This is a genomic window from Bacillus sp. BK450 (assembly GCF_004364885.1).
GTDB lineage: Bacteria > Bacillota > Bacilli > Bacillales > Bacillaceae > Bacillus > Bacillus safensis.
This window is the reverse complement of record NZ_SOBQ01000004.1, coordinates 173,014-230,684: the sequence shown is the minus strand read 5'-3', so window position 1 is coordinate 230,684 and position 57,671 is coordinate 173,014. Positions and strand designations below refer to the sequence as shown.

Annotated in this window: 20 protein-coding genes and 1 riboswitch (2 of these 21 only partly in view); of the genes, 6 read left to right on the top strand and 14 right to left on the bottom strand. The window is 44.8% G+C overall.

The window, feature by feature from the left end; all coding sequences use genetic code 11:
- The 11 genes from EV579_RS15210 to EV579_RS15160 form a co-directional block, all read right to left on the bottom strand.
- Positions 1-6,854: the 5' portion of a non-ribosomal peptide synthetase gene (locus EV579_RS15210; protein WP_133744745.1), read on the bottom strand. 1,342 nt of this gene lie to the left of the window's left edge; the window shows 6,854 of its 8,196 coding nt (coding positions 1-6,854); it begins with the start codon at positions 6,852-6,854; the stop codon falls past the left edge of the window.
- A gap of 13 nt (positions 6,855-6,867) precedes the next feature.
- Positions 6,868-17,001, bottom strand: a complete 10,134-nt coding sequence (locus tag EV579_RS15205; protein WP_133744744.1) for a non-ribosomal peptide synthetase — start codon at positions 16,999-17,001, stop codon at positions 6,868-6,870.
- A 63-nt stretch (positions 17,002-17,064) separates the two neighbouring features.
- Positions 17,065-20,898: a non-ribosomal peptide synthetase gene (locus EV579_RS15200; RefSeq protein WP_133744743.1), complete on the bottom strand. Its 3,834-nt coding sequence runs from the start codon at positions 20,896-20,898 to the stop codon at positions 17,065-17,067.
- 43 nt (positions 20,899-20,941) lie between these two features.
- Positions 20,942-31,642: a non-ribosomal peptide synthetase gene (locus EV579_RS15195; RefSeq protein WP_133744742.1), complete on the bottom strand. Its 10,701-nt coding sequence runs from the start codon at positions 31,640-31,642 to the stop codon at positions 20,942-20,944.
- A 21-nt stretch (positions 31,643-31,663) separates the two neighbouring features.
- Positions 31,664-42,370, bottom strand: a complete 10,707-nt coding sequence (locus tag EV579_RS15190; protein WP_166644704.1) for a non-ribosomal peptide synthetase — start codon at positions 42,368-42,370, stop codon at positions 31,664-31,666.
- Between the two features lie 145 nt (positions 42,371-42,515).
- Positions 42,516-42,609, bottom strand: a riboswitch (cyclic di-GMP riboswitch).
- Positions 42,610-42,977: 368 nt separating this feature from the next.
- Entirely contained in the window at positions 42,978-43,781 is an 804-nt protein-coding gene (locus EV579_RS15185; protein ID WP_133744740.1) for an ABC transporter permease, read from the bottom strand.
- Complete coding sequence (locus tag EV579_RS15180) at positions 43,774-44,643, bottom strand: ABC transporter permease (RefSeq protein WP_133744739.1); 870 nt, start codon at positions 44,641-44,643, stop codon at positions 43,774-43,776. The genes EV579_RS15185 and EV579_RS15180 overlap by 8 nt, the downstream gene beginning before the upstream one ends.
- The gene (locus EV579_RS15175) at positions 44,643-45,734 is read right to left on the bottom strand and encodes an ABC transporter ATP-binding protein (protein WP_133744738.1); all 1,092 of its coding nucleotides are present in this window, start codon (positions 45,732-45,734) and stop codon (positions 44,643-44,645) included. The genes EV579_RS15180 and EV579_RS15175 overlap by 1 nt, the downstream gene beginning before the upstream one ends.
- An 8-nt stretch (positions 45,735-45,742) precedes the next feature.
- Positions 45,743-46,828: an ABC transporter substrate-binding protein gene (locus tag EV579_RS15170; protein ID WP_133744737.1), complete on the bottom strand. Its 1,086-nt coding sequence runs from the start codon at positions 46,826-46,828 to the stop codon at positions 45,743-45,745.
- On the bottom strand, positions 46,825-48,813 hold the full coding sequence (locus EV579_RS15165) for a hydantoinase B/oxoprolinase family protein (RefSeq protein ID WP_133744736.1): 1,989 nt from the start codon (positions 48,811-48,813) through the stop codon (positions 46,825-46,827). Before EV579_RS15165 ends, EV579_RS15170 begins: the two co-directional genes overlap by 4 nt.
- Positions 48,803-50,872 (bottom strand): hydantoinase/oxoprolinase family protein, encoded by a 2,070-nt coding sequence (locus EV579_RS15160; protein ID WP_133744735.1) that lies wholly within the window; start codon positions 50,870-50,872, stop codon positions 48,803-48,805. The genes EV579_RS15165 and EV579_RS15160 overlap by 11 nt, the downstream gene beginning before the upstream one ends.
- 367 nt (positions 50,873-51,239) lie before the next feature.
- Between EV579_RS15160 and EV579_RS15150 the strand changes: the two genes are divergently transcribed.
- The 3 genes from EV579_RS15150 to EV579_RS15140 all read left to right on the top strand — a co-directional run bounded on the left by EV579_RS15150 (position 51,240) and on the right by EV579_RS15140 (position 53,999).
- Positions 51,240-51,668: a NucA/NucB deoxyribonuclease domain-containing protein gene (locus EV579_RS15150; protein ID WP_024424305.1), complete on the top strand. Its 429-nt coding sequence runs from the start codon at positions 51,240-51,242 to the stop codon at positions 51,666-51,668.
- Positions 51,669-51,795: 127 nt separating this feature from the next.
- Positions 51,796-53,493: a methyl-accepting chemotaxis protein gene (locus EV579_RS15145; RefSeq protein WP_133744734.1), complete on the top strand. Its 1,698-nt coding sequence runs from the start codon at positions 51,796-51,798 to the stop codon at positions 53,491-53,493.
- A 119-nt stretch (positions 53,494-53,612) separates the two neighbouring features.
- Positions 53,613-53,999 (top strand): competence protein ComJ, encoded by a 387-nt coding sequence (locus tag EV579_RS15140; RefSeq protein ID WP_024427268.1) that lies wholly within the window; start codon positions 53,613-53,615, stop codon positions 53,997-53,999.
- A 1-nt stretch (position 54,000) separates the two neighbouring features.
- On the opposite strand, the gene EV579_RS15135 is transcribed toward EV579_RS15140, so the two are convergent.
- Both EV579_RS15135 and EV579_RS15130 read right to left on the bottom strand, forming a co-directional pair.
- Positions 54,001-54,807 carry an AAC(3) family N-acetyltransferase gene (locus EV579_RS15135; protein ID WP_025092812.1) on the bottom strand — a complete coding sequence of 269 codons (807 nt, stop codon included), beginning with the start codon at positions 54,805-54,807 and terminating at the stop codon, positions 54,001-54,003.
- 28 nt (positions 54,808-54,835) lie between these two features.
- Positions 54,836-55,252 (bottom strand): Lrp/AsnC family transcriptional regulator, encoded by a 417-nt coding sequence (locus tag EV579_RS15130; protein WP_025092811.1) that lies wholly within the window; start codon positions 55,250-55,252, stop codon positions 54,836-54,838.
- A gap of 115 nt (positions 55,253-55,367) precedes the next feature.
- Here EV579_RS15130 and EV579_RS15125 point away from each other — a divergent pair, with 115 nt between their 5' ends.
- Positions 55,368-56,132, top strand: a complete 765-nt coding sequence (locus EV579_RS15125; protein ID WP_133744733.1) for an MBL fold metallo-hydrolase — start codon at positions 55,368-55,370, stop codon at positions 56,130-56,132.
- A 45-nt stretch (positions 56,133-56,177) separates the two neighbouring features.
- Here EV579_RS15125 and EV579_RS15120 read toward each other — a convergent pair whose 3' ends face one another.
- Positions 56,178-56,507, bottom strand: a complete 330-nt coding sequence (locus tag EV579_RS15120; protein WP_133744793.1) for a DUF2680 domain-containing protein — start codon at positions 56,505-56,507, stop codon at positions 56,178-56,180.
- A gap of 182 nt (positions 56,508-56,689) precedes the next feature.
- On the opposite strand from EV579_RS15120, the gene EV579_RS15115 reads away from it, so the two are divergent.
- A complete protein-coding gene (locus EV579_RS15115; RefSeq protein ID WP_024424312.1) occupies positions 56,690-57,562 on the top strand; it encodes a transporter substrate-binding domain-containing protein in 873 nt (290 codons plus the stop codon).
- Positions 57,563-57,574: 12 nt separating this feature from the next.
- Positions 57,575-57,671, top strand: partial view of an amino acid ABC transporter permease gene (locus EV579_RS15110; protein WP_034283291.1) — the 5' end (the start) only. It continues 581 nt past the right edge of the window; only the first 97 of its 678 coding nucleotides appear in the window; it begins with the start codon at positions 57,575-57,577; its stop codon lies off the right edge, out of view.

The following is a 57,671-nucleotide window of genomic DNA, read 5'->3' as shown; positions in this document are numbered from 1 at the left end:
AGGGCTGTCTCAATTTCTCCGCATTCAATTCGGTAGCCTCTAATTTTCACTAGATGATCTTTTCGGCCGAGATATTCAATGGTGCCATCTGATCGCCATGTACCAAGGTCGCCTGAACGATACAGCTTGTCTCCCTTTAGTTCAGGGAAAGGATTGTCAATAAACCGCTCCTTTGTCTGCTCTGGATCATGAAGGTAACCTTTCGCAAGACCAGTTCCACCGATATAAATTTCTCCTTTGACGCCTGCTGGTACTGGATTCAGCGCATCGTCCAGTATGACGACAGTTGAGTTCGACACCGGCACACCAATTGGAACTGATTTTGCGCCTGCTGGCACGTGTGTGACTTGATGTGTTGTGGCTAATGTCGTATTTTCTGTTGGACCGTAAGCATTGACGAGCACACCTTCCATATGCGGCAGTGCCTTTCGTGCATGCTCACTAGACATGGCTTCCCCGCCAACGAGTAATGTGCGGTAGCCTGCCACACTTTTCGGATCGTGCTCTACCAGTCGATTAAATAAAGCGGTTGGCAGACAGTTGGCTGTCACTTGATACGTTTTGATGAATTGCGTTAATTCTTCCATATTCAGTGCTGCATATTTTGGGAGCAGAATCAGCTGACCACCATTCAGCAGCATCCCCCATAATTCAAATGTAAAAGCATCAAAAGCATAGTTTGAGAGCTGAAGCATTTTGTCATCTGGGCCGAGCTTGATATAGTTTGTTTCTCTAACTAAGCGGACAACTCCTGCATGAGGAAGCATCACGCCTTTTGGTGTACCTGTTGAGCCTGATGTGTAATTGACATAGGCGATCTGGTCTTCATCTATAATCGATGATTCTCTTTGATACACTGCATTTGTTTCTGGTATTGGCTTGTCCATAATAATCCTTGTACCTGTAAAGCCTACTAGACGATCTGCAAGATGAGACTGGGTGATGATCACATCGCTTTGCGTATCACGAACGATGAGACGGATGCGTGCATCAGGATATTCAGGTGACATCGGAACATATGCAGCACCAGATTTGATGATTCCTAGGACCGACACAATCATGTCAAAGGAGCGATCAAATAGCATCGGGACAAGGGAGCCTGGTCCAATCCCTTTTGACTGCAAGTAAGCAGCAAGCTTTGTTGCCTTCTTATCCAAGGTTTCATATGTCATGTGTTCATCCATATAGGACAAGGCAATACGATGCGGATCACGATTCACCTGCTCTTCAAACAATTCTTGAAGCGTTCGCTTTGGATATGGCGTATCTGTTTGATTTTTCCCTAGAATCATGGCCGCCTGTTCCGCTTTGTCCATTAAGCAATAATCAGCAAATGTACGCTCAGGCTGTGCCGTCATGCCATCTAGCACATGGAGATAATAGTTCATATAACGATGGACGGTCTCTTGATCAAATAAGTCCGTATTGTATTCCACCTGAATCGACAGCTGCTCTTCCTGTTCAAATACATGCAGGGTGAGATCAAATTTAGATACTGTATGATGGACCATCACATGTTCACTTGTCAGCCCTTTAAGGTTTACATCGAGCGAATCGGTGACATACCCCATGGCCGCCTGAAAAATAGGGGATCGGCTTAAATCTCTATCTAACGAAAGGTCATCGACAAGCTTGTCAAATGGATAATGCTGATGCTCAAACGCTTTTAACGTCATCTCTTTCACGTTTTCCAAAAGATCGGCGAACGTCTCTGCTGTTGAGACGTCCTGTCTCAGCGCAAGTGTATTCACAAACATCCCAACGAGCTGCTCTGATTGCTTGGCATCCCGGCCCGCGATAGGCGATCCAATGATGATATCTGTCTGTCCGGACAGCTTGTGAAGCAGGACGTAGTACGCGGACAGCATCGTCATGAACAATGTCGTGCCCTGCTGCTTGGACAAAGCCTGCAAGCGGCGGATAAGCGGTTCATCCAGTACGATTTGCTCTGTAGCACCGTTAAATGTTTGAACCGGCGGACGAGGACGGTCAAACGGCAGCTCCAGCACTGGAAGTTCACCTTGTAACGTATTGAGCCAATAGGTTTGGTCTTCTTGATGATGCTTTAATTGTTCATTTTCCCAATGTACATAGTCTGTCCATTCGATTTCTAAGGCTGGGAGCTGCGGCGTTTCATCTGCAAGCAGCGCTTCATACGCCACTTCTAATTCCTGAATGAGCAGGCTGAGTGACCATGCATCTGAAATGATGTGGTGCTGCGCGCAAAGGAGATAATACTCCTCCTTGCCCATATCTACTATCGTCCACTGCGCAAGAGGTCCTCTTTCTAAATCATAAACGCGGTCTGCCTCTTGCTGAATGAGCTGCTTGAGTCTTCTCGCTCTTGTTTTTTCATTAAATAACGAGAAATTTGCCACTGTCACAGATGGCGGAAGGTCTTCACGAATGAGTTGAACCGGCTTGCCGCCAAGTGATTTAAATACTGCCCGAAGTGCTTCATGCCGCTTTGTTAAAAGACCAATCGCTTTTGTTAATGCTTGAATGTGTAATGGTCCTGTCAGCTTCCAAGCACCTAATATATTGTAATGATGGCTCTTTTCTAATGTGGATAAGAACCAAATACGCTTCTGGGCATGTGACAGCTCATAGCTTGTTTGCTTTTCAAGCTTTGGAATTTTAGCTTCCTGAACGGCTGGCGCCCCTTTGATGTCATCAACCATTTTCGCCAGATGTGCCAGATGTTTGCTTTCAAATAATATTTTTAAAGGCGCCTTCATTGAAAATTCATGATTGATCCGGGAAATGGTTTGAGTCGCCTTTAGTGAATGTCCGCCAAGGTCGAAGAATTGATCCTCTTTATACACGCGATCTACATCTAAAATGTCCTCCCATATGGCGGCAAGAAGCTGCTCTGTCTTCGTTTCTGGCAATTGCTTTTCAAGGCTTTGTCCATTTTTGTCATGATTCAATTTGAGTGCTTCATGATCAATAGAGCCATCTTGCTTTTTCGGTATTTCCTGTACTTGCTGAATGTCCCATTTGCTTGCTGCGACGCTCGTGATCTCTTCAACATTCACTTCTTCGCCAGGCTGAACGGTGTAAAAAAGCTTTTTCTCAAAGACCGGTATGGGAGCTGGCTGAAGATACCCGGCGATGTCTGGATTTGCTCCGTCCAGACCAATAAATAGATGCGCTTCATTGAGCCGGACACCTAGACATAATGAATGGAGACCTTGCTTCTTTCCAATCAATTGAAATCCCTTGCGAACGGTGAGAGCTGCTCCGGTATGCCCCTTAGACAAACCGAGATTATCCCACATACTGAAGTTCAAAGAGATCGCTCGTCTTCCTTCTTGAAAGGTGAGAGCGTGCGCGAGTCCATCTAAAAAGCTGTTGGCCGCAGAGTATGCCCCAAATGTTGTGCCGCCAAAAAAGCCATTGACCGATCCAAAAAAGACAAACGGTACTGTCGGATCATACTTAAAGGCTTCCTGCAGGACCCATGCCCCGTCTGCTTTCCCTGACATTTCTTTTGTGAAATCCTCTTCAGACGTATGAGCCAGTGTATACTTGTCCGCCTGCTGAAAATGCTCAGACACATGACCAGCACCGGCCAAATGCAGCACACCCCGGATCGATTGTCCAAAGTGCTTTTCTGCTTCATAAATCGCCTGTTCAACTTCACGTAAATCGGTCACATCCGCTTGGATATAAATGACGTCACCAGCATCTTTTAGCTGTGACAAGGCTTCTTTCTTTTCCAAGCTGTCTTCTAGAGATGTCCGTCCGATCAAGACGAGCTTTAAGCCAAATTGGAGCATCTGCTTAGACAGCTCAAACCCAATCCCGCCAAGTCCTCCAGTTAATAAATAAAGACCTTCATATTCTAAATAACCTTCTGTTTGAGGCGCTTCGATCATATTGACTTTTTCCAGCTTTGGTACGAATCTGTCTCCATTTCGGTAAGAAACCTCTGCTTTTATATGAATCGCAGACAATTCTTCCGCAATATGCTTGGCATCCTGTTCTACATTCTCCGCTTCAATATCAAGATGAGACACCTCTGCTCCTTCCCATTCTTGCGGAATGGTTTTTAGCAGACCTACAAGCGGCGTTTTCTCCACATGAAGATCGTCTTCAGGCTTCACAAATTGACCACCTTTTGTCACAACGACAAGACGGATAGGCACTTTATTTGCTTGTCTCAATGCTTGATACAAGTACAAAATGGATTGATTGGTGCTGGCATGCAGCTCTTTGAACTGCGCAGGATCAACGATGTCTTCTTTGTCTGACACATTCCACAGATGGAGCATGCGGCCGATCTTTAGTTCATCTGCTTCAAGTGCGGCAATGAGCCTGACGTAATCCCCCTTGATTCTCGGATTTATCTGGTACATCCCTTTGGACAGACGCAAAAATTCATGCCCTTTTCTCACAGAAATATATGGCTGTTTCTTTTGCTCAAATTGGGCGTAAAGCGATTGAAAAAGCCCTTTTTCATCCTCGAAAACGAGTACATGATCAGTAAAAGGGTGAGTTGGACCGATATGCTCCTTAGCCCAAATGCGTTTGAAAAACCAGTCTGGGAGTGTTTGTTCATTTTCAGAAGCAAGATCAAGTGTCTGTTCAATGTCACGGAAGGCTCCATCTTTTAGTGCTGCGCCTAACTGGGCACGCTGGATTTTCCCACTCTCCGTTTTTGGAAATTGGTCTTTTTTCACCGGAATGATGTGATCAGGCTCTATGCCGATTTTTCGAATGATGGCCTCTCTTATCTGTTGAATTATCGCGATTTGTTCCTCTATTGAATCCCTTTGTGAGACAAAAAAGACGGCAAGCGTGTCATTGCTTGATTCGGGATTATAAATGCCGTACGCAGCGGCAAAGGTGACTTCGACCCCGTCCACCTCTTCTACAACCGCTTCAATTTCGTAATTCAAATAGTTAGCGCCGTTGATCACAATGATGTCTTTTTCTCGACCTGTCAGAACGAGACGCCCTTCATGAATAAAACCTAAATCTCCCGTGTGAAACCAGCCGTTTTCCGCAAATACTTCTCGATTGGCTTCTTCATTTTGATAGTAGCCCATCATAATTGTTGGACTCTTCACCTGCAAGCGCCCAACCTGATCTTCTGGCAGCACCTCGTGATGCTCATCTACAATTCGAATCCATACAGAAGGAATCGGCGTGCCGACTTCTGTAAACGTCATCTTGTTCGGATGATCGTGCGTCACATATTCGATCTCACTTGTTAACGAGGCCTGATCAATCGTCAGCTGTCCATCCTGTTCACTGTTCCGCATAAATTTCTTTGACTGAACAATGGCTGAGGATGTTTCTGACATACCGTAAGCAGGTACCATCGCATGACGGCTTAATCCGTGCTGCCCCATCATGTGCAAGAAGCGCTGCGTGACTTTCGGAACAACCGCTTCGGCTGCATTCATGATATAAGTCAGAGTAGACAGATCCCAGCTCCCCTTACGAATCTCGTCCTCATATTCATTCATCATGGCAAAGGCAAAGTTTGGCGCCCATGTCCTTGTGACACCGTATGTTTCTACCCAATCCAGCCACACCATCGGCCGCTCGATAAATTGATCGATGGAGGGACTAATCTGCTGGCAGCCAAGGTAGACGTCATGTACATGAAACATGACAATTCCACCAACATGATCAAGCGGCATCCAGTTAAGCGACACATCCTCATGTGTAAAGCCGTTTACCTGCTCAAAGGCCATAATTCTAGATAAAATGCTTTGATGATGATGACGGATACACTTTGGTATACCCGTACTTCCTGAAGACAGCAGCTGCAGCACAGGCTCATACGGCTCTGGCTCATAATGCTGTTCATCTGGTTCATACGCCAGCAATGCTTCAATTGTTAAGATAGGCATGACCTTTGCTTCAAATGTCTCACGCAGCCCAGCAATGTCCTCAGCACTTGCTTCATTCGTAATAATGAAAGGTTCATTTTGCAGCTGAAACACGCCCTTCAGCTTATTCACACCTTGATTCACTTCATCATAAACAGGCGGCACAGAGACTGGGGTCGGAATGATTCCTCCGAGAATACAGCCCCAGAACACCGTGATAAAATCTTGATGGTCTTTCAATTGAAGTAACACTTGATCGCCGTTTGACAGTCCTGCTGCCCTTAAACCAGACAGAACCCGTTCAGCGCTAGTTAGTAATTCAGGATATGTTTGGGTCAACGTACGCCCGCCTTCTTTCAAATAAGTCACCCCGCGGTCTGGTGACATAAAGGCTGATCGAATCAGCACCTCTGTCAGTGTGACAGGTGTGCCTGGTTTTTTGATCACACCTCCGCCATATACAAGTGCGGGCGGCTTCTCATGTAGAGATGATGGTTTTGTTTTGCCCGCTTCACTTTTTGAAAGCGGTTCGTTTCCTTGAGTACGCTGTCGATCAGGAAACAGGTCATCTAGATGATAGGGCGTACGTTTTTCTGACTGACTTTCAATGAAAGCGGCCGCTTCCTCTACTCCATCTATAGCTTTGGCGCGCTCTTCTATCTTTCTTAATTCCTCTTGATCTATGATTTCAATTGAAAGCAGTGCCTCTTTGTCGACTGCTCCACTTTCTGTCTTTGGCAAAGAAGGTAATAAGACGAGAGCGGCTGGCACTTCATGAGGATGAAGCGGACCTTTCTTCAGATCCTCTCTTGTCAACGAAGCGTCCTTCGCCTGTGCAAATAGCACAAGCGATAGACTGCCTTCTTGATTTTTCTTCGGAATGATGGCACATTCCTTAAGCGGAAAATGAAGCATCATGACTTGCTCTAATGCTTTGAGATCTATCCGTTTTCCGTTGATTCTGACGATATGATTTGCTGCATGTCCTTTTCGTCTACTCACTAACATCGTTCTTCTCCTCCTACATCCAATCCAAAATCTGAATCTTGTTTTCTTCAGTCCAAACGCCGACATCCCCTGTCGGATAGAGGTATTCGCCAGTTTGATGTTTGAATGGATGCGGAATTTTATGCGTTTCCATCCAATCGGCAAGCTCCCCGCAAATTGCTTTGATGTCCTTTGCACCGATAAAAATATCTCCAGGAAATCCTACCGGCATGAGCTGATGCTCTTCGCTCAGGACATATATTTCCGTCTCACAGGAAGGATCATGCACACCTGAATAGACCTCTTCTTGATCTGGGTACAGCACGCTGACTTGTGCATTTTTCGCCCAATCGGTGATCATCCGCTCTTTTTCTTCATTCGTCACGATCGTGAAAGAAGAGAGGGGTGTCTCCATTTGTTCTGTCATCGCTTCAAGTGTATGGATCAGCTGCTGCATCAGCGCTTGTATTTGCTTTTCTGTATATTGATTAAAGCGATATGTGACCCGAAGCTCCAGCGTATCTCCCGGAACTGCCACAAGGGTCAGGTCATAGTTCGTTTCTTCATGACTCGCAATGTCTAAAATGCGCACTCCGTATGGCTCGATAGATTCAATTGGATAGTTTTCAAACACGACAATGCTGTTAAACAATGAATCTCCATTCGGGATGTGGGTCAGCTGCTGAATATCTGGCAGTACGGTATATTCGAATTCCCGCATCTGAAATACTGTTTCTTGTGTATGTGCCAGCAGCTTGGAAATGGTCCACTCTGGCGTGATCGGCAAACGGAGCGGCAATGTGTTAATAAAGAGCCCTGTCATGCTTTCAACCTGTGGTAAGTCCGCCGGCCGTCCTGATACTGTCACTCCGAACACAACATCCTCTGCTCCTGAATGAAGATGCAAAAGCAGTCCCCATGCTGTTTGAATCAAAGTGCTCATTGTCACCTTCTTCTTGCCTGTCATCTCTTCGAGTTTCTGCTGCATCTCGGGCGTTAGTTTGATACTTAGTTGATCAACACCTGCATCTTCATCCGAAGCCTGCCCGCCGTCTCCTGGTAGCGGTGTAGCCTCCTCTACTCCTGACATATAACCTTTCCAGAACTCTAGCGCCTTCTCTTGATCCTGCTTTTGCAGCCACTCGATAAAATCTTTATATGGACGGACAGGAGGAAGATCCACCTCCCGTTCATCCACAAGAGAGCGGTACAAAGAAAAGGATTCTTCAATAAAGCTGAACAAGCTCCAGCCATCGATTAAAATATGATGAAAGCTAAAAATAAACGTGCATGTGTTTTCATCACGATGGAATAAAGCAATACGAATCAGCGGTTCATCCGTATCTTCTAGTTTGAAATCCTTTAAACGATCCGTTTGCAAATATTGCTGGATGGCTTCCTTCTGATCCGTTTCACTCAGGTGGCGCACATCGTGCTGAGTGAGATGAATGCTTCCTTCTGATTGAATCAACTGAACAGGCTCCTTTAGCCCTTCCCAAGCAAATGTTGTCCGCAAAATCGAATGACGCTCCACAAGCAGATTCCAGGCTTTTTCATAGGCTGCGCCGTCCGTTAAGCCTTCGAGCGTCATATGCACTTGACCAAAATACGCCTGTGACGCTTGATCTAATAGAGCATGAAACAGCATCCCTTGCTGCATTGGAGATAGTGGATACACATCCACTACATTGTCTGGAAGCTCATCAATTTGCTCTTGCGTCAGCTGAACCATTGGAAAATCAGATGGCGTAAAGCCGCCTTTTGTCTCTACACAATGCGTCAGAATATCCTCCATTTTTTCTTTGAACCGTTCAGGTAACAGGCGCACCTCTTCATACTGAAGCAGTTCACGGTTTATCATAAAATTCATCTGAAGCTGACCGTTCACAACATATCCGTACACATCGATCAAATGCTGTCTTTCTGCTTTTGGATCATGTACAAGTCCATTTCGTTCATCTGCTAAATAAAGATGTGCTTCACCGTCTATTTGATCTAACTGTCCAAGATAATTAAAGCTCATTTGCGGCGCTGCCTTTTTGAGGAAACGAGATGCTGTCATGTATTGAAGCAAGCCATAGCCGATTCCCTTTTGCGGCACAGCTCTTAAGGTTTCTTTGACATCTTTGATTTGTCTCTCAATATCGGTTTGAATAAAAGGAATAAAAATAGGATAAGAGCTTGTAAACCATCCGACTGTTCGTGACAAATCCATCTGTTCAAATAAATCCTCGCGTCCGTGCCCTTCTAACGTGATGAGCAGCGGCTTTCCAACGGCTTGTGTGAGTCCTGATAAGAGTAAATCGTTTACCTCTGTTCGGTACGCTTGTGATGCCTGCCTTAGTAAAATATCTGTTTGATCCTTCGTCAATTGAATAGACAGGATCTCTGCATGTTCTTCTATATTGAAAAGCGCAGGTGTTTGAAAAGGAGAACCCTCTTCCTCTTGACTGATGATATTTTGCCAAAAAGGAACCTGCTCTTGTAATTGATCGGTTTGTGCATATTCATAAAGAGCATCTGCCCACTGCTGATAGGACGCAGTTTTCTTTGCAAGCTCGATTTCCTGCCCTGCCGCAAGCTGCTTCAGTCCATTTAATAGGTCTTCCTGTATGATGCGCCATGAGATTCCATCCATCACAAGATGATGGGCAGCGATAAAGAGTTCTGACGTACCATTACTTGTGTGAAAAAGAATGGCTTTGATGACTTCTCCCCGCTCTAATGACAACGTTCCTTGACAAGCGGCGGTCTCCATGCGGATTTGTTCCAGCGCTTCCTTCTGAGAAACACCCGTCAAATCAAAGAAGGAAACACAAGGGGTGATGCCAGGCTGACGAATGGTTTGAATCCACGAGCCATCTTCTGCTTTTGTATATACCGCTCTCAGCATATCGTGATGATCGACAACTTTTGAGAGAACCTGTGTCAGCTGCTTGAGCTGTATGGTTTCCTTGAATTCCATATGCGCTGATAAATTCCAATAATCTTGGTTTGTCATTGATTGCTCAAAGAACCATGATTGGATTGGAAGCAGACGAACAGCTCCTGTGACAGGCGACTGATCATAGAACGCAGCAGCATCTGACCTTTTCATAGCAAGTGCCAGCTGTGAAATCGTCTGTTTTTCAAATACATCTCTCGGCTGAATGACATAGCCTTCCTGTACTAAGCGCGCCACCATTTGTATGACAATAATCGAATCTCCGCCAAGCTCAAAGTAGTTATCATGCACGCCAATCGAAGGCGTACCGAGCAGCTGAGTCCATACTTTTTCCAGTACACGCTCTTCCTCACTGAGTGCCCTGTCAGCCGGTTTGTCCACTTCTTCCTGTCTCCACTCTGGCGGCGGGAGACGTTTTTGGTCTACCTTGCCATTTGCCGTGAGCGGGAGTTCCTCCAGCTCTATTAATAGGCTTGGCACCATATAATCTGGCAGTATTTCTTTTAATTGATGGCGAATGTCTTGCGTGGTCATGCTGCCCTTTTGGACAAAATAACCGATCAATCGCTTATGACCACTCTCATGCTGATGCGGAATGACCGCACATTCTATGATGTCTTCAAAGCGCAGCATAGCAGCTTCAATTTCTCCGCATTCGACGCGGTGCCCGCGAATTTTCACTTGATGATCGATTCTTCCAAGGCAGTCGATGATGCCGTTTGGCAGCCAGCGGCCCATATCGCCTGTTTTATATAAACGCGCTCCTTCTTGGAAAGGATGCGGGATAAATGATTGCGATGTTTTTTCTTCATCTCCAAGGTATCCGAGTGCAAGCCCTGTACCTCCTACGTAAATCTCTCCAATGACACCTTGCGGAACCGGCTGTAGCTGGTCGTCTAGTACATAGGCCTGAGAATACGCAATTGGCTGACCGATAGGAACCGCCACCTGCCCCTCATCCAGTGCCCGAATGTGATGCACACAGGAGAACGTCGTATTCTCAGTTGGTCCATAGCCGTTTAAAAGGCCTTCAGGTAAATACGGCAGCGCTTTACGGATATGAGCAGCTGACAAAGCATCACCGCCGACCAATAAGGCATCGAATCCACATAAAGCTTCTGGATGTTCCTCTGTTAATCGGTTAAACAGCGGCACTGTCAGAAATCCTGTTGTGATCTTGTAAGATGTCAGCGTGTCAGCGAGTGTATCCATTGATAAGATCGTATTTCGATCAGTCAGTATCAGCCTTCCCCCGTTGAGCAGGGCTCCCCATATTTCATACGTAAAGGCATCAAAGGAAAAGCTCGAGATTTGTAAAATACGCGTTTGTTCATCAAGGGTGACATAATCTGTTTCGCATACAAGCCGGATGACCGCTTGATGCGGAATTAAAACCCCTTTTGGCTGACCGGTTGATCCTGATGTGTAATTGATATAAGCGAGTCCATCAGGTTTTAAAGCAGCAGACTTGAGTTCTGCCTCTGATAAAAACTCTTCATACCCCTGATCAAGACAAATGAGCTCGGTTTGACTGATCGAGACTTGTTTCAGCCATTCATTTTTTGTCAGTAACAACTGAATACTTGTATCCCTCAGCATATAATCAATGCGTGCATCTGGATATTCAGGATCAATTGGGACGTAGGCCCCGCCTGCTTTCACAATCGCCAGCACCCCAAAAATCATTTCAGGCGACCTGTCGATCAGAAGCCCTACTGGTTCATGCGGCTTCACTCCTCGCTGCTGCAGATAAGCGGCAAGCCGGTCGACTTTCTCTTGTAACTCCTGATACGTCCACTTATTTTCCCCAGATTCGAGGGCGATCGCATGAGGTGTCTTTTTCACCTGCGCTTCAAACCGTTCTGTGATGAGAAGCGGGCCTGCTGGTTGTTCTGTTTTGCCGCTCCATTCATAGAGCAGCTGCTGCCTCTCTTTCTCTGGCAGATAATTCATTTGTCTGATCGGCTGTGCTGGATTTTCACAAATACATGCAAGCAGCTGCTCGTAGTAACGAAGGAACCGTTCCATCGTGTCGTCAGAAAATAAGTCTGCATCATACTCCAGTTTTAATTGAAGACCCTCCGCCCCTTCAAAAACAAACAGAGAGAGATCGAATTTGGCTGTATCATTATCTTCAATAGCTAAAACAGATGTCACCTCACCCATCGGAGAAGCTTCAAGGGGCAAGTTTTGCAGAACGAACATGACCTGAAACAGCGGCTGCTTCCCAGCCTCACGTACAATATTCAGCTCATCTACAACCATCTCAAACGGCACATCCTGATGCGCATAGGCACCCATTGTTGTTTCCTTCACTCGCTCTAATAGCTCTGTGAAAGCCGGATTCCCGCTATGATCGATCCGAAGTGCCAGCGTATTCACGAAAAATCCGATGAGCTGCTCCATCTCCGTCCGATTTCTCCCGGCAATGACGGATCCAATGACAAACTCATCCTGTGAAGACAATCGATGCAGCAAGGTAGAGAAAGCCGAAAGTAATGTCATATAAAGGGTGCTGTCCGTTTTCTGAGAAAGAGCAGCCAGCTGGTCAGACAGCGGCTTCGATAAGCGGTATTTTTTCGTTTTTCCCCTATAGGATTGAACGGCCGGACGCGTGTAGTCATACGATAGCATCAACTCTTCCACAGGTACCGCAAATTGCTCCTTCCAATAGGAAAGTTGTTTATGCATTGTTTCTCCCGTCAAATACTCCTTCTGCCAGAGTGCGTAATCTGCATATTGAATCGGCAGCGGTGAGAGATCAGGCTCCCTCCCTTCGATGATCGCTGTATACCATTCGGACAGCTCCTTTGCGGCAATGCCAATCGACCAGCCATCTGACACGATGTGGTGAATAGACATCAGCAGCAAATGATCTGTTTCTGACAGTCGAATTAGTTTCACCCGAAAGAGTGCATCATGCTCTAAGCGGAAAGGCGTGCCCGCTTCTGTTTTCGCCCACTCAGCCGCTTTTTGTTCTTTTTCTTCCTGTGATGCCAAATCTGATACATCGACCACCTCAAGCGCTGGAAGAGTCATATGCTCATGTATGATTTGTACCGGTTCATCGCCGTTCATCGCAAAGGATGTTCTGAGTGATTCATGCCTTTGCACCATTTGCTGCAGGCTGCGCTGAAGCACCTTTACATCTAAAGGTCCATTCATCCGAAAGGAAATCGTATTATTGTATAATGGTAGATCAGGCTGTAATTGATAGAGAAACCACTGTCTTTGCTGGGCATAGGACATCGGAAGCTCCTGTCCCTTTTCTATTTTCCGTATCAGAATCGCTTCATCGGCTTTGGCATGTGAATCAATCCACTCCGCTAACTCTCCAAGTCTCGTATGCTCAAAAAGAACAGCGAGCGGCACGTCAAATCCCGTTTTCTGTCTAACAGCAGACAGCATTTGCGTTGCCTTGAGCGAATGACCTCCGAGTAGAAAGAAATGATCACCACAGCTGATGTTTGAGACATCAAGCAGCTCGGACCAAATGTGTGCCAAGAGTTTCTCCGTCTCAGTTTGAGGTGCTCTGTCCTCTGAAGCATGTCCACTTTCCTCTATTAATTCATTGAAATGCACTTCGTCCGGCATCCCATCCTCTGTTTCTTTCCAGTATTCTTCAGGATATAGATGGACGGAATATTCACCAGAGAGACGAGACTGTATACACGTATAAATGGACTGATACAGCCTTTCTTCAACAGCCTTTGTTTGATCGGTTTTGAAAAAGACATATATGACCTGCTCTGTTTGAGTCTCCCCCTGTATCATCTCTTGAATTTCCTGCTTCGCCCGATCCAGCCCGATATAAATGAGTGGAGCCTCTGTCATCATGCATGCAAGCATTGTTTGAATGCCCGCCCGCTTTGGAATCGGGAGATAGCCCCTTTCTTTTAGCATGCCTTTGATCATCGAACCTTCACTCATTCCGGTCTCATCCCACATGCTAAAGCTAAAGCAATACGGTTTTAATGTAGATGTCAGCCTCTGATAATGAGCAAATTGTTCAACGAACTCATTGGCCGCACAATAAGCGCCAACGGTCATCCCGCCCTTTAACGTTCGAGCTGACGAGCTAGAAAGGAATATGACATTCTCCCGTTTAGAGGCTGCTTCATGAAGCGCAATCGTGCCATATACCTTCGCTTCGTACATCGCATGTAATGACACAGACGTCATATCACGAAGCAGCTCTTCTTGAATGATGCCAGCGAAATGAATAACGCCATGCAGCCTTTTACCTAAAGCCGTCTCCTCTCTTGAGATCAGGGCTTCAATGGCTTTTGCGTCAGTAATGTCTACTTTTTCATAAAGAACTGTACCGCCGCGCTTTTCCGCTAGTTTCTCAAGTGAAATCAATACGTCTTGCTGCTCCATAGATAAAGCCTCTCTCGCCTTTCTTCCAACCAGCACAAGTTGCGCTTGATAGGATGTCAGCAGGTGCTCACTAAACATCCTCCCAATGCCGCCAAGCCCGCCTGTCATCACGTAAAGCCCGGATGATTCAAATGGCGGTTTCTTCATCCTTTGTTCTTTTTCCAGATGAAGCGGTGTTAAAAGAGGAGTATAACGAACACCTTCACGATAAGCGGCGATATGATGGCTTGTGTCATGTGTGAGCTCTGTCATGATCGATGATGCATGAGAACGGCCAGCGTCCGGTTCTGCCAGAGAAAAATCAAGACACCGCACCTTGATAAACGGCCATTCATGCTGAACAGCTGTCATCAATCCCGCTGTCGTTGCTTTCTCCACATCATGTGTTTGATCTTCCGGCAAATTCATCGCATTGGCAGAGACAAAGGTGATCTCTACCGGCTCATCATAGGCAGCGACCGCTTTAGTTACATATAGTGCACTCATACTGCCTGTTTTCTGCGCTTCTTTCGCCAACGCTGCATGAAGTGTGTCTTCTTGAGTTGTGTAGTTCCAAAGGTGAATGATTTGTTTCACCGAAACGCCATACGAACGGAGCGTCTCAAAGAGTTGTTCGTAGTCAGACGGCCGATTCGGGTGGATGATGAAGTGTGTTTGTGTAAGTTGTGTGAATGCTTGACCCGGTTCAACCGTAATATATGTTTGTTCATTGCTTGAAAGGGATCTCAATTGATCTGCCAGCCCTAATGTGTCTGCAAAGATCACCATATTCCCTTCTGTTTGTTTTTCCGCTTCATGAAGCGGAGCAGGTGTCCACTTCTTTTGTAAACTCCAATCAGGCAAGGTGTGTTCATTTTCAAGTCTGATGTCCAGCTCCTTGATGATTTCATCGAATTCGCCTTCCTGCCATCGCTTCTTGAGCTGTGCCCTTTCTATTTTTCCAGAGCTTGTTTTCGGAAAGGCGTGCTTCTGGACAGGGATCACACGCGATGCAGACAACCCCATTTTTGTTGCAATATGGGATTTGATATTCTGACTTGCCCTCATGATATAAGAAGGTTCATACAGCTTCGGTGTAAAAAAGAGAATCAGCTCGTCGGATGCAGATGCTTCCATCCGGGCGGAACAAGCGGCTACAAAGCTCGTTTCGACGCCAGGTACTTCCTCTGCAACGACTTCTATTTCATAGTTGTGATAATTTTTCCCGTTGATGATGATCATGTCTTTTTCTCTTCCGGTTAATGTCAGCCTTCCATCGTGCAGAAAACCTAAATCCCCCGTGTGAAACCAGCCGTCTGTTTGAAAGACTTCTTGATTCGCTTCGTCATTCTTGTAATAGCCCTTCATTGTCGTCGGCCCTTTAATTTGCACACTGCCAATATGATCTTCGGGAAGAAGCTCATTCTGATGATTAACGATACGAATCGTGATACCAGGAATTGGCCTTCCCAGCTCTGTAAAGCTGACAGTTCCTGTCTCACGTGCCTCCGCTGGTCTTAGCTGCTCTGTGAGTGATGTTTCCTCAAAGGTTAGAACCCCGCTGCTTTCATCTCCCCGTTCTATCGCAAAAGAGAAGACAACGGCTGAAGAGATTTCAGACATGCCAAATGCCGGTCTCATGACGTCTCCCTTTAAGCCGTGCGGAGCAAGCAAGTGTAAAAATCGGTGAATCGTCTTCGGTACGACCGCTTCAGCCCCATTGATCATACAAGTCATAGCAGAAAGATCCCAAGATCCTGATGAAATGTCTTTCTCATAATCATTGATCATCGCAAATGCGAAGTTAGGCGCCCATGTCTTTGTTGCACGGTAGCGGTCCATCCAGTCAAGCCAGCGCAGCGGCTGAGCGATAAAATCATCTGTTCTTGCCCGAACCTGCTCACAGCCCGTGTACACATTGACAAGGTGAAACATCACAATACCGCCAATATGATCTAAAGGCATCCAGTCTAACGACACATCCTCTTGTGTAAACCCATTGGCTGCCACTGTTCCTTTGATATTCGCCAGCACGCTTCGATGAGAATGCTCTACGCATTTGGGCATCCCTGTACTTCCAGACGTTAAGATAAAAAAGACTGAATCATCCGGTGACGCTGGATAAGCTTCTATATCTCTCGCTAAAGAAAGCATCGGCTCAACGGCTGCGACTCGTAACTTGTCTGTATGCCACAATAAAGCTAAGCCTTGCACCTCATCAATCAGCGAGTCATCTGTTAAAATGAGCGGATGCTCCAGCAGGTTCCACGCATGATGAAGCTTCTTCACAGAGGCATTCATTTCCCGATAGGTCGGTGCAGCCGACACTAGTGTTGGAACAAATCCCCCTAACACACACGCCCAAAAGGCTGTTACCATCGCATGATTGGAAGAAAACTGAAAGAACACAGGATCACCTGGTTCAAGTCCGAGCGCCCTTAAACCTGTCAGAACCCGCTCGGCATCCTTCTTTAACTGCGCGTAGGATTGTGTGAGTTCATTTTCACTATTGACGATATAAGTCAGCCCATTTGTCGTTTTTGCCGCCTCCGTTAAGGCGTCCTGCAAGGTTTGGGCTCCTGCCTTAACATCTAGATCCCCTCCATAGGAAAGGGCGGGCGGCATGTCCGCTAAAGCAAGGGAAGCTGTTTGCGTCTGTATCGATTCAGATGCGGCCTCCTGCTCCATGTGATTGTCGAGAAATAAATGAGAGAGGTGATATGGCCGCGGTCGAATGGTTTTTTCACGAGAAAAAACAGCGAAGCGTTCGATTTCGTTGGTTTGTAAAATGGTTCTCTGTACATCTTGTAAAATCGTATCCATTGATTCATGTACATTTGATTGGTTCATAATTGATGGTTTCATATGAGTTCCTTTCCTTTTTTATCAGGCAGGACTGCTAATGTGCACCCCTGCCTGATCTAAAGTTTACAAAACGGCTTCTCTATTTTTTTGATTGACGATCTTTTGGATCAGCTGGGCATTTTGGGCTGCACATTCTTTGTTTTTGAACATGTCAGCATGCTGACCATAGCCTTGATAATAACGATAAGCACCGGTCGTCGCTTCTTCCCAATGATCCATCCAGTCTGGTATATCAATTTGCTCTTCTGATTGGATGAAATCAATATCTGCTTGTATCTTTCCTTGATTCACCCCCTTAACAAATGTTTCATAATAGGCCCGCGTTTTTTGAGCAAGCGCTTCTTGAACGAGCTCTTCTTGGGCAAGTTCACTTTGCTTTGATTGATGGACAATCGCTGCGATATCGTCATCAATGGATCGTCCTTCTAAATCACTTTCACCAATTTTCTTATAGGAATCGATCATGATGACCTTTTCCACCGTCCGTCCTGCTTGTTCAAGCGATTGAACGAGCTCAAAGGCCAGATAGCACCCGCCAGAGTAGCCCATCAAAGTCAACGGTCCTTCAGGCTGAAGGTGTTGAATATGCTGAACGTATTGCGTCATGCGTTGATCAGCTTCAATAAAGTCAAAGGCGATCAAACGAACGCTATCAAGCGTTTTGGCAGCTTCCTGATAGATAAAGCCGTAGCCCGGTAATGGCGGAAGAGCAAAGACTGTTGGCGTTTGAGATTCATTGAATACAAGATAGCCGGCAGCTTCGTGATCCTGCTGTTGAATATAACGGCTGATGGCTTCGATTGTCGGCGTCTCAAACAGCAAGTGAATAGGCACCTGAACATCGAATTCCTTCGACACCTTTGATAAAAGCGACATCGCTTTTAAAGAATGTCCGCCAAGCTCAAAGAAATGGTCATCTGTACTGATATCATTTCGTTCAAGTACTTCACGCCACATGACAAGCAGCTTTTGTTCTACCTCATTGGCCGGAAGCTTCACATGGCGGTTTCCTTGAGGCGTCTCCGGCTTTGGCAGCTGACGTTTATCAATCTTACCGTTTGGTGTCAGCGGCATTTTCTCAAGTCTGATCAGCTCATGAGGCTGCATGTAAGCCGGGAGTTTCTCCTTCAGCCCTGACTTGATCACATCAACTTTGTCTTTCCACTCCTCCTCACACGTCATATAAGCGAGCAGTCTTGTATGCTGCGAGCCATGCTGATCCGTCATAAGGGCAGCTTGCTTTACGCCCGGATGCATGAGAAGGTGGGCTTCAATTTCTGTCAGCTCAATTCGGTGGCCGCGAATTTTCACCTGATCGTCCACTCTGCCTGCATACTCAATCAGACCGTCTGCTCGAAAATAAGCCAAATCACCCGTACGATACAGCCTTTCTCCCGCAGCAAATGGATGTGTGATAAAGGCTTCTTTTGTCAGATCAGGACGATTCAAATACCCCTTTGCAAGCCCTTTACCGCTGAGACAAAGTTCTCCGACCATTCCAATCGGCTGAAGCTGTCCGTGCTGGCTCAATATATAAGCACCCGTTTGGTTAATCGGCTTTCCGATTGGAATAGAATGCGCTTCGATTGGAGGAGCTTCATCTACAGGATAATAGGTGGCGAAAACCGTTGATTCAGTTGGGCCGTAGACATTGATGAGTCTGCCTTTCCCCATGACATCAAAGGCTTTTCTCACATGCTGTACAGATGCACGCTCACCTCCGAACAGCACCTTGCGCACACTGCGCATCCAATCGGTTTCTTCATCAATAAGAAGATTAAATAAAGCAGTTGGAACAAACATGACAGAAATGCTTTCTCTTTTAATCAGCTCCGTCAGCTCATGCATATCTAAAATGGTGTCTTTTTTCGGCAGGACAAGCTTTGCTCCGTTTAAAAGTGCACCGTATACATCAAAGGTAAAGCCATCAAATACGCTGTTGGATAGCGACAGTAGTGTATCTGTTTCTGAAATGGTTAAGTAGTTCGTATTTTTGACCACCCGGGCAATATTGGAATGGGTTGTCATGATGCCTTTTGGCTGACCCGTTGTGCCTGATGTATACATGATATATGCCGTATCGTGTAAACCTGCTTCCAGCGGCAGATTCTCTGAGCTCATTAGTGAAATCTCCTGATCATCTGCAAACAGATACGTGCCAGCAAACCCAAGTCCCTTCGCCTGACCAATAAAGGATGAGTGAGTCAGAAGATGCGTCGCTCCGCTGTCTTTAAGCATGTATTGAATGCGGCTTTCTGGATAGTCGGGATCAATTGGCACATAGGCTGCGCCTGCTTTTAAGACAGCAAGCAGACTGACAATGAGTTCAGGCGTTCGATCGGCTAAAATGGCGATGACCGTTTGATGTTCGGCTCCATTTTTTTGCAAATGTCGTGCCAATCGATTGGCTTGTTCATTCAGTTCAGCATATGTCATCGTTTGCTCTTCTGCTGATAGCGCCACTGCATTTGGCTGTTTGCGGACATTATGCTCAAACCATTTCGATAAATACAGCTGGTCATGCTCAAGCTCAGGTGCATTCCATTCCTCAAGAATCAGCTGTTTTTCCTGTTTTGTGACGAATGGGAGTGTATGAACCGATTGATCAGGATGCTTGACCGCCTCATGTATCAATAGGCTGAGCTGTTCCTTTAACTTATGAACAAATTGAGGATCAAACGCTCTTTGGTTAAAGGCCAGCTTCAATAGTAATTCTTCTCCAGGCGATGCGAGCAGATTGAGATCATAGTTTGATTTTTCATAGACATTCATGTCCTCCACCGTGAACCCTAACCGTGCTTCTTGCTCGTCCTTCTTTGCAGCTGGAACATTTTCAAACACAACAATATGATCAATGAGCTGCTGCTGGCCTGTCTTTGCCTGAATATCATAAATCGGAATATATTGGTGCGGCTCGGCAGCAAGAGACTGCTGCTGTGTTTCTGACAGGAGCGCACGAAATGTCATGTGATCTGTCAGCTGAATTCTTCTTGGGATGACATTGATGAACAATCCAACCATCCTGTCAACGCCAGCCAAGTCTGCCGGACGTCCTGACACAACTGTTCCAAACAGCACATCATTTGACCGCTGATATCTGCTCAGCAGAACCGACCAGACTGATTGAAGCGCACTGCTTAACGTTGCATTTTGCTGCAGCGCTAACTCTGATAAAGCGGCCGTTTCTTCTTTGCTCATGGACCACTCAATTTCGCCTAATTCATGTTCATTCGTTTGTTTCCGCTGCTCTTTAAAGGTCGATTGTCCGTCAAACCCTGCTAATGATTGCTGCCAATATTGAAGTGATGCTTGCTTATCTTGTTTTTCCAGCCACTTTATATATTCTTTATATGGTTTGACCGGCTCTAACTTGTAAGGGACGTCATGTAAAAGTGCATGATAAATCGCAAATAACTCCTGCACCACAAGTCCAAAGCACCAGCCATCCAGAAGGATATGATGATAGCTCCATATCCAGCGATAGCTGGCAGGGCCCGTTTGGAAAACAGATGCCCGCATGAGAGAATCCTTCGAGAGGTCAAATCCTCTCAGCTGATCCTGTTGTTTGAATTTCTCTATACGTTCAAGCTGTTCGTCTTCGGAAAGATCTTGCAAGTCCATAACATCAAGTGTAAAAGGACGTTCTTTTAGTACAACTTGGACAGGGCGCTTTACTTTTTCGTGGAGAAACACGGTACGAAAAATATCGTACCGCTCCACGATGATATTCATGCTTTTCTCAAGTAAGTCATAACGCAATGTGCCCTTAACGTTCATATCCATTTGCTCTACATAAAAGCCCTTTTCCTGATGATGGAGGGTATGAAACAGCATTCCTTCTTGCATCGGTGACAGATAATACATGTCTTGAACTTGATCCCTTTTAAATTGACTCATCTATTTCATCCTCCCTTCCTTTTTTATGATTCATCTCGTGTTGTTAAGTCAATTTCTCCTCAAGCATGTCAAAAATGTCGTCCATTTCATCCATTTCAAGGTCAGCCGCAGAGAAGTCACTTGGCGTAAATTCCCGTTCTTGCTGCGCTAAGCAATGGGTGATGATGGATTGAATTTTCCCCTTCAACAATGCCACGAACTGCTGTATCGTCTGTTCTTCATATTCACTTGCACAATAGGAACAAGACAAAATGAATCGATTTTGCTGAACAAGACCACTAAGGTTCAGCTTATAAACAGCTTCCGAATCAGGGCTTGCTTGTCGCCCCATATCATAAGTCGACGGCCCAAAGAGTTCTGTCGTCACTTCCTGATCAATTTGTCCTAGATAGTTCAAGCTGATTTCAGGATGTACATGCTGCCCTGACGGTTCAGCGGCTGTCATGTATTTTAAGATCCCATAGCCGATTCCTTTATTTGGCACACGCCGCAGCATTTCTTTCGTTCCTTTAATAGCATCAGCTATGGTCTGATTCGGCTTCGCTTCAAGAACAACTGGATACATACTCGTAAACCAGCCAATCGTGCGAGAGACATCCAGCCCTGATAAAATATCCTCTCTACCATGACCTTCAAGCTGCACATGTACATAGGACTCACCTGTCCACTCTTGCACAGCAAGACCGAGAGCACATAATAGAATATCGTTCATTTCCGTTGTGTACGGCAGATGAATATCGGTCAAAAGATGCTCAGTTTCTGTTTCTGTCAGCTGCATTTGAACTGATTTGGTTTCGGCAACTTTTCTTTTTGTCACTTCATGATCAACAGGTAATGCGGTTAATGGTTTGCTTTCAATTTCTGCCCAATACTCCTGCTGATTTTTTAATGGCTGTGACTGTGCATAACGTTCAATGGCCTCTGCCCATTCTTTAAAGGAATGAGTTTTCAGCGGCAGGACAAGCATTTGTCCCTGAGCTGCCTGCTGATATAGAGACATAAAGTCCTCTAGTAAAATTCGGCATGAGACACCGTCAATAACTAAATGGTGTGTCACGATGAGTAAATGATCGCCATCTTCTGCATGAAAACAAATCACTTTCATCAATGGACCTGTTTCGAGGTTCAGCTGACGCTGATACTCATTGGCATATGTGGAAATAGCCTTTTTCACGTCGTACTCTTTTGAGACATCATGAGAAATAATCGCCAGCGGTTCCGTGAGCTCCCGCTGGTTGTATTGCAGGATGCCGCCATGTTCCTGCTTGTATACCATACGCAGTGCATCATGATGTAAAAGTAGTTTTTGCATGACTTGTTCTGTAATGGAAAGGTCAAATCCATTTGGTGCATGAAGCATCATCGAGAGATTCCAATGGTGCTGATCGCTGAATGCTCGTTCAAAGAACCAGCGCTGAATCGGTGTTAAAATGACTTCTCCTTCGACAGGTGATTGGTCGGCTGTGAGAAGATCGGCTTCTTCAATATATGGGCGCAGCTCCGCAATTGTTGGGTACTGGAATAGAAGTTTCATATCGAGCTTCCAGCCTGCTTGCGTGAGTCGGCTTGCCATTTGGATGCCTTTAATCGAATCTCCGCCAAGGAAGAAGAAGTGATCGTGGATACCGACTTGGCTGACGCCAAGGACATCTTCCCAAATGCCGCAAAGCAGTGTTTCCACTTCGTCTCTTGGTGCTTCGTATACCGTTTGGTTCGCTTCGATATCAGGAGCTGGCAATGCTTTCAGATCGACTTTTCCATTGGCCGTCATTGGAAAGTGGTCTAGCTTGATGATCCATGATGGCACCATGTATTCTGGTAACGTGCGTTTTAGGCTTTCTTTTAAGTTCTCTGTATCTGTATCGTTCTCCGTAATCACGTAAGCGGCAAGGGCGTCCTGATCACTTGCATCTTTGACCGTGGTCACAACAGCTTCTTTGACCGAATCCAGCGTCAGAAGCTGGGCTTCAATTTCTGACAGCTCAATACGGAAGCCGCGGATGTTGACCTGATGGTCTATTCTGCCGAGATAAATTAGCTCACCATCGTCTGTCCATTTCACTAGATCGCCTGTGCGGTACATGCGCTCACCTGGATAAAATGGATCTGGCACAAATCGTTTGTCGGTTTCTTCTGGGAGATTCCAATAGCCCCTCGCCAGTCCTTTTCCTGCAATCACGAGCTCACCCGGTACGCCTGACGGCGACAGGTCGTATAAAGAACCCATGATGTAAAAACGTGTATTGGCAATCGCTGTTCCTATCGGAATCGTGCCTTTTTCTGGATCGATCATTCCGCTTGTCGCTACGACTGTATTTTCAGTCGGACCGTAGTTATTCACTAGTTTGTATGGGACTGGCTTTACCTGTTTCAGCTTGTCTCCGCCTGTTAGTAAATAACGCAGAGAAAGGTTGTCCATTGACATAAACTGCTCGCATAACTGCGTTGGTAGGAAGGCAATAGTGATCCCTTCTTCATTGAAATACGCATTGAGCTTGATCATATCGAGACGAATCGCTTCATCGATAATGTGCAGCTCTGCGCCGGCGATCCACGTCGGGAACATCTCCCAAATGGAGGCGTCAAAGCCAAAGCCGGCATATTTCGCAGTTCGATCGTCTTTTGTCACTTGGAACGCATCATTGTGCCAGAATGCAAGATTCACAAGGGACTGGTGTTCGACCATGACACCCTTCGGCTGTCCCGTCGTCCCAGAGGTGTAAATCATGTAGGCAAGGTCCGTTGGTTTGATCTGAATCTGAATCTCGTGAGCTTCTCCTTCTACGGCATCTTCTATGAACAGCACATGTCCTGTGAAAGAATTTGGCGCAGTGAGCCCATTTTGCATCAGAAGCACCTCTGCCCCGCAGTCTTCCAGCATGTATGCAATACGCTGCGCTGGATAGTCTGCATCAATTGGAACGAATGCCGCACCTGCCTTGAGGACACCAAGGACAGCGGCTGTCATATCAAGGGACGGACGGGTGAGAATACCGACGCGGTCGCCTGGTTTTGTGCCGTTTGCGATGAGTCTTGAAGCGACTACATTCGCCCGGCTGTTCAGTTCTTTATACGTCCAGCTTGTACCGCAGAAGGTCGCTGCTTTTTGGTGCGGTGCTTCATGTGCCTTAGATTCAATCAGGGCATGAACGGTTTCATCTGACGGGACGTCAAGGTCTGGTCCTGACCATTCATTGATCAGCTCTCGTTTTTCCTCTTCAGTTATGAGAGATAGCGCTGAAATCGGCTGATTCAGCTTCGCCAGCATATCGTCTATGATTTTTTCAATATATCGGCTCCAGCGCTGAATGGTGCTCTTTTTAAACAGGGCCGCTGCATACTCAAAGCGCAAGCCCACTTGGTCATTTTCTTCAAATACACCGAGCGTTATATCAAATTTTGCATGAACGGTATCTTGCTGCTTTTGCGACAGCTTGAGTCCATTCAAATCCGGTAACGTCAGGTCACGTTCATCTGTTGTCAGCATGACACTAAACAATGGATTGCGGCTTGTGTCTTTCGGAAGATCTAGCTGAGCCACCAATTCCTCAAACGGGAATTCTTGATGTTCATAGGCTGATAGGCTGCGATCTTTCATTTTTTCAAGCAGCTGTGCTGTCGTTTCTTCTGGCTGCACTTCGTTTCGAAGAGCCAGTGTATTGACAAACATGCCTGGAACCCGCTCGATTGAAGCATGCGTACGTCCTGCGGTCACAGCGCCTATGACGATATCTGTCTGCCCAGTTAACTTGGAAAGGAAAATGGCAAATGCCGTTTGCATCACCATGTTCAAGCTCACACCTTTTTCCGCCATGAGCGTTTTGATGGACTGCACCTTTTCAGCAGACAACCATCTATCGACTCGGCCCCCTTCAAATGACTGAACATGAGGGCGCGGAAAATCAAGAGGCAGCGCTAAGTCTTCCGGCGGCTGTGCATATTGCTCCAGCCAATACTGCCGCTGTTTCTCAAGCAGCGCCTGCTGCTTTTCTTCCTGCTGCCATACCGCAAAATCCTTGTAATGCAGCTGAATTGGCGGTAACGTCTTTTTCTCATACTGCTCTGCGAGTTCTTGAATGAGCAGGCTGCGTGTGACACCATCTGCAATGATATGGTGCATATCCATCATGAATACATATTTCTCATCAGAAAGCTTCGCCACTTTTGCCCTCATTAATGGAGCTTGATGTAATGAGAATGGTGTAATGAATGACTCGATGACAGACTGCTCCTGATCGCCCTCTATTTCATCAACCTCTAATGTAAACGGCACTTGGCGATAGACTTTTTGAACGGGTACGCCGTCAATTTCTACAAAGGCTGTCCGAAGTGATTCATGTCTGTCGATCAAGGCTTGAAGTGCTGCTTCCAGCTGCTTCACATCAAGGCTGCCTTCCATCATTAAAACGGCTGGCATATGATAAGTGACTGCTTCTGGATGCAGCTGCTGCAGTACATACATACGCTTTTGAGCAGAAGAGACGGGATAGAAATCTTGCTTTTCCGCTGGCTGAATGGATGTCACCACCGAAGAATCTGTTTCTTCCAAGTAGGCTGCCATTGCCCGTATGGTTGGTTTTTCAAAAAGGACTTTGAGTGGCGCATGCTTGTTCAGCTTCGCCTGCACCTTCGAAATGAGCACCATGCCCTTGAGGGAATGACCTCCTAATTCAAAGAAGTGGTCATGAACACCTATTTGTTCAACCCCAAGAACTTCTGACCAAATGTCACACAGCACCCGCTCAAGTTCCGTTTCTGGTGCCACATGCGCCGCATGGTTCATATGCACCTCATGCGGAAGCGGCAGAGACTTCGCATCCACCTTTCCGTTTTGGGTGAGTGGAATGTGATCGACTTTCACAAAGTACGTTGGAATCATATAATCCGGCAGTGTCTCCGCAAGATTTTCTCTAAACGTCAGTGTTCCAATGTGTTCAGGCGCTGTGTAATAGAGTGCAAGCTCCGGCAACCCAGACAGGTGCAGGACTTTTACATAGACTTCTTGAATAGATGCCAGAGCACGTGCGGCATGCTCAATCTCCTGTTTCTCAATGCGATAGCCGCGGATTTTCACTTGATCGTCGACTCGTCCAAGAAACTCAATATCTCCATTTGCATGCTTTCTGACCAAATCCCCTGTGCGATACATTCTCTCTTGAGGATCATATGGATTTTCAAGAAAACGTTCTGCTGTTAATTCAGGCTGATTCAAATATCCTCTCGACACGCCTTCTCCAGATATATAAAGCTCTCCCGGCGCGCCATAAGGGACAAGCCGCTGCTGCTGATTGCATACGAGCGCTCTTGCGTGAGCAATTGGCTGTCCGATCAAAGATCGTTCCTTCAAAGCGTCCAGCTCTTGCGATGTGATCAGCTTGGTCACTGTACCAATGGTTGTCTCAGTCGGACCGTAATGGTTCATGACTGCCACGCATGGATGCTGCATCATAAATGTTTCAACATCCTCAGGGATCACCGGTTCTCCTCCAAGTACCACCAGGCGTAAAGCATTAAATGAATGTTCCTTAGAATCTGCCATCATATGAAATAAGGATGGTGTCATTTTGATATAAGTCAGCTCTTGTTCATCAATCAACCGCATCAGACGTACAGGGTCTGTATACACGTCTTCACGAGGAACATAGAGTGTCCCCCCTGCTTTTAAAACAGGGAAAATGCTTGTGTAACCAAGATCATATGCATAAGAAGAAAGCAGTGCCGTCCGATCACATTCCTGCAATGTCACCTCATTTATCAGCCAGCTGACATAGTGTGATAGATTACGATGCGTGAGCTGTACACCCTTCGGCTTCCCCGTTGTCCCAGATGTGTAAATGACATAAGCAAGCTGATCAACCGATACTTCCGGCAATTCTACTGAGTGGCTTTGATGCACTGCTTGTTCAACCTGCACCACTTGAATCGACTTATGATTTTGATAGGAATCTGCTAGAGACTCATTTGTCACGATGACTTGTGCACCTGAATCCTCTAATGTGTAGCGGATTCGTTCAGCAGGAAAGGCCGGATCAATCGGGACAAACGCTCCTCCTGCTTTCATCACACCAAGCATGGAGACGATGACATAGACAGAGCGGTCAAGGATCAGTGCCACAGTTTGTTCCTTCTCGACTCCTCGTTTCTTAAGCTCACAGCTAAGTGCATATGACATATCCTCAAGCTCGCGGTAGGTGAGTTTTCTTTGATCATCCATGACGGCGATAGCATCCGGTGTTTCCTTCGCCTGACGTGAAAATTGGACATGGAATGGCTCATGACGATTCGTCTGCCCTTCGGTTTTTTTCTCCAGACGCTCTATTTGTTCATGCTGATCCAGTATATGGAGCAAGCCGATCTGTTCCTCTGGATGACGAACCGCCTCCCGAATAATCGCCAGAAGGTGAGTTCCGAACCGGCGGACGGTCTCTTCTTTAAATAAGGCCGCTGCATAGTCAAAGCTCAGCTTTAATGCTCCCTCGCGTTCAAATGCTTCTAAAGATAGATCAAATTTGACCGAGTGATGCTGAATGGCATAAGGCGAAATGTGCAGATCGCCGAGCTTTAGCGCTGGTACCTCCATGTTCTGCATGTTAAATGACACACTAAAAAGCGGGCTCCGAGTTGTATCACGGTCTAATGGAAGATGTGCAATTAACTCTTCGAGCGGATAGCTTTGATGTGCAAAAGCATCAACACTTGTTTCTTTTATTTCTTCAAGCAGCTGTAAAAATGTTTTGGTTTGTTCTGGTTTTCCGCGCATCGCAATGGTGTTGATAAACATCCCCGGCATGTCCTGGATATCAGGGTGTGTCCGTCCAGCAACAGGCGAACCCACAATGATATCTTCCTGCCCGCTATAGGAGGCAAGCAGCACCTGAAAGGCGGATAACAAGAACATATACATGGTCGTATCAGTTTTCTGAAGCAGTTCATGAATGCGCTGAGTCGTTGCTTGATCACAGCCAAACATGAATCGTTCTCCAGTAAAATCACGTTCTGCTGGACGAGGATAATCAGTTGGCAGCTCTAAAACCGGTAAATCTCCTTCAAATTGCTTCAGCCAATACGCTTCATGCTCCTTCTGTTTCTCCGTTTCTTCTTCACTTAGCTGCCAGACAGCGTAATCCTTATAATGAAGGGCTCGTTCAGCAAGAGCTTCTCCATCGTAGGCCTTCGCCAAATCTTGAATGAATGTCTTCATGGAGCTGCCATCTGTAATGAGATGATGTGCTTCTAAGACGAGAAGATGACGGTTCTCACTGACTTTCAGCAGCTGAGCTCGCAAAAGGGGTGCTGCTGTTAAATCAAATGGCGATTGACGTTCAGTAAGAAATGCCTCCGCCTCTTCTTCCTTGATGTCATGAACAGGAAGGTCAAATTCAGTCCATTCATGCACCCTTTGGACAATGTCTTCTCCGTTCATATGAAAGCTCGTTCTTAAGATTTCATGTGTTTGGATTAACTGATTAAATGCTGATTTGAGCCGCTGATATTCGAGTGTACCTTCAAGCGTTAAGACGATCGGAATATGATAATTCGTGCTGTCAGGTTCAAGTGTCTGCAAAATATATAAACGGCGCTGAGCTGGTGATACCGGATATTCGTCCGCCTGCTCTGCTGGCAAAATAGGATGTCCGGTTTCTTCTTGACCATCCTGATCGATGTAAGCCGCTAATGAGCGAATCGTCGGCTTCTCGAAAATCACTTGAATCGGCACTTCCTTTTGAAGCACTTCTTGAACCTTCGCAGACATCATCATCGCCTTGAGCGAGTGCCCGCCAGCCATAAAGAAATGCTCGTCTATCCCAATCGTTTTCCCAAGAAGCTCCTCCCAAATGTCAGCGAGTGCCTTTTCTGTCTCAGTCTCAGGCAGAATGATTTTGATTTCCTCGCGATGCACTTCGTCAGGCTTAGGTAAAGCTTTTCGATCTACCTTCCCGTTCGATGTCAGTGCAAAGGTATCCAGCTTCATCACATGGTGCGGCACCATATAAGCTGGCAGTTTTTGATTGAATACATCTCGTACCTCTTCTTCTGTCAGTGTCCCTGTGAAGTAAGCGATGATTTCCTTTTCATCTGAAGAAAGCTGCTGAACAAGTACAACTGCTTCATCTATGCCCACTTCTTGGTGAAGCACTGATTCAATTTCACCAAGCTCAATACGGAAACCACGAATTTTCACCTGATCATCGGCACGGCCGAGGAATTCAATCTGACCATCTGCACCATATCTAGCCAAGTCCCCTGTTCGATACATCCGTCCTGACGGCTTAAAAGGATCTGCCATGAATACTTGATCAGTCAAATCTGGACGTTTGATGTAGCCTCTTGAAACACCATCTCCGCCAACATACAGCTCTCCCGGTGCTCCAATTGGCTGCAGTCTTTGATAGTCATCTAAAATATAAGCTGACGTATGATTGATCGGCTGACCAATTGGGATCGGGCCCATTTCATCTCCTCTTACTTCGTAAATGGTCGAGATGGTTGTATTTTCAGTTGGGCCATAGACATTCAGCAAGGTAAGTGCTGGATGATGCTTTTTCACAAGCTCCGCACTTTTCACATTGATCACATCACCGCCCGTGAATAATGTTTTTAACCCTTTGAACATTTGCGGCCGCTGCTGAGCGAGCTGATTAAATAAACCAGTCGTTAAAAAGAGCGCTGTGATCTGATGTGTTTGGATAAATTGTTCAAATCGGTGAATATCCAACAAAGTATCACGGTCAACAGGATAAAGCGTCGCCCCATTCAGAAGCGTAGTGAAGATTTCAAGGGTAATCGCATCAAAGCTGACAGCTCCTGTATGCGCCATACGATCCGACGTGTTCAATCCTATTTTCTCCTGAGAGCATGCTAACCTCACAATATGCTGATGCTCAATTTGAACTCCTTTTGGCCGTCCAGTTGATCCCGAAGTGAACATGATATATGCCAATTGAGATGGAGACGTCTCGACTGATAACTCCGCTTGTGAGTGATGAGACATGCCGGTCACATGAACAGCTTTGATGCTTTCATCAACTGGCGGCTGGCTGTCAGCATAGAGCAAAACGGATACGCCGCTGTCTTCAAGCATCCAACGGATTCTCTCCTCAGGCTGAGCTGGATCAATCGGTACATAAGCAGCCCCTGCATGTAAAATGGCTAAAATAGAGATCACCGCATCTGCTGATCGGTTCATATATACCGCGACAGCATCCCCCCGCTGAACGCCGTTTTCTACAAGACTGCTCGCTAAACGACGGATTTCCTGTCCAAGCTCTTCGTATGTGAATGTTCGCTCGCCTTCGACTAATGCCGGATGGTCAGGCTGCGCCTTGATACGTTCATCGAGCAGCTCAGGAATGGACAGATGCTTCGGATAATCTCGCTCCGTCTGGTTCCATGCTTCAATCTGCTGCTTTTCTTCTTCTGTGATACATGTTACTTCATGAAGACGTATGTCAGGATTGTGAATGATTTGCTTCATGAGGTTGGTCAGATGTTTGGATATGTTTTCAATGACCTTTTCTTCAAAAGCCATCGCATTGTATTTGAATTTCAATGTCCACGTTTCACCAGGATAGACAAGGACATTGAGATCGAAATTCGTTTGTTCAAATCCGTCCTTTACATCAATGGCAAAACCGAGACGTGCAGACATGGTGTCACCAGACAGCTCCTGATCTAAAGGATAGTTTTCAAACCCAACCAAATGATCAAAGAGCTTTCCTCCAGCAGCTGTTTTCTGCTGAATGTCATAAAGCGGCATAAAATCATAGTTTTCCGCTTCCAATGCATGCTGCTGAACCGTTTGAAACAGCTGTTTAAAGGTCTGCTCCTGATCTAATGTCACCCGAACAGGTATCGTATTGATAAACAGCCCTGCCATCCGCTCAATCCCAGACACACTTGGAGGTCTGCCTGATACGACTGTTCCGAATGTGACATCATCTGCTGCATGATAGGTGCCTAAAAGAACGGACCAGACAGCCTGAAAAAGGTTCGGTGCTGTCACTTGGCATTGTCTTGCCGCATCTTGAATGGCTTGTACGGTTTGAGCGTCCCATGTAAACGTCCATTCCTGATGGTCATATTGTCCGTTCGCTTCTTTTTGCTGCAGCAGCCCTTGGTGCTGAACAGCACCATCCAGCCGCTCCGTCCAATAGTCTTCCGCTTCTTGTTTGTTTTGCTTTCCAAGCCACTGGATATAGTCCGCATAAGGCTTACCTTGTGAGCGATCCGGCGTTCGGCCGTTCCGATAAGATTCATAGTAATGAAACAGTTTTTTCATTAAAACACCCATGGACCAACCATCCATAATAATGTGATGGTTGCTCCAAATCAGGTGCCAGTTTGTTTCATTTAATTGAAAAACAGCGACTTTTAACAACAGATCATTCGTTAAGTGAAATCCTTGCTTTCTCACTTGCTTTTTATATTGATCCAATACCTTTTTTTGCTCTTGATGATTCAGATGAGATAGATCCTCTCTATACACATCTAAATGACGTTCAGCCAGTACAACCTGACGAGGCTTTTGTAATTGCTGATAAACAAAGGCTGTACGCAGAATGTCATATGTCCGTACAAGTTCATTGAGACTCTTGTCAAAAAGATCGAGATCAAAATCTCCGCTTATTCCAAGCTCAAGCTGTGTGAAATAAGAGGAGGAATTAGGGTCTAGCATGGCATGATACAGCATGCCCTCTTGCATTGGTGTTAAAGGATATACCTTTTGAATTTTCTGCTTGCTCATAAGTCCACCTCTTCGTTTTGCTTAAAATAGGTCCATTAGCTTTTCAAGTTCATCCATGGTGAGATCCTCATCCCCCACATCACTAGGTGTGATTTGACTCTCATCCTGTGATCGACAATGTGAGATTAATGCCTTCACATTCTTTTCTAAGAGTTCCTTGAACTGTTCGATCGTACGTTCTTCGAATTCAAGGTGATGATAGGAAATCGTCACATGGAGCATGGCTTGTTCTACGAAACCAACAATATCCAGCGCATGAGGTTTCTCAGATTCAGGGCTCAGCGATTGTCCTGCATGCCAAGGAGAACGCCTCAATTCACCGCCGCCGATCTGTTCATCAAATTGACCAAGATAGTTAAAGCTGATATCTGGTGTGACTTGAAAATCGATATCGTCCTTCATCTTGTCAGGCGTTAAGTATTTTAAAACGCCATAGCCGATGCCCTTGTTCGGAATGTGTCTGAGTTCCTCTTTTAAATACTTGATCTGATAAGAAAGATCGTCTGCATGCGACATATCCAATAACACAGGATACATACTAGTAAACCAGCCGATGGTCCGTGATACATTGACCGCAGGAAGGATGTCCTCTCTCCCGTGTCCTTCAAGATGAATAAAGTGCCTGTCTTCACCTGTCCACTCTTTCATGGACAACCCTAATGCCGTCAGCAAAATATCATTGATTTCTGTTTGATAGGCTTCATGTACATCCGTTAGCAGACTGCGTGTTTCCTCTTCAGACAATGCAAAACGAATGGTCTGTGTATGAAGCATTCGTTGATCCTCCGTGACATGGTCCTTTTGAAGCGGAGGAACGGAATGCGCAAGCACCTTTTTCCAATAATCTCTTTCCGACAGCAGCTCATCTGACACAGCGTATTCAGTCAGCTTCTGGGCATATTCTTGGAAGGAGTGTGTTTTTTCAGGAAGGGTAAGAGTTTCCCCGCGCTTCGACTGTTCATAAAGAGCCATGAAATCTTCAAGGAAAATGCGCCATGACACACCATCAATCACAAGATGGTGTACAGCCAGCAATAAATGATCCCCTTGATCCGTTCGGAAAATGGCAGGTCTCACTAAAGGCCCGTCTGCTAGCGATATACTCCCCTGCACTTCATTTGCCAGCTTTTCTACCTGCTGAATTTGCTGTGACAGCTCTCCTTTTACTTCCACCACATCAATTGCCACATTATTTTCCTCGATTCCTCGATGACGTTGGATGACGCGCCCTTCTTCGAGCGGATACACCATTCGCAAGGCATCATGATGAATCATGAGCTGTTCCAGTACTTGCTGAACGTTTTTCTCATTTAAACCATTTGGCGCATGAAGCATCATCGATTGGTTCCAGTGATGCTGATTCGTAAAGTTTCGTTCAAAGAACCAGCGCTGAATTGGTGTTAAAATGACTTCTCCTTTGACAGGTGATTGGTCTGCTGTGAGAAGATCGGCTTCTTCAATATATGGGCGAAGCTCCGCAATGGTCGGATACTGGAATAGAAGTTTCATATCGAGCTTCCAGCCTGCTTGCGTGAGTCGGCTTGCCATTTGGATACCTTTAATCGAATCTCCGCCAAGGAAGAAGAAGTGATCGTGAATGCCGACTTGGCTGACGCCAAGGACATCTTCCCAAATGCCGCAAAGCAGCGTTTCCACTTCGTCTCTTGGTGCTTCGTATACCGTTTGGTTCGCTTCGATATCAGGAGCTGGCAATGCTTTTAGATCGACCTTTCCATTTGCCGTCATTGGAAATTGGTCTAGTTTTATGATCCATGATGGCACCATGTATTCTGGTAACGTGCGTTTTAGGCTTTCTTTTAGGTTCTCTGTATCGCTCTCCGTAATCACGTAAGCGGCAAGGGCGTCTTGATCACTCGCATCTTTGACCGTTGTCACGACGGCTTCTTTGACCGAATCCAGCGTCAGAAGCTGGGCTTCAATTTCTGACAGCTCAATACGGAAGCCGCGGATGTTGACCTGATGGTCTATTCTGCCGAGATAAATTAGCTCACCATCGTCTGTCCATTTCACTAGATCGCCTGTGCGGTACATGCGCTCACCTGGATAAAATGGATCTGGCACAAATCGTTTGTCGGTTTCTTCTGGGAGATTCCAATAGCCCCTCGCCAGTCCTTTTCCTGCAATCACGAGCTCACCCGGTACGCTTGGGGGCGACAGGTCGTATAACGAACCCATGATGTAAAAACGTGTATTGGCAATCGCTGTTCCAATCGGAATCGTGCCTTGTTCTGGATCGATCATTCCGCTTGTCGCTACGACTGTATTTTCAGTTGGACCGTAGTTATTGACGAGTTTGTATGGAACAGGCTTCACTTGTTTCAGCTTGTCTCCGCCTGTTAGTAAATAGCGTAAAGAATGGTTGTCCATTGACATAAACTGCTCACATAACTGCGTTGGCAGGAAGGCAATGGTGATGTCTTCTTCATTGAAATACGCATTGAGCTTGATCATATCGAGACGAATCGCTTCGTCGATAATGTGCAGCTCTGCGCCGGCGATCCACGTTGGGAACATCTCCCAAATGGAGGCGTCAAAGCCAAAACCGGCATATTTCGCAGTTCGATCGTCTTTCGTCACTTGGAACGCATCATTGTGCCAGAACGCAAGATTCACAAGGGACTGGTGCTCGACCATGACACCCTTCGGCTTTCCTGTCGTCCCCGATGTGTAAATCATATAGGCGAGATCTGTTGGTTTCACATGAACCTGAATCTCGTGAGCTTCTCCTTCTACCGCATCTTCTATGAACAGGACATGCCCTGTGAATGAAGGTGGTGCAGTGAGTCCTTTTTGCATCAGAAATACCTCTGCCCCGCAGTCTTCCAGCATGTACGCAATACGCTGCGCCGGATAATCCGCATCAATTGGAACGAATGCCGCACCTGCCTTAAGAACGCCAAGAACAGCTGCCGTCATATCAAGGGACGGACGAGTGAGAATACCGACGCGGTCGCCTGTTTTTGTGCCGTTTGCGATGAGTCTTGAAGCAACTACATTCGCCCGATGGTTCAGTTTTTCATAAGTCCAGCTCGTTCCGCAGAAGGTTGCTGCTTTTTGATGAGGTGATTCTTGTGCCTTAGCTTCAATCAAGGCATGAACGGTTTGATCTGACGGGACGTCTAGAACAGGACCTGACCATTCGTTCATCTGTTTTTGCTGCTGCTGCGGTGACAATAATTGCATTTGATCTAACGATTGATCTGGCGCTGACACCATTTGTTCCAGCAAATGAAGGAAATATTCTTTCCACTTTTCAATTGACGTCTTTTGAAAGATAGAACAATTAAAATCAAACACGAGCTCAATTTGATCTGCGGATTCGTTTCCAGTTAAGGTCAAATCAAATTTGGCAATATTCTCTTCGAATGGCTGTGGAACAATGTGAAGCCCATCCATTGATAAATCACGAATATCCGCATTTTCCATTGAGAATACCACGTCAAAAATTGGATGACGGCTTGTGTCGCGAACCGTTTGCACCTGATCTACCAATTCTTCAAATGGGTACAGCTGATGCTCATTTGCCTCTAACACAAGCTGATGAACATTTGACGCAAATTCAGCAGCTGTCTGATGTCCTGATGGCCTTGTTCTAAGTGCCAGCGTGTTCACAAACATGCCGATCACAGATTGAATATCAGGATGGGTTCTGCCAACAACCGGAGAACCAATGATGATATCTTCTTGTCTTGAAAGCTTGCTCAAAAGAATACTGTAGCCAGCAAGCAGGACTGTATAGGTCGTACTGTTGAGCGTTCTAACGAGTTCGTCCAATTTCGCTTTAAGCGAACCTTCGATTGTAAATGAGACACGATCTCCTGCGAATGTTTGCACTTTTGGCCTTGGCAGATCTTCTGGCAGTGCCAGTACAGGCAGCTCCCCTTGTAATTGATCCAGCCAGAAAGCCTCTTCAGTTGCTTTTTGCGCAGCAGATGCCTCACTTTTTGACCAAACTGCATAATCCTTATATTGAACAGGTAATTCCTCTAGTTTGTCTCCTCGATACAGGGCTGATAGCTCCTCAATTAAAATGCCAACAGACGCACCATCTGAAATGATATGATGCATATCAATCAGTAAATAATGGACATTTACGGAGACGGAAACCAGCCCTATTCTGAGTAAAGGCGCTTTTTCTACATCAAATGGCCTGATAAAGTCATTCATTAATTCCTGTATGTCTCGGCCGTTCTGTTCAATTTTTTCAATGTCTACAGAGACATGTGTTTCAATCCGTTGAACAGGTTCATTCTCAACAAAATCAAAGCTCGTTCGGAAAGCTTCATGACGTTGGACTAGCTGATCAATTGCCTTTTCAAATCGTTTTTCATCAAAGGTGCCTTCTAGCTTTAAGGCAGCCGGCATATGATAGCTTTGCTCCGCATCAGTCATTTTCTCCAAAACAAACAGTCTTTTCTGAGCAGATGTCACTGGATAATAGGACGCCTCTTTGGCAACTTCTACTCGCTTGATCTCCGTTTGATCCGCTTGATCAACCGCAAGGGCGAACGCTTCTAATGTTGGGGATTCAAATAAAGACTTCAAAGTGAGCTCCACCTGCATCTCCTCATATAGCCTGTTCAGCATTTTCATGCCGCGCAGCGAATGGCCCCCGCATTCAAAGAAATGATCGTGCCTGCCGATTCGCGGCACTTCAAGAACTTCCGCCCAAATGTTCGCCAGCAGACGCTCTGTTTCTGTTTGAGGAGAGGTGTATTCATTTGCCCCCTGCTCACTGAGATCAGGTGCCGGCAGCGCCCGCCTATCGACCTTGCCATTATTCGTCAAAGGAAGCTCTTCTAATTGCATGAAAAATGCCGGCATCATATATACAGGCAGTTCACGCCCTGCTTGCTCGCGCAAATCAGATAATGAAACAGATCCTTCTGCTGTGAAATACGCACATAAGGTGTCATTGGAAGCAGCAATGACGACAGCTTCCTTCACCTGAGGATGCTGCAGCAGCTGGTGTTCAATTTCCCCAAGCTCGATACGCTGTCCGCGAATCTTCACTTGATGATCGATGCGTCCAATGAATTCAATATCTCCATTCGGCAGCCAGCGTGCAAGATCGCCCGTTTTATACATGGCCTCTCCAGGACGGAAAGGATTTTTGACAAACTTTTCGCTTGTTAGTTCTGGCTGCTTATAATATCCTTTCACCAGTCCATCACCAGCGACACATAACTCTCCCGCCACACCCGGCGGCTGGACATGTCCAAACTCATCTACAATATAAACAGCCGTTTGACTCACTGGCTTTCCAATTGGGATGGATAACGCCTGCTTCTCAATATGATTCACAGGATAATATGTGGTGAAAATTGTGCTCTCAGAAGGTCCGTACATATGAACAAGCTTGTCTTTCCCAACTGTCTCAAGTGCAGTCACTACATGAGGCACAGAAGCACGTTCTCCGCCAAACAGCACTTTTCTTACGTTTTTCAGGCTGTCTTTTTTCATATCGATGAGTAAGTGAAAAAGAGCTGTTGTGATCATTAAAATACTGACTTTTTCCTTCTCAATCGCTCCAGAAAGCTCATTCATGTTTAAAATATGATCCTTTGGCAGAACAATGAGTTTCGCTCCGTTTAATAATGCACCAAACACATCAAACATAAAGGCATCAAATACATAGTTTGAGAGGCTCATCACCGTGTCTTCAGGATGAATGGTGAGATAATTCGATTGCTTCACCGTTCTCAAAATGTTCCGGTGTGACACCATATTTCCTTTAGGCTTACCGGTTGTACCTGATGTATAGGTCAAATTCGCCAAGTCCTCAGGTAGAATATGAGCATCTATAGGGCTGTCTGACTGCTGAGTAATCACTTGATCTTCTGTTTCTATGATGGTTCCCTCAAATGCAGTGAGCACCGAGCGATGGCGCAGCACTTGATGTGTCAGTAAGAATTGTGCACCGCTGTCTGTTAAAAAGTGCTTCACGCGCTCATCAGGGAAATCGGGGTCAATTGGTACATAGACACCGCCAGCCTTAAGCACAGCTAAAACAGAGAGCACCATTTCATTGGAACGTTCAAAGAATAAGGCCGCTTTCATCCCTTTTTCAAAACCATTTTCAAGCAAATAATGAGCAAGCTGATTCACTCGGTCACTTAGCTCTTGATAAGAAAGAACCACATCTTCACATTGCAATGCAGGCTGATGACCATGCTGCTGCACCTGTTTTTCAAACTGCGTCACAATGGTTTCTTCTGCTGGATAAGGCGAAGGTAACGGATTCCACCTATTTAACTGAGCTTCTGCTTCTTGTTCAGACAGTAATCGATAGGATTGAATAGCTTCCTGCGGCGCTTGAACCATCTGCTCCAGCAGATAAACATAATGTTTCATCATCTGCTCTGCCGTACTTCGTTTAAATAGCGCCGTACTGTAATCAAGTACAAAGGATAAACCTTGATCGGACTCCATCGCTTGCAGTGTTAAATCAAATTTCGCAATATGGAAATTGGTTTCTTCAACCTCGACCAGCATGTCTCCAATATGCTGGGCTGCTCCATGATCCGGCGCGAGTGTAAAGACGGTGTCAAACAATGGATGACGGCTAAAATCTCTTGGCACATTCAGCTTTTCAAGCAGCCGTTCAAACGGGTATTGCTGATGCTCAAATGCCTGCATTGTCTTTTTCTTTACTTGCTCAATCAGCTGAGACATGGTTCCATTCGGATCTACCTCAGACCGCAAAGCAAGTGTCTGGACAAACATACCGATCATGTCATTCAAATCTGTATGCACACGCCCTGCCGCCGGTGTTCCGACCACGAATTCCTTTTGACCTGTATATTTGGCAAGCAATGTATAGTAAGCAGAAAGCAAGACCGTATACAGTGTCGTGTGATGGTTTGCTGCAAGCTCCTGTAATTGATTCTTTAACGCTTCATCTATTTCTTTGATGACACGATCACCTGCGAAAGACTGGACAGCTGGACGCTGATAATCGGTCAGCAGCTGTAAAGCCGGAATATCGCCCGAAAATTCTTGCAGCCAAAATGCCTCTTCTTTTTGAAAGCCTTGGTGCTGTTGCCAAACAGCATAATCTTGATATTGAAGCTTCAATGGTGCTTTAACCGATCCCTCGTAAGCATCTGACAGCTCACGCAGCATCAAATCGATCGAAAGACCATCTGAAATCAAATGATGCATATCGAAAAAGAGCAAATGCTCCTGATCATGCAATGACTGCAAACCAATTCGAAGAAGCGGCGCACACTCAAGATCAAAAGGTCTGACAAATTGCTGCATGTTTTCTTCCATCGTACCGCCTGTCAGCTGTTCTATTTGAAAGGACACTGATGAAACGATCCGCTGACGAGGAACACCTTTTATCGTATGAAAAGAAGTACGCAGCATATCGTGACGTGAGATCAGCCTGTCAAAGGCTTCAGTCAGCTTCTCAAGCTGCAGAGTTCCTTTTAACCTCACAACAGCAGGCATATGATATACAGTGCTTTGCTCCAATTGACTCACCATATAGACGCGCTGCTGTGGAGGCGACAATGGATAATGATCAGCAGCCGGCGCTTTTGGTATCACCGTTTCAAAAGACCTTTCTGCTTGCTCAATATAAGCAGCTAGAGCAGCAATTGTCTGCTGTTCAAATAAAATGGAGAGCGGCACCTCCACTTCAAAGTCTCGCTGAACCTTGGTAAGTACGGTCATCGCTTTGAGCGAATGCCCGCCTCGATCGAAGAAAGAATCATATACACCGATCTTCTCTTGATCTAGAATGTCTTCCCACAAATGAACAAGCTTCGTTTCTATATCGTTTCTAGGTGCCGTATAAACAGCATGTACCGCTCTATCACCTTTTAACGCAGCAAGTGCACGACGGTCGACTTTGCCGCTGACTGTGAGTGGAAAAGCATCGAGCTCTTTGAAATAAAGAGGCATCATGTACGCTGGAAGCTGATGTTTGATAGCCGCTTGCAGCATGTCAACAGACACACCTTCATGACGAGCTTGATAATAAGCACTTAACGCCTTTTCTCCATCCGCTTCGTCAACCACTAGCACGATAGCCTTATCAACTCCATCTACCTGCTCCATCACAGCTTCAATCTCGCCTGTTTCTATCCGGTAACCCCTTATTTTCACTTGATCGTCCATTCTGCCAAGATAATCAATCGTGCCATCCGGAAGCCATCTGACTAGATCCCCCGTTCGATACATCCGCTCATGTGGAGAAAACGGGTCTGCTGTGAATACCTTCTCCGTCAATTCAGGCTGATTCACATAGCCTCGCCCAACACCTATACCGGCAATGCACAGTTCTCCTGCTGCCCCATGCAGCTGTAATTGATCATGTTCATTTAAAATATAAATACGATGATGACCAAGCGGTTTTCCAATCGACACATAGCGCTGTTCAGTTGATTCGCTCAGCTCACTGAGATTCAGGCGATGAACCGCCGCATCCACACACGTCTCAGTTGGACCATACACATTCCACAGAGTAAAATCAGGCTGACTCATACGAACTGCTTCAATGAGTGAACGTGCTGCTTTCGCAGGCAGCGCTTCTCCCCCAATCAACATGTGCGTCAATGACAGCCCGTCCAAATCCGCAGCAAGTAAAAGCTGCACATGCGCCGGTGTTCCATCTGCCGCTTCAATTTGATGTTTTCTGTAATAAGCCGCTAGCTGCATGCCATTTCTCGTCGTTTCTCGCGGGATGATATGAAGCGTATGTCCAAATAAAAGAGCAGCAAAGATTTGTTTGACTGATGCATCGAAATGGAATGGGGCTAGAAGCGCCATTTGTAGCTCATTCGCCCCTTGATACATCTCATGATGCAAAGCATGGACCAAATGATGAAGCTGAAGATGCTCAATCATGACGCCCTTCGGCTTTCCAGTTGTACCCGATGTATAAATCATGTAGGCTAAATCCTCCGGCGCCGTCTGATCTACAAGCTCAGGCAGCCGTCCATCATCTAATAATATTTGCTGCAGCACGATCAATTTTTCCGAGAGGGCTGGGTACTCTTGAATGAACGATTCCTCTGTTAACACAATAGAAGCACCTGAATCCTCCACAATAAATTGAATGCGCTCCTCAGGTAATGCCGGATCAATTGGTACATATGCCCCGCCAGCCTTTAGTATGCCGAAGACTGCTGCCATGGCATCTGTCTTCCGCTCCATCAAAACAGCAACAGGCACATCACGTGAGATACCTTTCATTTGTAAAAAACGTGCCAGCTTTTCTGCCTGTTGTTGCAGCTCTCCATAAGTAATTGTTCCATTTTCTGCTACAACGGCTGTCCGGTCTGCATATTTGTTGGCTGTCTCATCAAACATGTGATGAACCGGTTTTGCTGCTGGCCTTTCAAACGATTCTCCTTCAGATAATTGCAGCAGCTCCTTTTGTTCACCTGCTGAAAGTAAAGGCAGTGTCCCGATCAGCTGATCAGGCTGAGAGACGGCCGCTTCTAGTAATATCAAGAATCGATCAAACATCTTACTCATTTCTTCTTCTGTGAATACATCTGTACGGTAATCCAAATCAATGGTCAATGTATCAGTATCCCAGCGGTCTTTCACATGTATTGAAATATCATTCATTCCGCTCCCGCTAAAAATCGGTTCAGTAATGAACGACAGATTCTCTTTTTTCTGCCACTGCATCACCTGATACTCTAAAGAAATATCAAAAAGGCGTCCTGTAAACCCTTCTCTTTCCCGCAAATCATTCATGAGCAAATTGTAAGGGTACTTTTGGTGTCGCAAGATCTTCATTTGATCCGCCATGACCTGCTTGACGAAATCAAGAAACGATTGCGACCCTTGAACAGATGCACGCATTGGAATCGTAGATACAAACATCCCAATCATCTTTTTTTCTTTGGCATTCGTCCGGTTGCCCATAAAGGTTCCAAGAACGACATCCTCCATACCGCTAAAGCGATGTAAGTAAATATAGACAGTGGACATAAACATCGAAAGCATACTGACTTTCTGTTCTTCACAAAAAACACGAAGCTTCTCCTTTAAAGAATCTGGAACATCCCCTGAAAATCGCTCCGCATGCAAACTCATCTCGTATCCCTTATGCGGTTTTAAAGATGCGAAGTCTGGAATATGAGCAAATTGCTCATTCCAAAAAGCTTGGTCTTTTTGAAAACGTTTAGAAGATTCATAGGTCTGCTCACTCATGATGTGATCAACGAAGGAAATCTCCTCAACTGGCGAGATGTCTACTCCTTGCAGCATGTCATGATATAAATCAATAATGCGATTTCCCATTAAAATGATGGAAATACCATCCGCGACAATATGATGTGCTTTACAGAACAGCCAGCACTCTTGATCACTGATTTGAAACACCGTAAATTCAATCAAAGGGCTGTCAATCAATGGCATCGGCTCACGAATCTGCTCGTTTGCCCAAACCCTTACTTTCTCTTCACTCCAGCCCTTTTCCATGCGAATCGGCTGTTTTTCATAAGGTTTGATATATTGAACAGGCTCCTCCTCTTCATCTCGATACACGAGCCTCAGCCGAAGAGAGTCAGTTTGTCGAATGTACGCTTGAAGCACATCGACGACCAAAGAAGGATCGAGACCAGATGCTGATCTCAACCTGGCGAATCCACCCAAATTAGAAATACTTGTACCTGGATAAAATCTTTCCGTGTAGAATACTCGCTTTTGCGCATGTGTTAAGGGGTAATAAACTGTATTCATTCTCATCCTCCGCCTCTTCTATGTTTTCTCCACCAATTTCACCCTGCACCCTCTATATCAAAAGAACCAAGTCTATTTCATTAAAATAGACGGTTAAACCGAAAAGGAGCCCACCCCGAATAAAACGGAGGGACTCCCATTTTCATTCGGTAGCCTGCCGACCTTAGCAAAAAAAGAATCATTTACCTTAGGACATGGCTTTGCGTCTCTATGTTTCCATAGATTTGCCTTTTTCTTCTTTTCTTTTAGATATTTTCTATTTACGTCCACTTTATATGAAAATATTGTTTTTTTCACCGAAAAATGGGTGTAAAGATTCATGCGTTATACCGAAGGGATCCTGTGAGAATTGACGATATTTACCGAAAATAACTAATAATAGTTGCGTTCAACCGAAAATAATCGACTAAATACCGCAAAAATTTCATATTTTCCCTTAAATTTTGAAAATATGACCGAAAATGTAGGATAGAGGTCTCCTTGCGTTCCCCGCAAATTCTTAAATCTTAAGAACTATATTCCCTAAAAAAATGAATTTTTTTACTGTAAAAACAACAAAAAAAAGAGCTGTCATTTCAAATGACAACTCCTTGTTTCTTCATTATATTTACATCACCTTAGACAGACCAATCGTTTTTTCAATAATGAGCAGCGCAATGATAGAAATGATAATAAATATGACAGATATCGCATTGACACTTGGATCAAAGGTCTGCTCAATGTAATTAAAGGTCCTGACAGGAATTGTAATGGTTTGAGGAGAGGAAACGAACAAACTGATCGATATTTCCCCAAATGACGTCACAGCTGAAAACACCCCTCCTGCAATGATTCCCGGCTTAATCAAAGGTAATGTGACTCGAAAAAACGTGCGAATGGGTCCTGCGCCAAGATTCATCGAAGCCAGCTCAAGCCGCGGATCTAAATTCGAAACACTCACGCCTACTGTTCGAACCACATAAGGAAAACCAATGATGACGTGACCAATGACGAGCGCCCACAAAGACCCTGTAAAGCCCATAGCCGTAAACAAGTAAAGCATTGCAATCCCTAACACCACCTGAGGAATCATGAGAGGTGACAGAATGAAAGCTTGGACAGCCTCCTTTCCCTTAAAGGAAAGCCTTGCTAAAGCATACGATGCCATTGTCCCTAAAAGAACCGTGAGAGGCGTCACGATGAACAGCAGAAACACACTGATCCGAAGAGATTCCATCCATTCTGGATTTGACACGACCTCATGAAACCAGCGCACAGAGAACGAAGTCGGTGGAAATTCAGGAAAGGCATTTGGACTAAAAGCAGATAGGACGATCACAAGAACAGGTATGGTTAAAAAAAGATAAACCAATGACCCAGCAGTCCAAATCAGGATGGAAAGCAAGCGGTCACCTATTGACTTATTACGCATGCATCCTCGCCTCCCAACGCTTCAATAAATAGCTTAATAGACTGACTACCACAAGCACACAAACCAATAATGTAAAGGACATAGCCGCAGCAAGAGGCAGATTATACACCTGCATGACCTGCTGATAAATTGACAGCGGCAGCAGCGGCTGCATCCGTCCGCCGACTAACAGCGGGGTGATATAACTTCCTGCTGCCAGTGAGAAGACGATGATCGCGCCAGTCACCATGCCTGGAATGGTCAGTGGTAAGGTGACATGAAAAAAGGTTCGAATCCGGCCAGCTCCAAGACTCATAGAAGCCGGTCTTAATTGACGATCCATATCGGTTAAGCTTGTTGCGATCGGCAGTACTGCAAATGGCAGCATGACTTGGACATAGGCAATAATGACCGCATTCATATTCCACAGCATCGAGAGCGGCTTCTCAATCACCTGTAAATCTAATAACATGCCATTGATCAGACCATTTTGCGAAAGAAGAACAATCCATGCAAATGTCCGAATCACAACACTTGTCAAAAGCGGCGACACAAGTAGGATATAGAAAAATGCCCGCAGACGCGGATTAGGTGCTTTGACGAGCACGTATGCTGCGGGGTATGCCATCAATAAACAAATCACCGTTGTCTGCAAAGCCACCCACACAGTACTTCCAATCGCCTTTACATATGCATCTGTCGTGAACACATGAATATATTGAGAAAAGCTATACGTTTGTAATGTATTCATCATCGAATCGACATCGCGAAAACTGAGAACGAGCATCATCACCAGAGGAGCTAGTAAAAATACTACAAGAAACAAACAGGCTGGCAGCAGCATAAACCAATGAAATCGTTGATTCTTTTTCTTGATTCGCATCACGTATGCACCTTCGAATCTAAGAAAACGATATCTTCAGGCTGCCAATGGATATGGACGGTTTCTCCAACTTCAGGCAGCTCGGGAAATGCCGCATCAGAAGCATGGACAATGATTTCACCATTATCAAGCCCCACAACCAAACGTAATGAATGCCCAATATAACTCACATCTGACAGCACGCCTGATACATGATTCGGCTTGACTTCCTCCCGCTCAGAAGAGATGCTGATTCTTTCAGGACGCAGCATAAGCAGTTGCTTTTCCCTCTTCTTTTGATGTGCCGCAGCCTGCAGCTGAAGATGCTGACCGCTTGAATGGGTGACATGCGGAACTGTAAATGCCGCATCAGCTTCATTGTACACGGCCTCAAAGATGTTCACCTGTCCGATGAATTCAGCTACAAATCGATTGTTTGGCTGGCGGTACACCTCTAAAGGCGTCCCAATCTGCTGTATTCTTCCCTCTCCTAAAATTCCAACCCGATCAGAAAGGCTTAAGGCTTCCTCTTGATCATGTGTCACAAGAATGGTTGTAATCCCGACATTCCTTTGAATATTTCGCAGCTCTGTCTGCATGTTTTTTCTTAGTTTGGCATCTAGGTTGCTGAGCGGTTCATCAAGAAGGAGAACAGACGGCTGAATCGCCAGCGCTCTTGCAATCGCTACCCGCTGCTGCTGACCACCGCTTAATTGGTGGGGCATCCGTTTCGCAAATGCCTCTAATTGAACAAGAGACAAGCTTTCCATCACCTTCTCTTTAATTTCCGCCTTCTTTTTCTTTTGAACCTTTAGCCCGTACGCCACATTATCAAATACAGTCAGATGTGGAAAAAGTGCATAGCTTTGAAAAACCATACCTGTTTTTCTTTGGTAAGGCGGCAAAGCTGTCACATCCTGATCGCCAATATAGACGACGCCTTTTGTTGGTTCTAAAAAACCGCCAATGATGTTTAATAATGTTGATTTTCCGCAGCCGCTAGGACCAAGAAGGGAGAAAAACTCTCCCTCATTCACCGTAAGACTGACATCGTTGAGAGCAATCTGCTCACCGAAGTGCTGACTGATGTGTTCTAAATGAATTCCACTCATGCGATCACCTATTTTCCTCCGCCTAATACTTCGTTCCATCGGTTTGTCCAATTGCCAAGCTCAGAGGTCGCTGTTTCATAATCTACCCACGTCAGCTTGCTGTAATAATTTTCTCCAACTTTCACTTTCCCCTTAATCTTGTCATCGTATTTCACATCAGAATTCGACATGCCATAATAAGATTTTTCCGAGAAAGCCTCCTGAGCTTCTTTTCCACTTAAGTAGTTTAATAGTTTGTACGCCGCTTCTTCATGCGGACTTCCCTTCGTTAAAGCCCAGCTCGCAACAGCTGCAACAGCACCTTCTTTCGGATATGAGAAACCAATATCCATGCCTTCTTCTTCAAGTGCAAATACTCGCCCGTCCCAATATGGAACAGCCGCAACATCCCCACGTTCTAACAAGGTTTGAATCGATCCTGGGTTATCTGGAAAAGCAGCAACATGACCTTTCAACTGCGCGAGACTTTTAAATGCTTTATCAATATCCTTAGGATTTGATTCTGTCCCCCCTTGCGCATGAACAAGTGCAGAGAAAAATTGCAAACCGGCTGAATAAGTCGGAGATGAAATGGCTACCTTCCCTTTCAGCTGACTGTTCCATAGGTCAGTCCAGCTGTTTGGTTCCTGCTTGACGAGGTCTTTTCTATAAGCAATACCAAGCTGCCCCATACTAAAGCCTGCTGCATATTGTTTTCCATTCACAGTAAGCTTCTTTTGGACAGAACGGTAAAGCTTTTTGACGTTCGGCGCTTGATCTTCATCAATAGGCGCAAGAACGTTTGCCGCGATACCTCTTTGAATCGTATCAGGCTGTAAGATTAGTAAGTCATATGGTGGATTTTTCCCATTTGACGCTTTTAATTTTGTAAACCATTCAGAATCCGCCCCAGAGACGGTTTGCACTTTAATTCCTGTATCTTTTTCAAACTTTTCGAGGATTGGTTTGATATTCTTTTCCCAATCGCCTCCATATACGCCAACAATCACAGTCTGCTGCTGTTTGCCTTGATCCTTTCCATTTCCACCACAAGCGGTCAGCAGTACAACGATTGATAGGATGCCTGCAAAAATAGCGATTAATCTTCTTTTCATGATTCATTTCCCCCTTTTTGTCCATTCATTTGACGAAGTGCTTGAGTAATATCTTTCTTTGTTAACGGCTCATTTCTATGACTGAAATGTTGATGAACTGCATGTTTATAGTGCGTACGTTCATTAGCCGGATAGGAACGAAGCTGAACGGCAAGCTCACTGCTGGCTTCGTCCGTCCATACTTTCTCATAAGCTGCTCTTTGTTCTCCGAAATCCCACACGTCAGTAGATGGAGAATGATTAACCTTTTCACGCACCCTGCTCGTCTGCTCCTCATCAATCTTCCATTCATTTTGGTCTAAATATACTTTCACACCATATTGCTGCAGCGCTCTTTCTTCACTTAATAGACCTGCTTCCACTTCCTGAAGGACTTTTTCTTTCTTCCTGTCAAATGGATTCCCCCAGCCGCCTCCACTTGGTGAAATCAATTGAACGATATCGCCTTTATCAAGTCGCAAGACATCTATTTTGGGCTGGTCTTGTTTCTCACCATTAGCTGTGATCAGCTTGACCTCACCAACCGCTCCTGCTCGGCCGCCCATTAATCCCCAAGGCTGAAACTTCATCCGTTCCATTCCACGTGCTGTCACCATCGATTCAGGCTTTATCATTTCAAATTCCAAACCAATCGCATGTCCGCCTCGATTTTCACCAGCTCCACCTGTATTCGGCAGAAGCTCATATCGGTGAACATGAATATCAATATGCTGTTCCAAACTCTCAATTGGGGTATTCTTCAAAAAACCTGACGAATGATCAATACCGTCCACTCCATCAGTACCATTTTGAGCACCTCCGCCTCCGCCTAATGGTTCGACAACGGACATTTTCCTGCCACCCGTTTGATCATCAGGTACAGAGAGAACCACAATGGCAGATTGACCTGCACCTGCTGCCGGCACTGCTTCAGGTAACAGCTTACCAATGGCGCCTAGCACGACATTGTACAGCCTCATCGTAATCGAATGACGAATCCCGACAGAAGCTGGGTATTCTGGATGCACCAGCGTTCCTTTAGGAGAGATCACGTCAATTGGATACGTTATTCCACCATTAATCGGTATATAAGGATCCTTACTAATGATGTAATTAATCAACCCTTGATAAAGAAAGGAATGTTTCTGACCGTTGGTAACAAGGTTAAAGGCTGTTTTTACTTGGGGATCACACTCAGAAAAATCGAGCGTCAGCCGTTTCCCTTTGATCGTTAGCTTGATTTTCAACCGAATAGGGACGCCTGAGATCATATCATCATCTAAATAATCAGCAAATTCACTCGTTCCATCCGGTATAGCTTCAATGACCTTTCCAGCACGATCCTCGGCTTGCTTCAGCAAGTCTATCATTCCTTGTTTCACTTCGTTTTTTCCGAATTTCTCAATCATTTCTTTTAACCGAATATCTGCTGTATTCACTGCAGCAATCATCGCATTGATATCACCATCATTTAGATGACTAGCGCGGCTGTTAGCTCTTAAAAAGGTACGTACGACCTGATTCTCTTTTCCGCCTTCATAAATTTTTACTGGCGGAATTCTTAATCCTTCTTGATGAACATCCGTTGCTGTCGGTGAAATACTCGAAGGCACAAGTCCACCCACATCACTGACATGAACAAAAGACCAAGCATAGCTGACAATTTCACCATCTACAAAAATCGGCTTAATGATATGGACATCTGGCAGGTGAGTCGCCAAACCATCTGTCGTATAAGGATCATTAGTGATGATAATGTCTCCTGGCTGCATCGGCCCGCTTTCTTCAATCGCCTTTTTTAGACTCAGCCCTAAAAAGATCGTCACACCCACTGTCTTCGGATAAACAAAGAAATCTCCAGAAGGCGTGGCTAATGCTGTCGCAAAGTCAGCAGATTCTTTGACGAAGGTCGTAAATGACGTTCGTTCAATGACATGTCCCATGCCTGATGCAATCGCATTAAAATAACTGCGCATCATCTCAAGCTTTGCTGGATCAGTTCTCATGTAAAGCTGCCTCCTTTGAAATCACTAAGTTACCTGATGGATCAATGCTGCCTGCCCAGTTTGGCAAAATTAATGTTGTTGTATCATCCTGCTCAATAACGGCTGGTCCATTTACAATAGAACCTACTGACAGAGTGTACCGGTTATAAACCGATGCTTCGTATTCTTTTTCCTCTATAAAGATTCGTCTATATTCATATGGTTTCAAAGACTGTCCGCTGCTTTCATGAACAAGTGAAAAAGGCAGCGGAGGCGTCTCGCCTATGACTCGAACGCGTAAATGAGTAAACTCGATGTTTGCCTGATCATCCCTATGACCATATTGACGCTGATGCAGTTTGTGAAAGGCTTCAATGAGTTGGTGGATGTCTTGTTCTTGTTTTAGCCAATCAATCGATAATGGCAATTCAATCTCAAATGCCTGTCCTTGATAACGTGCGTCTGCTAATAATAGAATGGATGTCTGATTGATATGCTGAATGTCCTGCTGGCTGACCCAATCAGTCGCTTTTCGCGACAGCTTCTCATAATCTTGTTTTAGTTGGTTGATCGAATAGTCTTGTAAGCATATTTTCTTCGACAGCACCGCATCATGAATAAAGTCAGCGGTCAGAGCACCTAATGCACATAATGTACCCGGACTCGGAGGAACAACCACATTTTTCGCATGAATTTCTCTCGCAAGAAAATTCGCTACAACCGGTCCTGCTCCGCCAAACGCCAGCAAACTAAAATCTCTAGGGTCAAATCCTTGCTGCTCCATCACATTGCTTAATTCTGTGTACATATTGGCTACGGCTACTTGAATGAGCTGGTCAGCCGCCTCTTCAACCGTTTTGTTGAGCTGATCAGCAATTGGCTGAAAGGCCTTTTTCGCCGCAGACAACTGTAATTGTAAATGTCCTCCGGCAAAACGTTCTTGATTGAGATAACCGCATATGAGAAACGCATCAGTTAAAGCTGCTTTTTCTCCCTTTCCATACGAAGCTGGTCCCGGATTTGAGCCAACTGATTCTGGCCCCGCTTTTAGAAGTCCGCCCTGATCAATCCATGCTACCGAACCTCCCCCTGCTCCTATTGAATACATCGCAACAGATGGAAGAATAATTGGGAAGCCTGAAAGCTGATTGGATTGCGCCATTGTAGGCTGTCCATTTTGAATAATCGAGATATCTGCACTCGTCCCCCCGACATCAAAAGTGATCAGGTTGGGTTCACTAGCTGATGCTGCAATTCTCGCCGCACCGATGACACCAGCTGCCGGACCAGAAAAGAGAGTCTTAACAGGCGAAGTTGCCGCACTTTCTGCATCCATTAAACCACCATTTGATTGTGTAATGTATGGAGAAATTGGTACACCTTCTTCCTTCAAACGACTTTTCAGTGTTTGTAAATACTGTTTCACCTTTGGTTGAATGTACAAATTAACAACAGACATCACTGTACGCTCGTATTCCCTCATTTGAGGCCATAATTCAGATGAAGTAAGGACTTCTAACTGTGGATAATGATGATTGATATAGGCTTTTGCCTGTAATTCATGAACTGGGTTTTGATAACTATGTAAAAAAGAAATGACGATACCTGCTAGATTTTTAGATATAACATGCTGGACTGCATCATCTAACTGCTGCAGATGGAGAGGGTTTTTGATCGTACCATCGTGTATCAACCTTTCAGAGATTGGATATACATGCTTCCGAGGTATCAATGGTTCTGGCAAACGAGAATTGAAGTCATAAGGAATGGGTAATCGTAAACGTTGAAGTGACAATATATCTTGAAATCCTTCTGTCACAAAAAGGGCTAAATCTGCTCCTTTTCGCTGCAATAATGTATTAAGACCGATTGTCATTCCGTGAACGAGGTATTGGATGTTGGATAAATCAACACCTCTTTTTTTTAGAAGATTTAACCCATTGATAATACCTTGGGCTGGGTCATCAGTCACTGTGGGTGTCTTGAGTTCAGTCAGCTCCCCTGTTGCTTCATTTATCAACGATAAATCAGTAAATGTTCCGCCTATGTCTATTCCGAGCCGGTATGAGACATCCGCCATTTGTACTTCCCTCCTACAATGTAATTAGAATCATATTTTGATAAATTACGACATTTTTTGATATTTGACTCCATATTATTAAAGCAGATCGGTCTAGTCAATTTTATTTTTTTGAAATTTCTGTGTGTTAAATTCTTGAAATTAGCTCAAAAAGCAGTGATAAAGCCATTTTGGATGAGCATAATCGTTTTATGATCTACAAAATTAAAATTTTTATGAATTTCTACAAAAATGAAAAACAAGAAATCAAGTAAAATCTGTTTTTTGAATTTTAAAAGGCGTTTTTTCAAAACCAGGAGAAATTGGTAAGTAATTCTGCTATACTTCTGTTTACAAAATACGCAAACAAGAAAGAGAGCCAGCACCTATGAAACTTCTTAAAATGATTCTCTTGCTTTTATTGATTGTTATTGGTGTAGCAACAGGCTATATCCAGCTGGAGCAAGGGAAACAAGAGACAGCGAATTCATCTTATGACAAAACGATTCATTTTCCATCAGACCGCTATCCCGAAACAGCCAAGCACATAGAAGAAGCCATTGATGAAGGTCATTCATCCATTTGTACAATTGACCGTAAACATAGTGATGAGCAAAGGGATCGATCATTACATGGCGTTCCAACAAAACGCGGGTATGATCGTGACGAATGGCCAATGGCAATGTGCAAAGAAGGAGGCACAGGAGCTTCTGTCAAATATGTACGCCCTTCTGATAATAGAGGCGCAGGCTCGTGGGTAAGTCATCAATTATCGGATGATCCTGACGGCACAAGAATTCAATTTATCATCGATTAGCAGCCTTTCCCTTTTCTATATTAAAAAAATTTTCACATGACTGCATGCAGGTATTTTAAACACTTTTTTCATGCCGATAATCCTTAAGGAGGGATATCCTACCTTATACCTAAAGGAGTTAAAAAGCATGAAGAAAAAGGGAAAACTGAGGCTTGGCGCCAAAATTTTGCTGATCTTTTTAAGTGTCCTCATCATCTTTTCCGCAGTTGTTGGTTATGTGGTGAATCGCGAGATGACAGAAAACATCAAGCAAATGGCAACTGAAAAAGCAAAAGGTGATTTAAAACTAGGCTACGCCTACCTGAATGAAAAAGTAGAAGGCTCATGGCAGATTAAAGAGAACAAGCTATTCAAAGGAAATACGCAAATGAATGATCATGACACATTGGTTGACCAATTAGCCGAATATACCGGTGATACCATCACGATTTTTCAAGGAAATACCCGCGTTGCTACGAATGTCATGTTAAATGGGAAACGAGCTGTAGGTACAGAAGTCTCTCCTGAAGTGAAGACCACTGTTTTAGATAAAGGAGAAAACTATTACGGCACTGCAAATGTTGCCGGGAAAGACTATCAAACGGCTTATATGCCGATCAAAAATGAAGCAGGCGAAACAATTGGTATTTTTTATACTGGGGCCAATCAAAGCATGATTTCACAAATGCTTCAGTCATTCTATATACAATTTGTCATCGTCCTTTTGTTAAGTCTGATCGTTTCGGTCATCATTATTTCTATTTTCACTAAACGGATTCAGGCACGTCTCAAGCATATGGCTTCTGCCATTAAGAGTGCAGGCGAAGGTGATTTAACCATCAATGTGACGGATACTGCTGGTGATGAATTGTCTGATCTGGCTGGCCATTTCAATAAGATGCGTGAAAAATTAAATCAAACCATTCTAAATGTCATGAACACGTCTGAATTAGTGGCCACATCCTCTGAGCAGCTGTCAGCTAGCGCAGAAGAAACGAGTGCAGCATCAGAAAAAATCACCTACACGATTCAAGAAGTGGCACAATCTTCAGAAGAACAGTCCACTCAAATGACAGCCAGTGAGCACACGATGATTCAAGTATCAAACGAGCTGGCAAACATCACTGAAAATGCAGGACAAATGGCTTCAAGAAGTCACTCCGCACAAGAAGTGGCCCAAAAAGGTGTACACAATATCAGTGAAGTTCATTCACAAATGACGTCTATTGCAAAATCAATTGAAGAAAACGGTACAGCGATTCAAGCGTTGGAAACACGTTCAGCTGAAATTGATCATATTTCCAAAGTCATTACAGATATCGCCAGCCAGACAAACCTGCTAGCTCTTAATGCAGCAATTGAAGCAGCACGGGCAGGTGAGCACGGAAAAGGATTTGCTGTTGTCGCAGACGAAGTGAGAAAGCTTGCAGAAGAATCTCAAGCATCATCAAACATGATTTCCCATCTCATTTCTGAAATACAAAAAGAGATGACTCATTCGACGAATGCCATCAAACGAGTAAGAGAGGAAGCGGCTCAAGGGGCTGTACTTATCTCTCATACAGAGGAATCATTTCATGATATCCAGCAGTCGATGAGAGAAATGGCGAATGGCATTAAGCATTTATCAAGTGCATCACAAAAAATCGCAGCTTATACAAACGATGCGAAACAGTCTTTTGCGTCTATTACAGAAGGCGTGAAACGAACGAGTGAACATTCACAGCAAGTAGCCGGTTTAACAGAAGAACAATTTGCTGCAATGGAAGAAGTAACAGCTTCATCAGAAGCGCTTGCCCATTTAGCAGGAGATTTAAAAGCAATGGTCTCGCAATTTCACATCTAGATCCCACACCAAATAGCGCAAGACGGCGACAATCGTCTTGCTGCCTAACTTTCTCCTCAAGAATCACTCTTTAACCATTCACGTTCCAACGAAAATCCATAAATAAAGGAGTTTTTTATATGAATCACTTAAATCAAGCCTATTCCCTATCTATCTCCTACCACCAAATCACGGTATACACCGGAAGCGAAACACCACCTGTTATTGATTGGACAGATGAGGACATTCTTCAAGGATTTGCAACAGGAGATCAAGGAGTTTCCTTTGAAGGAATCAATAATGGAAAGGCGTCTATTATTGTGACATTAAATAGCGATGAGCCCCAAGTCTCGGTTGATAGAGCCATAACAGTTCCCTTTACGCTTACAAGTGACCAAGTTTATATCACAAGCGTCATGGCCAATGTGCTGTCTTTTTCCATTCCAAAAGGAAACTACCAGCTTACCTGCTACACCTCACAGCAGCCTGATCAAGACGTTTATTATGTAAATTTCCAAACAGTGTAGATTACGACTGATCATATAAATCAAGCCACTGTTCCGCATAGTCTACCGATTCTCTCATGGGCAGTAAATATGAACTGGCAAGTCCAATTTGATTGTGCTGATGGATGCCTCCTGATTGCAGAAAATCACGGCCAATCTGTTCAAATAGTTCTTCTCTTGTGATGATATCTTGGTACTCTTTCCATACCCTCCACCCATTCTCTAAAATAGGGGCTCCTCTTGTCATGAGGTCCTGTTGAGGGATTCGGTATTCAGCTAGATGAAAAGCTGTCATGCTCTCAAATGATGCGCCAAGCAGCAGCACTTGAGCATGAAGATCATACATGCGGCCAAGAGGCGACTGCTCTCCTAATCCAAAGGAAAGTGCATGGTGTTGCAGAATTTCATGTTTTCTTTTCCCCCAGGCGGTGAATGAAAAATGGGGATGATTGCTTCTCGCCACGCCTGGGTATTTCCAAAATGTTTCCGCCACCTTTCCCATTGCTGCTGGTGTCGTGTAAGCTGGGTCAAATGCGGGCATTGTTTCTTTGATCGATTTCCACCATGAATAAGGAACAGGCGGATCGATCCAATCGGCGGGATCAGAAAGCTCTAACGTTTGTGCCGGCATAATCAGTGTCCCTTCTTCTGTTAAGGTTTCCATCAATGCTTGTATGACGGCTACAGCGCCTCCATTTACCCAGCCGATTGATGATAAAGATGAATGAACACATAAAATCATGCCCTTTTTCACACCAAGTTGAACCAAGTCTGCTTTGATTCTTTCCTTTGTCATCGGTTCAGCTTGATTTTCGATTAATTTTTGCATCGTTCCTTTTCCTCCTGCGTCTCTTCTATTACTGATGAATGAGACGTTTAACCGCAATAGACAGTTTGTAATTTGCGTAATTCGTCAGCTCCGTTAAAAACTGATCAAGTTCATCATGACTGGAGAAATGTCCTTCAGCCATATAACAGCCTTCACCACTTATTTTGAACAAATTCTTGATTTCTTCCTTTTTATAAAGAAACGACAGAAGTGGTTCATGATGATGACTACGGGTATATAGCTGCAAAAAGGTTTGAATCGTCTTTTGTGTCTGCCAATCAATTGAAATGGTATATGCTTCAATCACGCCTTCTTCTTCTAGCTTTAACACCCGATTTGCAACAGCTTGGCCGGTTAAATGAACTTTTTCACCTAGAGCTTTCATCGTTAATCGGCTGTTCTTTGATAGTTCTTTTAAAATATTCATATCTGTTTGGTCTAGCATTGGCTCACCTCTTTCAAAAATCAAGCCCTTCTGCCAAAAGACTTTCATAATCCTCTGTCACGTAGAACTCTTTTAATATACTGTAAACTTAATCAGAAAAAAAGGAGGCCTTTTTATGAAAATTACACTCATTCGCAATGCGACTTTATACCTTCACTATGGTCATTCAACTTTTTTAATCGATCCCTTTTTAGCAGCAAAAGGAACATATCCACCGTTCCCTCATACAGCCAATCAACATTTGAACAATCCTATTGTGGAGCTTCCTGTAAATATAGATTTAGACAGTCTGTTACACCCAGATGCTGTCTTACTCTCTCATTTACATGTGGACCACTTTGACGACGAGGCCAAAAGGAAATTAGCTCAGGATCAACCAATTTATACTCAATCGGAGAAGGATCGAAAAGAAGTTGAAGAAGCTGGATTTCAGCATGTCACATGCATTGAAGATGAAATGGACATTTGCGGCGTTCATATTAAACGTACAGGCGGACAGCATGGGACGGGAGAAACGGCGAAGCGGATGGGGCAGGTGAGCGGTTTTGTTTTCTCTCACCCTGATGAACCTACCCTTTATATTGCAGGAGATACCATTTGGTGTGATGAACCGAAAGAGGTTGTGAATACAAGCAAGCCAGACGTCATTGTGGTCAATAGCGGGGCTGCTCAATTTTTAGAAGGCGATCCCATTACAATGACCAAGGAAGAGATTCTAGACATTCACCGTTCTCAGCCAAAAGCTCAAATTGTCGCCTGTCATCTTGAAGCTGTGAATCATTGCCTGTTAACAAGAGATGCTTTAGAAGCTTACGTTCAAGAGCATCATGCAGATCAAGCCATTTTTGTCCCTCAAGATGGGGAAAGTCTCACCTTCTGATCGACAATAAAAAACCGGCACTTAAAGCTGCCGGTTTCATCATTATCATGGGCGATGGTGCTGTGGTTTTTTCAGCAATGGAACAAATCCGTTCTTTTTCAAATGAGTGTAATGCTCATCCATTCGTTTCGTGATGTGTGTGCCTTGTTCCTTTGTTAACACGCCGTACTGTATATATTTCTCAATGACTTCTTTTCGCTTAGAAAGAATTTGCTGCTCAAGGATTTCAATTTGTTTTTGTTGTTCTGCTGTTAATTTCACTTGATGTGTCACCGGGCGCTTTTCCATTTGAGGTGTTTCTCCATGAGCCGTTTCTATATGAAAACCAAATAACAGCATCATCGACAAGATGATCAAACTACTTATTTTTTTCATCATTGTTGTTCCCTCCTTTATTCGCCTTTATTTTGCGCTCGCTTTCCTTTTTTATACATTATTTCTAACACGTAAATTGCTTATAATATTCTTACTTTTTCACTTTTCTTCTGAAAACGTTGTCCTTATAGAGAAAGCGTGCTATGTTTTGTTTTGTATAAAAAATAGAGGAGGATTCTTAAATGAGTCGTTTTTATCATAAAAAACCTATATGGATCATGCTTGTTGTATCTGCTTTCATCCTTATCATGTCTGCTTGCAGTCAATCAGGCTCATCTCAATCTGAAGACACAAAGTGGGATCAGATTAAAAAGAAAGGGAAAATCGTGGTTGCAACTTCAGGCACCCTTTATCCAACTTCTTATCATGATACTTCTAATGGCAAGGATCAATTAACTGGCTATGAAGTAGAAGTCGTCAAAGAAGCGTTTAAACGTCTTGATGTGAAAGTAGAATTTAAAGAAATGGGCTATGATGGGATGCTGAGCGCCATTAATTCTGGTCAAGTGGATGCCGCTGCAAATGATATCGACATCACAGATGACAGAAAAGACAAGTTTGCCTTTTCAACCCCTTATAAATATTCCTACGGAACGGCTATCGTTCGGAAAGATGATTTATCTGGCATTAAAACTTTAAAAGATTTAAAAGGAAAGAAAGCAGCAGGGGCTGCCACAACGATTTATATGGATGTCGCTCGTAAGTACGGTGCAAAGGAAGTCATTTATGATAATGCGACAAACGAGCAATACCTAAAGGATGTTGCAAACGGCCGTACAGATGTTATTCTAAATGATTATTACTTGCAGACACTGGCTCTTGCTGCATTTCCTAAACTAAATATTACGATTCATCCTGACTTGAAGTACATGCCGAATGAACAAGGTTTTGTTATGAAGAAGGACAACAAAGAGCTTCAAAAAGAATTAAATCGTGTATTAGGCGACATGAAAAAAGACGGAACAATGAAAAAGATTTCTGAGAAATTCTTTAATCATGCAGACGTTTCTAAGAAAATTGATGCTGATGTCGAAGATGTCGACATTTCCAAATAAGGAGCCGCAATCGTGGGAGATATTCATTTAGAATATATATTTAATCCTGCACTGGCAAAGGCGTCATTTCCGTTTGTTATGAAAGGCATCTGGCTGACGCTGCTCATTT

What these genes read in the sequence shown, in the direction of transcription:
- EV579_RS15180 (WP_133744739.1), bottom strand. Translation starts at nt 44,643, where the DNA reads ATGCGAATCAAGAAAAAGAATCAACGATTTCATTGGTTTATGCTGCTG.
- EV579_RS15190 (WP_166644704.1), bottom strand. Translation starts at nt 42,370, where the DNA reads ATGAATACAGTTTATTACCCCTTAACACATGCGCAAAAGCGAGTATTC.
- EV579_RS15160 (WP_133744735.1), bottom strand. Translation starts at nt 50,872, where the DNA reads ATGGCGGATGTCTCATACCGGCTCGGAATAGACATAGGCGGAACATTT.
- EV579_RS15120 (WP_133744793.1), bottom strand. Translation starts at nt 56,507, where the DNA reads ATGAAAAAAATAAGTAGTTTGATCATCTTGTCGATGATGCTGTTATTT.
- EV579_RS15165 (WP_133744736.1), bottom strand. Translation starts at nt 48,813, where the DNA reads ATGAGAACTGATCCAGCAAAGCTTGAGATGATGCGCAGTTATTTTAAT.
- EV579_RS15140 (WP_024427268.1), top strand. Translation starts at nt 53,613, where the DNA reads ATGAATCACTTAAATCAAGCCTATTCCCTATCTATCTCCTACCACCAA.
- EV579_RS15125 (WP_133744733.1), top strand. Translation starts at nt 55,368, where the DNA reads ATGAAAATTACACTCATTCGCAATGCGACTTTATACCTTCACTATGGT.
- EV579_RS15175 (WP_133744738.1), bottom strand. Translation starts at nt 45,734, where the DNA reads ATGAGTGGAATTCATTTAGAACACATCAGTCAGCACTTCGGTGAGCAG.
- EV579_RS15170 (WP_133744737.1), bottom strand. Translation starts at nt 46,828, where the DNA reads ATGAAAAGAAGATTAATCGCTATTTTTGCAGGCATCCTATCAATCGTT.
- EV579_RS15200 (WP_133744743.1), bottom strand. Translation starts at nt 20,898, where the DNA reads ATGAGTCAATTTAAAAGGGATCAAGTTCAAGACATGTATTATCTGTCA.
- EV579_RS15145 (WP_133744734.1), top strand. Translation starts at nt 51,796, where the DNA reads ATGAAGAAAAAGGGAAAACTGAGGCTTGGCGCCAAAATTTTGCTGATC.
- EV579_RS15150 (WP_024424305.1), top strand. Translation starts at nt 51,240, where the DNA reads ATGAAACTTCTTAAAATGATTCTCTTGCTTTTATTGATTGTTATTGGT.
- EV579_RS15115 (WP_024424312.1), top strand. Translation starts at nt 56,690, where the DNA reads ATGAGTCGTTTTTATCATAAAAAACCTATATGGATCATGCTTGTTGTA.
- EV579_RS15130 (WP_025092811.1), bottom strand. Translation starts at nt 55,252, where the DNA reads ATGCTAGACCAAACAGATATGAATATTTTAAAAGAACTATCAAAGAAC.
- EV579_RS15195 (WP_133744742.1), bottom strand. Translation starts at nt 31,642, where the DNA reads ATGAGCAAGCAGAAAATTCAAAAGGTATATCCTTTAACACCAATGCAA.
- EV579_RS15135 (WP_025092812.1), bottom strand. Translation starts at nt 54,807, where the DNA reads ATGCAAAAATTAATCGAAAATCAAGCTGAACCGATGACAAAGGAAAGA.
- EV579_RS15205 (WP_133744744.1), bottom strand. Translation starts at nt 17,001, where the DNA reads ATGAAACCATCAATTATGAACCAATCAAATGTACATGAATCAATGGAT.
- EV579_RS15185 (WP_133744740.1), bottom strand. Translation starts at nt 43,781, where the DNA reads ATGCGTAATAAGTCAATAGGTGACCGCTTGCTTTCCATCCTGATTTGG.